This window comes from Halorarius halobius (genome assembly GCF_024298865.1).
Taxonomy (GTDB): Archaea; Halobacteriota; Halobacteria; order Halobacteriales; family Haloarculaceae; genus Halorarius; species Halorarius halobius.
In genome coordinates this window covers 57672-115342 of sequence record NZ_CP101163.1, presented here as the reverse complement: position 1 = coordinate 115342, position 57671 = coordinate 57672, and the positions used below count along the sequence as shown (strand labels likewise).

45 protein-coding genes and 1 pseudogene (2 of these 46 cut by a window edge) are annotated in these 57671 nt (G+C 57.1%); 9 read left to right on the top strand and 37 right to left on the bottom strand.

Annotated elements, in window-relative coordinates; genetic code table 11:
* The 4 genes and pseudogenes from NL112_RS21695 to NL112_RS21680 all read right to left on the bottom strand — a co-directional run.
* Positions 1-205, bottom strand: a pseudogene (locus NL112_RS21695) (replication factor A) (its annotated part extends 704 nt beyond the left edge of the window); the annotation flags it as partial.
* 248 nt (positions 206-453) lie between these two features.
* Positions 454-1080: a hypothetical protein gene (locus tag NL112_RS21690; protein WP_254841486.1), complete on the bottom strand. Its 627-nt coding sequence runs from the start codon at positions 1078-1080 to the stop codon at positions 454-456.
* Between the two features lie 409 nt (positions 1081-1489).
* Entirely contained in the window at positions 1490-2848 is a 1359-nt protein-coding gene (locus NL112_RS21685; RefSeq protein WP_049987564.1) for a hypothetical protein, read from the bottom strand.
* 3138 nt (positions 2849-5986) lie between these two features.
* Positions 5987-13831, bottom strand: a complete 7845-nt coding sequence (locus tag NL112_RS21680; RefSeq protein WP_255152956.1) for a hypothetical protein — start codon at positions 13829-13831, stop codon at positions 5987-5989.
* 526 nt (positions 13832-14357) lie between these two features.
* Here NL112_RS21680 and NL112_RS21675 point away from each other — a divergent pair.
* A complete protein-coding gene (locus NL112_RS21675; RefSeq protein ID WP_254841484.1) occupies positions 14358-15665 on the top strand; it encodes a M48 family metallopeptidase in 1308 nt (435 codons plus the stop codon).
* A 96-nt stretch (positions 15666-15761) separates the two neighbouring features.
* On the opposite strand, the gene NL112_RS21670 is transcribed toward NL112_RS21675, so the two are convergent.
* The 10 genes from NL112_RS21670 to NL112_RS21625 form a co-directional block, all read right to left on the bottom strand.
* Positions 15762-16220: a hypothetical protein gene (locus tag NL112_RS21670; protein ID WP_089768562.1), complete on the bottom strand. Its 459-nt coding sequence runs from the start codon at positions 16218-16220 to the stop codon at positions 15762-15764.
* A 159-nt stretch (positions 16221-16379) separates the two neighbouring features.
* Positions 16380-19019 (bottom strand): VirB4 family type IV secretion system protein, encoded by a 2640-nt coding sequence (locus NL112_RS21665; RefSeq protein ID WP_211087391.1) that lies wholly within the window; start codon positions 19017-19019, stop codon positions 16380-16382.
* Positions 19020-19239: 220 nt separating this feature from the next.
* Positions 19240-20517 carry a TraC-like domain-containing protein gene (locus NL112_RS21660; RefSeq protein WP_254841483.1) on the bottom strand — a complete coding sequence of 426 codons (1278 nt, stop codon included), beginning with the start codon at positions 20515-20517 and terminating at the stop codon, positions 19240-19242.
* 68 nt (positions 20518-20585) lie between these two features.
* Positions 20586-21647, bottom strand: coding sequence for a hypothetical protein (locus NL112_RS21655; protein WP_139175813.1), 1062 nt, complete (start codon positions 21645-21647; stop codon positions 20586-20588).
* 271 nt (positions 21648-21918) lie between these two features.
* The gene (locus NL112_RS21650) at positions 21919-23718 is read right to left on the bottom strand and encodes a TrbL/VirB6 family protein (protein WP_254841481.1); all 1800 of its coding nucleotides are present in this window, start codon (positions 23716-23718) and stop codon (positions 21919-21921) included.
* 384 nt (positions 23719-24102) lie between these two features.
* Positions 24103-26223, bottom strand: coding sequence for a DUF8186 domain-containing protein (locus NL112_RS21645; RefSeq protein WP_254841480.1), 2121 nt, complete (start codon positions 26221-26223; stop codon positions 24103-24105).
* A gap of 276 nt (positions 26224-26499) precedes the next feature.
* The gene (locus NL112_RS21640) at positions 26500-28290 is read right to left on the bottom strand and encodes an archaea-specific SMC-related protein (RefSeq protein WP_254841479.1); all 1791 of its coding nucleotides are present in this window, start codon (positions 28288-28290) and stop codon (positions 26500-26502) included.
* 2 nt (positions 28291-28292) lie between these two features.
* The gene (gene rdfA / locus NL112_RS21635; RefSeq protein ID WP_254841478.1) at positions 28293-29123 is read right to left on the bottom strand and encodes a rod-determining factor RdfA; all 831 of its coding nucleotides are present in this window, start codon (positions 29121-29123) and stop codon (positions 28293-28295) included.
* 184 nt (positions 29124-29307) lie between these two features.
* Complete coding sequence (locus NL112_RS21630; protein ID WP_254841477.1) at positions 29308-29709, bottom strand: hypothetical protein; 402 nt, start codon at positions 29707-29709, stop codon at positions 29308-29310.
* Between the two features lie 331 nt (positions 29710-30040).
* Positions 30041-31426, bottom strand: coding sequence for a cytochrome P450 (locus tag NL112_RS21625; RefSeq protein ID WP_254841476.1), 1386 nt, complete (start codon positions 31424-31426; stop codon positions 30041-30043).
* Between the two features lie 162 nt (positions 31427-31588).
* Between NL112_RS21625 and NL112_RS21620 the strand changes: the two genes are divergently transcribed.
* On the top strand, positions 31589-32671 hold the full coding sequence (locus tag NL112_RS21620) for a transcriptional regulator FilR1 domain-containing protein (RefSeq protein WP_254841475.1): 1083 nt from the start codon (positions 31589-31591) through the stop codon (positions 32669-32671).
* A 20-nt stretch (positions 32672-32691) separates the two neighbouring features.
* On the opposite strand, the gene NL112_RS21615 is transcribed toward NL112_RS21620, so the two are convergent.
* The 7 genes from NL112_RS21615 to NL112_RS21585 form a co-directional block, all read right to left on the bottom strand.
* A complete protein-coding gene (locus NL112_RS21615) occupies positions 32692-33672 on the bottom strand; it encodes a hypothetical protein (protein WP_254841474.1) in 981 nt (326 codons plus the stop codon).
* A 111-nt stretch (positions 33673-33783) separates the two neighbouring features.
* Positions 33784-34002 (bottom strand): DUF8129 domain-containing protein, encoded by a 219-nt coding sequence (locus NL112_RS21610; RefSeq protein ID WP_254841473.1) that lies wholly within the window; start codon positions 34000-34002, stop codon positions 33784-33786.
* A 28-nt stretch (positions 34003-34030) separates the two neighbouring features.
* Positions 34031-34306 carry a hypothetical protein gene (locus NL112_RS21605; protein WP_254841472.1) on the bottom strand — a complete coding sequence of 92 codons (276 nt, stop codon included), beginning with the start codon at positions 34304-34306 and terminating at the stop codon, positions 34031-34033.
* 138 nt (positions 34307-34444) lie between these two features.
* A complete protein-coding gene (locus NL112_RS21600; protein WP_255152955.1) occupies positions 34445-35503 on the bottom strand; it encodes a DUF6610 family protein in 1059 nt (352 codons plus the stop codon).
* 179 nt (positions 35504-35682) lie between these two features.
* Positions 35683-36609 (bottom strand): phosphoadenosine phosphosulfate reductase domain-containing protein, encoded by a 927-nt coding sequence (locus tag NL112_RS21595; protein WP_254841470.1) that lies wholly within the window; start codon positions 36607-36609, stop codon positions 35683-35685.
* Positions 36606-36956 (bottom strand): hypothetical protein, encoded by a 351-nt coding sequence (locus NL112_RS21590; RefSeq protein WP_254841469.1) that lies wholly within the window; start codon positions 36954-36956, stop codon positions 36606-36608. Before NL112_RS21590 ends, NL112_RS21595 begins: the two co-directional genes overlap by 4 nt.
* Positions 36957-37340: 384 nt before the next feature.
* Complete coding sequence (locus NL112_RS21585; protein WP_254841468.1) at positions 37341-38807, bottom strand: TRM11 family methyltransferase; 1467 nt, start codon at positions 38805-38807, stop codon at positions 37341-37343.
* A gap of 261 nt (positions 38808-39068) precedes the next feature.
* Here NL112_RS21585 and NL112_RS21580 point away from each other — a divergent pair, with 261 nt between their 5' ends.
* Positions 39069-39236 (top strand): DUF1931 domain-containing protein, encoded by a 168-nt coding sequence (locus NL112_RS21580; protein ID WP_254841467.1) that lies wholly within the window; start codon positions 39069-39071, stop codon positions 39234-39236.
* 72 nt (positions 39237-39308) lie between these two features.
* Here NL112_RS21580 and NL112_RS21575 read toward each other — a convergent pair whose 3' ends face one another.
* Both NL112_RS21575 and NL112_RS21570 read right to left on the bottom strand, forming a co-directional pair.
* Complete coding sequence (locus tag NL112_RS21575; protein WP_255152954.1) at positions 39309-39824, bottom strand: hypothetical protein; 516 nt, start codon at positions 39822-39824, stop codon at positions 39309-39311.
* 21 nt (positions 39825-39845) lie between these two features.
* The gene (locus tag NL112_RS21570) at positions 39846-40313 is read right to left on the bottom strand and encodes a hypothetical protein (protein WP_254841465.1); all 468 of its coding nucleotides are present in this window, start codon (positions 40311-40313) and stop codon (positions 39846-39848) included.
* Positions 40314-40568: 255 nt separating this feature from the next.
* Between NL112_RS21570 and NL112_RS21565 the strand changes: the two genes are divergently transcribed.
* Together NL112_RS21565 and NL112_RS21560 are read left to right on the top strand one after the other, a co-directional pair.
* On the top strand, positions 40569-40934 hold the full coding sequence (locus NL112_RS21565) for a hypothetical protein (RefSeq protein WP_254841555.1): 366 nt from the start codon (positions 40569-40571) through the stop codon (positions 40932-40934).
* Positions 40935-41004: 70 nt separating this feature from the next.
* The gene (locus NL112_RS21560; protein ID WP_123539442.1) at positions 41005-41829 is read left to right on the top strand and encodes a toll/interleukin-1 receptor domain-containing protein; all 825 of its coding nucleotides are present in this window, start codon (positions 41005-41007) and stop codon (positions 41827-41829) included.
* 155 nt (positions 41830-41984) lie between these two features.
* Here NL112_RS21560 and NL112_RS21555 read toward each other — a convergent pair whose 3' ends face one another.
* The 7 genes from NL112_RS21555 to NL112_RS21525 form a co-directional block, all read right to left on the bottom strand.
* A complete protein-coding gene (locus NL112_RS21555) occupies positions 41985-42554 on the bottom strand; it encodes a hypothetical protein (protein ID WP_164471888.1) in 570 nt (189 codons plus the stop codon).
* Between the two features lie 935 nt (positions 42555-43489).
* Positions 43490-43711: a hypothetical protein gene (locus NL112_RS21550; protein WP_123539439.1), complete on the bottom strand. Its 222-nt coding sequence runs from the start codon at positions 43709-43711 to the stop codon at positions 43490-43492.
* Positions 43712-43730: 19 nt separating this feature from the next.
* Positions 43731-44222, bottom strand: coding sequence for a hypothetical protein (locus NL112_RS21545; RefSeq protein WP_254841554.1), 492 nt, complete (start codon positions 44220-44222; stop codon positions 43731-43733).
* Between the two features lie 10 nt (positions 44223-44232).
* On the bottom strand, positions 44233-44442 hold the full coding sequence (locus tag NL112_RS21540; protein ID WP_254841553.1) for a hypothetical protein: 210 nt from the start codon (positions 44440-44442) through the stop codon (positions 44233-44235).
* 142 nt (positions 44443-44584) lie between these two features.
* Positions 44585-45121, bottom strand: a complete 537-nt coding sequence (locus NL112_RS21535; RefSeq protein ID WP_254841552.1) for a metal-dependent hydrolase — start codon at positions 45119-45121, stop codon at positions 44585-44587.
* A 70-nt stretch (positions 45122-45191) separates the two neighbouring features.
* Positions 45192-46199, bottom strand: a complete 1008-nt coding sequence (locus NL112_RS21530; RefSeq protein ID WP_254841551.1) for a hypothetical protein — start codon at positions 46197-46199, stop codon at positions 45192-45194.
* Positions 46200-46853: 654 nt separating this feature from the next.
* Positions 46854-47741 carry an N-6 DNA methylase gene (locus NL112_RS21525; RefSeq protein ID WP_254841550.1) on the bottom strand — a complete coding sequence of 296 codons (888 nt, stop codon included), beginning with the start codon at positions 47739-47741 and terminating at the stop codon, positions 46854-46856.
* Between the two features lie 901 nt (positions 47742-48642).
* Between NL112_RS21525 and NL112_RS21520 the strand changes: the two genes are divergently transcribed.
* Positions 48643-50040, top strand: a complete 1398-nt coding sequence (locus tag NL112_RS21520) for a Cdc6/Cdc18 family protein (protein WP_123539434.1) — start codon at positions 48643-48645, stop codon at positions 50038-50040.
* Positions 50041-50393: 353 nt separating this feature from the next.
* Complete coding sequence (locus NL112_RS21515) at positions 50394-50750, top strand: hypothetical protein (protein WP_255152962.1); 357 nt, start codon at positions 50394-50396, stop codon at positions 50748-50750.
* Positions 50751-51005: 255 nt separating this feature from the next.
* Here the strand turns inward: NL112_RS21515 and NL112_RS21510 are convergent, their stop codons facing one another.
* Complete coding sequence (locus tag NL112_RS21510) at positions 51006-51311, bottom strand: hypothetical protein (RefSeq protein WP_049984742.1); 306 nt, start codon at positions 51309-51311, stop codon at positions 51006-51008.
* A 6-nt stretch (positions 51312-51317) separates the two neighbouring features.
* Positions 51318-51917, bottom strand: coding sequence for a DUF7995 family protein (locus tag NL112_RS21505; protein WP_255152961.1), 600 nt, complete (start codon positions 51915-51917; stop codon positions 51318-51320).
* A gap of 386 nt (positions 51918-52303) precedes the next feature.
* On the opposite strand from NL112_RS21505, the gene NL112_RS21500 reads away from it, so the two are divergent.
* Positions 52304-52588: a hypothetical protein gene (locus NL112_RS21500; RefSeq protein WP_254841547.1), complete on the top strand. Its 285-nt coding sequence runs from the start codon at positions 52304-52306 to the stop codon at positions 52586-52588.
* Positions 52589-52632: 44 nt separating this feature from the next.
* On the opposite strand, the gene NL112_RS21495 is transcribed toward NL112_RS21500, so the two are convergent.
* The 4 genes from NL112_RS21495 to NL112_RS21480 all read right to left on the bottom strand — a co-directional run bounded on the left by NL112_RS21495 (position 52633) and on the right by NL112_RS21480 (position 56985).
* Positions 52633-54180 carry a rhomboid family intramembrane serine protease gene (locus NL112_RS21495; RefSeq protein ID WP_049984739.1) on the bottom strand — a complete coding sequence of 516 codons (1548 nt, stop codon included), beginning with the start codon at positions 54178-54180 and terminating at the stop codon, positions 52633-52635.
* 106 nt (positions 54181-54286) lie between these two features.
* Complete coding sequence (locus tag NL112_RS21490) at positions 54287-54769, bottom strand: hypothetical protein (protein ID WP_123622939.1); 483 nt, start codon at positions 54767-54769, stop codon at positions 54287-54289.
* A gap of 236 nt (positions 54770-55005) precedes the next feature.
* Entirely contained in the window at positions 55006-55677 is a 672-nt protein-coding gene (locus NL112_RS21485; protein WP_254841546.1) for a hypothetical protein, read from the bottom strand.
* A 426-nt stretch (positions 55678-56103) separates the two neighbouring features.
* Positions 56104-56985, bottom strand: a complete 882-nt coding sequence (locus NL112_RS21480) for a hypothetical protein (protein ID WP_254841545.1) — start codon at positions 56983-56985, stop codon at positions 56104-56106.
* A 105-nt stretch (positions 56986-57090) separates the two neighbouring features.
* Here NL112_RS21480 and NL112_RS21475 point away from each other — a divergent pair, with 105 nt between their 5' ends.
* Positions 57091-57465: a hypothetical protein gene (locus NL112_RS21475; protein ID WP_081926995.1), complete on the top strand. Its 375-nt coding sequence runs from the start codon at positions 57091-57093 to the stop codon at positions 57463-57465.
* A 9-nt stretch (positions 57466-57474) separates the two neighbouring features.
* On the opposite strand, the gene NL112_RS21470 is transcribed toward NL112_RS21475, so the two are convergent.
* Positions 57475-57671, bottom strand: the 3' portion of a protein-coding gene (locus NL112_RS21470) for a hypothetical protein (RefSeq protein WP_254841544.1). 316 nt of this gene lie beyond the right edge of the window; only the last 197 of its 513 coding nucleotides appear in the window; its start codon lies beyond the right edge, outside the window — the gene reads right to left on this strand; its stop codon occupies positions 57475-57477.

The window sequence follows — 57671 nt, the reverse complement described above, 5'->3', positions numbered from 1 at the left end:
GGCCGTCCAGATCGTCGTACTCGAGTCCGTACGCGTCGAGGAAGTAGTTCCGCGTGGTGCGGACGGCCTCGTCCTTCGGGACGCGGTACTCGTCGACGAGCATCGAGAATCGCTCGGCGATCTCTGCTTCATCTACGTCGACTTCGTCCGGGAATTGGTCAGCGAGCTCTGCCGCTTCGTCGGGAATGGAATTAGCTACTGCCATCGTTGGTCACTCCGATTCGCATTCTGGAATCGGCTTGTGGGACGTCTCGAGTCAGGTCGACGCCCTGCGCGCCTTCCTGCTCACGCCCCTGCACCCCAATCCGGGGGAAATAAACCGCCGTTGCGACGGGAACGCGGGTGGTGGGTGTCGCCACGCGCGCCGGGATTCGGCTCATTACCTGCATAGTCGTGAGTCCCCCTTCACCCCCCGCGGGGGGATAAACCGCGTGCGGTGCGTTCGGTCGTTGGTCAGAGGCGATGCTCGGCCAGCCTCCGGCGAGCGGTGCGGATCGTCGAGGCGAGACGGGCGACAATCCGTGTCCTCCAAATGCGTCTGTAGGTAGAGGCGGCGGTGCCGTCATCTGTCTCCCGCGAATCGGCGTCAAGGATATCTGAGTCGTCGGGGCCAGGGTGGGCGCGGTCGGATGTGGACGACCACTCGTGGTCGTCAAGACTGGGGATCGCGGCCGCGACCTCAGCATCGGTTGCACCCGTTGGAACGCCCGTTGCCGAGTCGAGGCCAGAGTCGGGATCGGCCGGGTCCGCGGGGTCGTACTTCCGGCGGACGACAGCAGAGGCGTCCTCAAGAGGGACACTCCAGTTGGCGAGGAATTCGAGATCCTCGACGACCGCGTCACGGGTCGGCGGCGGCTCAGTCGTCCGAGCGAAATGGGTGACGAGGTACTCCGCCACTCCCTCGCGGGACGCAGTGAGGTACTGCCGAGTGGCTGTCTGTGCACGATCTACAGAGAGGCCGTAGTCCGCGACGAGTCGCTGCATATGCTGGTCGACGATGTCCTCGGACGCGACGTCAGCTGGAAGGTCGTTCATCAGCTCGTTGACCGCCCGTTCGATGCGAAGCGTCCATTCGGTCATCGATCTTCACCTGCCTTCCCAGGCCACCAGTCGTCGTCCTCGATCGTCGGTGGCTCGTAGAGCCCCGGTTCGCGGGGTCGCCGACGGAAGTCGGACAGCTGTGCTTGACGCGGTCGCGATCGCTCACGGGGAGCTGCTGCGCTGGACATCTGTGAAGTCACCTCACCCCCTGTTGGGAGGGACAAACTCACGTCGGTCGCCACGGGTGATGGCGTCGCCGAGCGCCCCCACGGGCCACGCGGTGCTGTCGAGGTTGTGGCTGCGCGCGCAGCGACGCTCGCGTCGCGAGCACGGAGCGGTGGGCGGGGCGGTGGGTAGTGGGTGGCGGGAGCCACACACTAACCAGCCGGTTGCGATGCCTACCTGAGGACTACTCGCGGCACACGCAAAAAAGCGGCCGAGCGATGGCCTACTCGTCGTCCCGCCGTCCGAGCGTGACCTCGATCGCCCGCTCCATATCGATGTGGTTGATCCACGCGTGCTGGTCGCTATCGGCCGACCACGGAGCGATTGTCGGATCATCCGACTGCCGCTTCCGCCGCGTCATCGGGCCGTCACCCCGGTCGAGGATGGTGAGGTCCGTATCACCGACGACTGCCAGGGTCGCATCACCCTTGTAGGCGTTGACACGCACCCGCTCCGCCCGAATCCGGTCGCCCACCGCGAGCGTCGGCTTGTCACCCGCCGCGAACCAGACCGTGAACTTCGCCGTGTCGCCGGCCTCGTCTTGCACCAGTCCCACCTGGTACTGCGACCGATGCTTCGGCGTCCACAGCGTGGTCACCTCCGCCTCGACCGTCGTCTCCCACTGCTCGTAGGGATCGATCGACCCGATGGGCTGCTTGATCTCGAACATCCGCTCGAGTGTCTCCTTGACGGCGATCGTCGCGTTCATCACGTCCGACCCGTCCTGGATGTGCCGGGCGATGCACTTCCCGAACGTCGCTCTGGACATCGCTGCTTCGCCTTGGAAGTGCTCGGCCAGTCGCGCGGCACCCTTGTTCACCTGAGCGAGCGTCTCCTGGTCGAGTGACGCCCGTGGGTCAGGGGCGTCACTCACGGACGTCGTCGTGACCGGTTCGTCGTCTGCCGGGTCGACCCGCTTGACGCCGACCGTCTCTGCCGGCGGGCCCTCCCACGGGTCGTCACTCTCTGAGACGGAGTGGCGAATCGGCTGCCGCGTCCGCATATCGTCCCGCGACCGCGCTGCCCGGTTGATGCCCGCCACCTCTGCCGCGATCGCCTTCGCGCGGTTCCGCTCATCGGCCTCGAACTCCCCGCGCATTCGCTCTTCAGTCGCCAGCGTGTAGTGTTCTGGGGACACCTCCGCGAACGGCGCTTGCAGGTCGCGTCGAGGCTCGGGGACGTCCATTTCCGCGAGTGCCTGCTCCCAGTAGACCCCAGTGGAGACACCACGCACCAACTCGCCGACATCGCCCTCGACGACGTCGCCCAACTGCTGGCCGTGCATCACTGCCTGAACGTCAGCGTAGGTGCCACCTGCGCGGCCGGTCATCTCGCGCCTGTGGGGGAGCCCCGTCTCGTCAGCTTGGTCGTCCTTGTCCGACGTTTCGTGCTGTGAGGCAGCCGCCCGGTATTGCGCGTCCATCCGCGCCGAGCGTTCTCGCGCGTAGTTTCCGGGGACAAGTTCCTGCCCCTGGCTGTCCTCGACCGGTTCGTCGTTCGGGGTCGGGGGCCGTTTGTCGATGTCCACACCGACCACGTTATCGCCGTTCTCCAGATGGGGACTGCTGTAGAGCAGATCCATCTCGAGTTCGTCGTACTTGTCAGGCTGTCCAACCGCCGATGGGCTTTTTTGCCCTGAGTTGAAACTAGACATTGCTGTATCCGGGGAGTGATCCCCTGTCGGGCGCGCTCCATCGCGCCCGTCTTCTGACCGCCGACCGACGGGTGTATTCGTACACCCTTCACCCCGCGGAGGGGCGAACAAACCCACCGCGGGGCGCGCCGGAGCGGCCGACGTTCCGCACGCCGACCGCCCGGCGCCGCCTGCCGACGGCCCGACGCCCTGTCACGGGCTACCTGACTCTATGATTTCAATCCCCCTCAACAGTTGGAAGGGACTGTGCGTCTTGGCCGCTGGCGCGGCCGATTTCGGGAGAAGGGACCCGCGGCGCACCGACCGGATGCGCCGCGGGTAGTGTCTGCCGGAATCGAGGCCCGCGCCCAGCGCCACAAGCTGGAAGGCGTCCGGCGGGTGCACCCCTGACGCGGGCGCGTTCGGGAGAAGGGACCCGCCGAAGGCGGGTAGTGTCTGCCGAAGGCGGCCGCGATCAGGGGAATGCACGCGCCAGAGGCATCCGGCAAGTGGTCTCCCCAAGACGTGCAGTTCATATCCGACAAGTGGGGGGGATGGTTTCCTCTTAAGCGTTCCTTCCGACACGGCGAGAGGTACTGAGGCGGCCGATTCCGTGGAGAAGGGGCCCGCGCGAAGCGCGGGAAGTATCTCCGCGGAATCGCGGCCCGCGTCAGGGCCTCGAGTTTGTCGGAACGACGGCGCTCGCGCGTGTGTGATAGCGCGAGCGCCGTCGGGTACCGGCAGGGGAGCCGGCTGCCGTCGTGAGCTGGCCGATGTCAGTGGAAGGGACCCGCGCGAACGTGTGAGCGCGGGTAGGGTCCGCTGAGATCGTGCCAGGTCAGGAACGGCACGGCGGCTTCCCCCGCCCGTCCCGTGGACGCTTAAGAGGAAAGAAATTAATTTTTGCTCGGCGGCTTCTGGCGGGTGGCCCGTACCGCCAGAACGAAGCCCGGTGCGGGGCCCTGCCCGCCGAGGTACGGGAGTCGCGAACCCGGCAGATGCGGCCGATGAACAACGTGAACCAGCCGCGCACGGCCGATTCCGGGAGAAGGGACCCGCCGAAGGCGGGTAGTGTCTGCCGGAATCGAGGTCCGGGTGCGGGTCGGTGAACGCAGATGAATCGGCCGCATATGGCCGGGCTGAGTCGTGCGTCGCCGCGCGCTGAACCGGTCGATTTCGTGTGGAAGGGGCCCGCGCGAGCTTGCGAGCGCGGGAAGGTATCCGCGCGAAATCGTGACCCGGTCCGGTTCAGCGTGCTGGCGACGTATGACTCAGGCGAACGGAGTGAGCGACGCGATCTCCCGTGCCTTCGGCTCGGCAGGCCCCGTGCCCGGCTTCGCCCCGACTCGCCGGGAGGCCGACAGAGGCGCCCGATTTCCGTGGAAGGGACCCGCCCCGGTGGGGGCGGGTAGGGTCCGCGGAAATCGCTGGTGGCTCCGGCGGCCCCTCCCGGTGAGTGCGCGGCGCGCGCTACTGCACGCGCCAGCGCAAGGGGGGCGACCGAGTGAGGAAACCTGGTCGTAGCACGACCCGATGTCTCCCGAGGCCGCCGAATCCGCTCGATGAGCGGTGTTACGAGGCGCCGTCGCGGACTGGAAGGGACCCGCGAGCGGGTTGCGCTCGCGGGTAGGGTCCGGTTCGCGTCGGTGTCTCGTGACCGCGCAATCCGCGGACTTCGGCGGGTGAGTGGACGACATCGGCTCCCACGGACTGGCCGGTGAGGCGGCCGATTTCGGGGAAAGCTACGCGATTCCCCGAAATCGTGGCCCGCCGTCAGCGGCCAGAGCGTGTGGAGCAGGTCCCGGAAATCAGCCGCCGCTACGACGCGGTCCTAATTCACCCACGGAGACCGTCCGACGAGCTCTGCTCGTCGCGGCGGTCTCGATCCAAAGCGCGCGCGACCCCGACGCGCGCGGCACCCTTCTCGAGACACACCGATTGGGCATCCATACGCGCCAGAGCAGCGAGCCGACGGCCGTCACGCCGGAACGCGGTGGCGACAGCGACCACTCGGCCGCCGAGGCCACACCACTATGCTCTATCGACAGCCCACGGCGTCTCACGACGGCGCGACCCCCCCGCCTCGAGTACAGCCGACAGCCCCTCGCGAAGTCGACGTCACCGTGCCCAATCCTCACGCTGAGAACGAACCACGAGGCGAGAGCCGCGATACGCAGCACGTCCCTAGCCTGTTTGAGATACGCACCCTGACGCCCCCGTGCGATAGCCAGCAGACCCTAGTGTAGGCACCACCGCGACACGACCATCCACTCCCACTCGCTCGTACGCAAAGCCGTATGTTCCCCACGCGCGCTCGATGCTACACCTCGACGCCACCCACCAGCTCCTACGTTACGACAGGCCGCGCTCTCCACGCGACACACAACGGCTATTCACCTCGGCTTCGGCTACCGACTTCTCCACAATCTGATACGCATCAGACACTCGTCTTCGACGACCGCCCAGGGGGCCAGCCTGTACCCGCTGCCAGGGTACCCGCTCGCCGGAACACATCGGTACCCCCCTTTCACACGAATCTGCCCCCTCTATACTAGTGGGAAAGGGGGTGTTCCAGTTTCTCAATAGCCGGGGATAATCACTAGACTGCGTAGCGTTCCAGTTTCGAGAGTGCGGAGAGTCGCTCGAAGGGTGTTCTGAGCACGGAGTTGACTATAGGCCCGAAATCGCAAGACTGCGCGGAGTTCCAGTTTATCGAGATGCTGGTGTGTGGTGGTGCGTAGATGTGTCCAGGTTTCCGGTGAAAACCGCAAGACTGCACGGTGTTCCAGTTTGCAAAAGGATCCGGTCCTTTCGGGAGTGTATGCTAATGATTGACGTTCCAGTTTACCATCCCGACGCTATATGGTGATTTTGTGAGTCCTCAGAGATTCGCGTTCCGATTTACCGTTCCAGTATTGTATTACCGTTCCGTCCGGTGGTTTATCCAAAATATGCTATTCAGTAATAGTTCTAGAAAATCGAGGATTAAGGGACACCGTCAGAAGGGAAATTATCGGAAATATCAGTTTGAGTTCATAGTATTAGACGGGAGATCGAGGCGGTAGACTGAGAGAGAAAATCAAGAGGCTACTCGCGCCACTCGAGGTGCGTATAGCACCGCGTAGGCGACCCGTCGATCCGCCGGCGTTTCCGTTCGACCGAGACGCCGAACAGCACCGCACCCCAGATTTGGAGGAACCGTTTGAACGTCACACTCGAACCTCGGTCAGGGAGAGACTCGAATCCCCAGTCGGTGACGGTGTCGACGTATTCGTCATAGGTTTCCGAACTCGGAAGCGCTCCGTCAGGGTCGGACGTGAGCTGGTTCGCAATGAACGCCGCACCACCTGCCGACTGCTCGGGCGCTGCTTCCGTCAAGAACGACGTGTCTTCTTCTGTGGGATCAACCATCTTCACACCCAATATAACGGTTCGAGTGCTGTCTTCGTTTCCACCTGACGTTGAGACAATATTGAATCCCTCTTCGAGGGCACTGATGACGTCGCGATCGATGTCGAAGAGGTCTCCGTCGATTCCGGTGTCCGTGTCGAACGCATCGAAGAGGGAATCGATCGTTTCTGCGAACTCGTCCTCTGATTCTGGTGAGACGAGGTTGTGCGTGCTCGCGAATTCCTGACAACGGTCGAAGGCGATATCCACGTCCACGACGTTGTTCGGTGCAGGACGGAGGTAAGCCGCGATGAACGCGGCGGTAGCTGCTTTCCCCTCATCCTGGAGTGGTTCGGAAGTATCGTCTGTCTCTCCCTCCTCGGACTGCGTTGTGTCAGTATCATCGCCGTCAAGCTCTTCGTCCTTGTTGTCGGATGGCTCGGGAGTGGATTCGTCTGGTGCCTCGTCCGTCGATGATGACGCGCCAGTGTCTTCCTCATCCACTTCAGAGTCTTGTGCTTCGTCGGTCGAGACTTCGTCTTCGTGAGTCCTCTCGGGTGCCGTTCCAGGGCCAGCAGACGCCGGCTTGAGTTCGCCCGTCTGAATCGCTTCGATGAGGTCCTCGACGGGCCGAAGCGTCCCCATCTCCTCGTCGCCCGAGGTCCGATGATCGAACCAGGCAATACGTGCCTGTGCGTCGTCGCCGGCGCGGGGCAGCTCGTATCGGACGAGGATGGCATATGCGGTTTCCGGATAGTCCGGGTGCCGGAACTTGATGTCGGGTACGAATGGCTTGTTGACGCGGACCCAATCCTCACGGAACCGCTCTTCCGTCTCGTACTTGTACGTCTGCTCGCTTCCCGGAGTCTCAACGATGTAGCGAGCTGACTCGTTTGCACTTCCCGGGGGACAGGTAGCCCGGTACGGGATGCTCGAAGGAGTGAGGTTCTGGAAGTCACCGGGGGCGATACGGAGGTGAATATCCTCGTCGTCGGGGTGGCCGATGTCGTCGGCAGTCGGGTCGACGAGGAGGCAATCGTTCGAGTCGGGGTCCGGGTCGCGAATCCAGATTGACGTGCCTGCGCCCTCTTCGATCGATCGGGGGACGACAGCGGTGACACCGCCGTCGCGGGCGCCGCCGTCGAATTCGATTGGCGTGTTCGATTGCGAGTAGAACCGGCGACCCGACCACTGAGTGTTCATCGGATCACGGAGGATGTTCGATAATGCGGTTGCAGGTCCAAGGTCGGGGCACCCCGCGTCTTCGTCCCACGGCGTTTCGGCGACGAAGATGGGGAGGCGACATTCGCCACTCTTCGTAGTAGTGTTAAGCGCCTTCTTGAGGTTACGGAGTTTCTTCGTGGGGTGTCGACGTGGGTCGGTCTCCTCTTCGACTGTGCATGAGATGATGTCGTCAGCGAAGCACTCCGTAGGCTCGCTGGCGAAGACTGTGAGGACGGCGTCCGGGATGTCCCCGGTGTCTTGGTCGATGATCCGGCCACTGACTCGGGTGGGGACTGCGTCTTCGAGTGCCGTCATAGCGTCTCGAAGGCCGGTATCGTGAGTATCGGTCCCAGCGGTTGCGACCCAGCCAGTCGAAAACACGTTTTCGAGAAGGAGACGAGCACCCTCGGGAGTCAACCGAATGGCGTAGCCCTCGTCGCCGGGGACGTCGTCACGGTGCTTCGCGAGTTCAATCTCGAAGATACCGTCTGTTTCCGGGATGGGAGTGTCGCCAGCGACGCCCCGATGGGTCATAATGGTGCCTAACGCCTCGATCTCATCGGCGCACGCCTTGAGCGAGGGGAGGGCATCGCGGCGACGATTACGTTCTCCCTCGTTGAGGCCCTCTGTGGCGAGGACTTTCTCGACTTCGAGGCGAAGCCGGCGGTACATCTCGTCAAGGCGCACCCAGCGGTACGTTCCGGGTCGTGGTTCCTCCCCATCGAACGGGTCGATCCCAACAGAATTTCTCTCACTGGTCCGGCGGCGTTCGATCGCCGCGGACACACTCTCGTTATCCACAGTTGCGCTTTGCTGTTCGGGAGACGATTTGTCTGCTGGCGCAGTTTCGGACTCCGTGTCGAGACGATCACGAACCGCAGTCGGTGGCCAGTTCCCGGTATCCCGTGCGAGATCGATGAGTTCCTGAATCCGGGCCACTTCATCCTCGGTGAGGATACCTTGGTTGAGGAGAGTCGCGACACGGCTGTTGAGCGCACGGGCTTGGATGGATTCCTCGTCTTTCCGGTACGTCGGGAGGTCGGTGTGAATCGCCCATTCTTCTGGGGAAAGCGACTTCCCCTTCTCGAGGAGGTCGGTAAGCTCCTCCCACTCGTCAGTCGTCATACTGCCCTTCAGGACGTGATGAAGACTGGACGCAGGGCCTGAGCTCTCAGCGGCCGAGGGAGGAGTCTGGCGCTCGGTATTGGATTGGGTGAGCTCGGTCTTCGCCTCATCCCACTGGTCGCGAGCCCACCCACCTGAGTCGAACAGCGTATCTGGCTGCTCGCTCGTAGTGGATGGAGAATCGTTCTCGCGACTGGTAGATACCGATTCAGCTGTGTATTCATCGGGTCCTGCATCGTCCGATAGGACATCTATCGCGCTGACTTCCTCAGCCGGGGAGTCCTCTATCGTCGAATCATTATTTGGTTCAACTGGGTCTTCGAGGTCAGGGAGCTTGCTGTCGGTGTTGGAGACGCTGTGCAGAGTTTCTTCACCGGGCCCGTTGGGTGGGTCACGAGCGACTATCCAAGTCGCCCACGCGAGGACAACCGGGAGGAGTGGGTCGTCTATTGTGAGATGGTGGGCGAGTTCGGGGATGTTGAGAATCGCCCGGTTACGGACAGCCGATTCTGACTCGTCGTCGGGGATTCCGTACTCTTCGTTCGTCTGGTCGATGACATCGGCGCGAACCTCTCGGAAGGCCTCCTCGAAATCTTCGCGAGAATCGTATCCTTCGGGGGCTTCCTCGGCATCCTGATGCCAGTTCGGAAGGGGAATGCGGGCGATTTCGATGGTCTGAGACCGTGTTCCTTCGGAAGGTGTCGGATACTGGACGAGCCGGTGGTCGACGGGGAGATCGCGGACGTGATCCATGAAGTCCTCGACCTCGAGGTCGGCCGGACAAAGCGCCTTTGCCTGCTGACGCGTGATTTCACCGGCACGCACGACGGTCGTCTGAATATTACCGATGATCTCGGCGTACGTCGGGTCGTCACCAACACTGTTGTCGGTGTCGGCGTCGAAGAGCTGGTCGGGCGTCTGGACGGCAAGTGAGAGGGAGACAGAGTGGTTGCGGGCGACGGCGATCATCTTTGCAAGGTCATCCGGCTCGACGAGGCGGCCGGCCTCGTCGATGAAGACGCTGACGTAGTAATCGTCCGCAGTTGCCTCCTCTTTGAGGAAGGACTTGTAGAGTTCGAGTTCGTACTGCATTAGGAGTTCGTGTGTAAGGACGAAGTCACGCTGGGCATCCGGGTCAAGGTCCTCGACGTCGAAAACGAGGACGTCGTTCTGGCGGTCGCCAGAAAGGAAGTCGGCGAAGGAGAACCGCCGGGTCGTGTTATTGAAGAGGGGTGCGAGACGGGCGTCCGTCGTAAGCGCGTTCAGACGGTTAGTGACACCGCCGAGGATCTGCTGGGCGGTGTGCTGTTGGTTGTTAAACGGCGTCTCCATATTCCGCTTGATTGCGTGCGAGCCCGGATCAGGCAGTATTTCCTTGGGGTTGATCGGGATGTCCGGGTCCATCAACCTCGTCAGTTCGGTGACCTGCTGGGTCTGCTCTTGGAGCTGCCAGAGAGGGTAGACGTACGGGCTGGCGTCGTATCCCCAGCGGAACGGCATCACAGTCGGTTGGCGCGATCTTGAATCGTCCTCATTTCCATCATTGGAGTGACTTTCGCCGCTCACGAGGTCGTCAGCAGTTGGGAGTGTGTTACTGCTGGTGTCGCTACCGTTCCGCTGGTACGCAGGCGTGCCGTCGACGCCTGTCGGGTATGTGTGCGGTGAGAAACCGGCTGTTCCAAGGGCTCGAAGGACATCACGGGACACGCGGGCGTTCTGGAAGTCGCTCTCACCCATCAGAAGTTCGGCTATCTTCCGGACAGTCTGCATAACCTGTGAGCCGTGTGTCTCCCACCTGGTGTCGTTGGAAGCGATATCAGGGCGCTGGGGAGAGATGTTTTCGGTCGCGACGCTCTCTGCGGCCTCGGGGTTGCCGTGGGCGTCGTCAGCCTGTTGGGCGGGTCGTGTGTCGAAGACCGTTAGTCCGGGGAGGACCTCGGGCATATCGAACCAGTGGACGTGCTCGCGCACCCAGTCTTCGCCGAATTCATCCAAGAGACCGCGCACAGCGAGTTCACCGACGTTTGCGCCAGGGCCGGCGTAGATGATGATGGGGCCGTTCGTGGCCTTCCGACGCTCGACGATCTCGTGAGCTTGGTCGACAGACTTCCCGGAGCCGGGGAGCCCTTGGTGGAGGATCGACCGGTCCATATAGTCCGTGCGATGTTTGACGGGACGAGCGAGGTCGCGAGTGTGGAGACGATCGAACGCATAGCCGAGCGTGGCCCCGTCAATGTCCGTACCGATGATTTCGTTGTCCTCGGCAGGAGAGAGTTCAGAGAGTGGGGCTGTGTGGGAGAGTTGGCGTTCCATATGGGCTGCGAGGTCGTCCGAGACAGCGCTGGTACTCGGGAGTGCTGTGAACGAAGGGAGTTCGTCGGCGGCGGCGAGGACGATCGGCCAGCGGCGACGGAGAGAGTAGTGTAGGCCGAATGTGGGTGCCCTACCAGCATACTCCTGAGCGCGGTGGAAACGGTACGAGTCACGGAGCTGTCCGAGCGTATGTCTCCGCCATCCAAACTGCCGTGCCCACTTTGCGAGGCGGCTGTTCTCTGGTGGTTCAGTGAGCTTGTTGAACTCGCCGTCAGCAGCAGTCGCCCACGTTTTTGCGAGCCGCCAGGCGTCGTCGCGAGCCGTAGTCCGCTGGCTGGCTGCGGCTTCGGCAAGCGTCTCGGGAGTCACTCGAAGAGTGTCACCACGACTCGCTAAGGTCTCAATGTCGGCGTCGGAGCCAGATAGATCGGCAGTACTGTCTATCTCGTTGAGGTCGGGCTGTTCTTCGGTGAAGACGCCCCCGTCACTCGCCGTATTTGTCGAGGCAGAGGTGGAGTCCCCATCTGAATGGAAGAGGGGGGAGGGGACGGGGTGGGCCTCTGAGGAGGGTTCAACTGACCCTCCAGCAGTCTCTTCGAGAGCATCGTTCAAGAAGGGTGTGGGTTGGGTGAAGACATCCATCGTGACTTTGAAACTCCGAGTTACACCCTTATTCTGGAGTTCTTCGTTCCGTGTCCCTTCCGCGCTCGCGACTTCCCCACGGACCCGACTACTCTCTCGTTCTCGAGCAGCAGCCCGGTCTTCCTCGGTGGTATTCTCTCCTGAGCTTGGTGTCGCACGGCTACGCCCACGGCGATTCGTTCGTTTGTCGAACTGGGTACTTTCCTCACCCTCGATGACGTCGAGTTTCTGCCGAATGAGATCACTAAGGTCGCCTACGGATGTAATTCGGGCACGGAGAAGTGCGGGTTCGTCGGTCTCAAGGAGGGCATCGAGAGCGGCTTCCATCGGAGGGGCTTCTTCGGCAGCGGTTTCGTCGAAGACGTTGAGTCGCTGGAGGAAGTCCCAGCGGCGGGTTCCTCGGGAGCCGAGTGGATAGCTCACGGGCGCTTCCGGGCAGACCGCAGTGAACTGATCCTCAAGATGCTCTCGGAAGTACCGTTGAGGAATCGCCTCGGCTGCAGCTGCGCGTTCGCTCGGTGTGGGCGTGTCCTCGCCGATAGTCCGCCCACCGTCTGTCGCGGCGTCCGATGATTGCGCGTTACTCCAAGGGAACGTCGCTGATGGGGGCGCATCATTCCCGAGAAGATGCTTGCACCGCCGGTACGGCCGGGCGCGGAGGAGTCGCTGGAGCGTCGTCGAGACGGGCGTGACGTCGTAGTCGGGACCACCGAAGGCTTGTCGTACCCAGTTGTGCTTCGTCCGGTCGAGCGTGCTCGTCTGGCCGTCCTCGATGAAGTGGATTAGAACCTCGATTGCGAGTCGGGTGCCATCGCCTTCAGTAGTTTGAAGCTCGCTTTCTTCTCCTCCGATCTCGGGGTCATGAGGTGCCGATCGGATGATGACTTCCAGCCCGTCAGTGAGATTGGGTAGACCTTCGATCTGTTTAGTGATTGTCTCCGGTGAGGCCGGTTGATCGGAGGCCGTAATGCGGTACCAGAGGTCGTCTCCTGGTCGCGGTGGTTCATCCTCATCGAGTTCGTACACGGCTGGTGCATCGAGAGGATCAAGGAGGCGCTTGCTCTTCGCATACGTTGTCTCCGAGACGGCGGCATCAGCTGCGCTACTGGCGCGTGCGTGAGCGGGTGGTGCGATATACGACCACGTGCTGGAGTCTTCGTCGGTGACGTAGTCTGTGATCGTACGGTCGACACGGTGAAACCCTTCGCGGATTGCCCAGCCAGTCATCGCTGCGAACGCGTGAGCATAGACGTTGAGGGTGCGACGGAATCGGAAGAATTTGATTTGTGTTCGCCGGATCGTTCCGATGCCAATAGTGTCGGCCACCCAGACGATCGCGCGGACGAATCGAGACCAGACCGCAAGCATCGCCGTCCACGTCCGCCGCATCCGCCGTGCGACTCCGAGAAGGAGGAACACGACGAGAGACGTGAAGATGACAATCCCTGCGATAATGGGATTCTTGAAGCTCCAAATGAGGAGCCCACCGATGAACTCCTGCACTCCACTCATCCATCCACGAAATTGATTTACGGCGTCGACGATCCCACTAAGATACGGAGCATACCAAGCGGGGCTTGAACTCGGCTTGGCCGTAGCCTCCGAGTCTCCTCCGTTTGAGCCGCCTCCTGCAGTTGTGTTGGTTGTGGTGGTCGTGGATGATTCTGAGTCCGGGCGCCAGCCCTGATCCCACTGAACGGCGTAGTAGTTGAGGAGGGCCATCCGGAGTTCGTTCACCGTTGCGTTATGAGTTGCCGCGAATCGGACGGCGCGAGCTTCCTCCGGAAACACGGAGAGAGATTGAGTGGTCTCGTACTCGTGAACTGTTTCGTTCGTGAGTGGGTAGAGCTTGAGCTTCGGGGTTTGCTCAATCTGTTCCTCTGACGGCATCCACCAGTCGGGGTATTGCTCCGTACGATAGTATCGGAAGAGCCAATCCTCGATGGTTTCAGCCGACTCTCCGTTCTTCGCAGCTTCCCGGGCCTGTGTTGCGTCTTCTGGGAAGATCGAGAGATCCTGATCCTGCTGGTAGAGATGAACTTGGATACACGCGTAGTGTTCCGTCCATCCGTACGAGTTATTGTTCTGAGTTTGGCACGGCGAGGTTGTATTCGTGGATTGCAGCGAAGTAGAAGAGAGGTCCTGGCTCTCTGTGGTACTCGTGGAGTCAGCGGGGTGTGCTGCGAGAGCTGGGCCAGTGGCCGCCGTGAGTAGGATACCGATGACGCTCAGGGTCAACAGAACACCGTACAGGGGACGGCGATTCCTCGGGCGGCCTAAGCGAGTGGATCGAGACGTCTGGGTCGGCTCTACCGACCGCGACGAATGCGAAGTACGATCTGTCCTTGCATCGGGCGGCGACTGGGTATGGTCATCGGTGAGCGGGGCCGGCGAGAGCCAAGCTCGAGTGAAGGCTGGGAGCGTCGGCATAGCCAGTAGTGACCTCTACAGATATTTCATCTGCTCAGCGTAAAATACTATTCGGGAGTTTGGGGCCGGTCGATTGCTCGCTCAGTCGATGCGCTGATGTCTCCTAAGCAATCGTTTTCATAGCCAGTGGGTCGAGGGACTGGAGTTCCCCCGGACAATTTTTGGGTTCAGATAGCATGATCTACGGTAAAAGATGCCCTCGAATGGCGACTCAAGCCCCTGTCCACGGTGGCGACGAGTCCTATCCGAGGCTCGTTCGTCGCTTGCGTGGCTACCTTCGCCGGTCGATACGTTGGTCTGGTGGGGGTTGGGTGTATTTCTTACTGCCCCTATAGTGGCGGGCTTCAGTTATGTTCTGGTCAGATTCGTGTTTGGGGTTACATCGGCGACGGCGCTGCTCTTCGTCGGGGTGACGGTCCCGATGCTTATCGCAGTGGCACTTGGCTGGCAGATCGGTGCTGCGGTAAACCGTTACGATGAGTATAGGTTGAACCGCGAAGAGGCATCGGCGTCGACGGAATCATCGGAAAACACGGATCAAACCGCCTCGGAAGAATATGAAGTGTCCGAAGGCTTTCGGTGGGTCTCTTGGCTTCCACATCACTTGAACAACTTCTTCGTGCTGTTCTTAGGGGGGTCTATCGTCAGTGGTGGATTCACCACTCTGGTCTGGGTGTTCTTTGTTAGACTAACGCCAGAATATCCGATGCCCTCACCGAATGTCGTCGTCAAAGGACTCTTTCCGATGCTCATCCTTGCGAGCTATTTCGGGTGTTTGGCGGTGACAGGTGCGCCGTTCATCTCGATGTTTTGGAGGGAGACGACAAGTCATCTTGAGACGCCGGAGGCGCGCCACGATCACGCTCTCCGGGTTGCGTTGGTCGTTGGTGGACTCTTTATATTAGTTGTAGCACCGTGGACGGCGCTGCCGATTCCATCTGAGCTCAGAATGCCGGTGACCTGGGCGCTCACGTTCACCTACCTGTTCTTCGCAATCACGCTCTTGCCGTTTCTGAATATGGCGCGGCCGCTCACACCTGAAGAATACGCAGCGATCGTACCAGAGGAGATCGATGCTGACCCCCACACGTCGATTTGGGTTGCCACGGTGGGGCTTCGTTCGACGGCGATGGCGGCGGGTATCTGGCCCTTTCGCCGGGTCTTCGTTGGCGAGACCCTCCTCGAAGATGACAGTATTTCGCCAGAATCACTCCGCGCAATCCTCCACCACGAGCACGGGCATCACGTTCTTGGACATCTTCGCCTCGCTGCTGGGGCCGGATTGATTTTCTTCGGTGGTGTCGGTGGGATACTCGCGGTTGTTTCGCCATCGATGCAGACACTCGGTGTGGTGATGGGCATTCTCGCGTTCGGGTTCCGGTTCGGCCTCGTACGGTGGGTTCGCCGAGCTGAGTTGGCTGCCGACGAATACGAACGACAACGGGTGGGAAGTGAGACCGCGATAACCGCATTGCAGTCGGTTGCCGATCTCCGAGCGAGGGAGAGTTCGAAAAAGACGGAGACGTCGTCCCTTCCATGGGGGGCTCCGTTTGTTATCGAGTGGTTCCTTCGAGTGCACCCCTCAGTCGAGGACAGGATTGCGGTACTCCGAGAGCGACAGGGGTGTGACAGCTCGCCTTAACAAGAGCGTGGTCACAGGTTGTAGTTACTGATGATGCCGAGAAGATGGGGACGGCAAGGCGGCAGTCTGCCAGCGCCAATAATCGACTCAACGCCGTTACGTGGTGGGCGCACAAGTGCCGCCGGTCGCCCACTGGATGAGGTTAGCGATAGCGCCCCAAAGAAGGATGACGCCGGCGATCGCGACCGCGCCAACCATCAGCCGGAGGCCCCGCTTTTTCCAAGACTGGTTCCAGCCGTAGAAGTAGAGGATACCTCCGAGGACGAATCCTCCGGGCACGAGCGTCCATCCAAGGAGGAAGATGAAGTCGTTGATGTTGTGGATGGACTGGATGACTTCATTTGAGCTAACCTCAGTCCCATCTGGACAGTCTGCCTGCAAGATCACACTCATCTGCCGAGTCCAAATCGGCGCGGCCTGAGCCATCAGGTCGGCTTTTATGGTCGCGAACTGTGCGCGGGCAGCCGTGAGGAGTCCAAGCCCGCGTAGGCCACCAGGGAGGGCATCCGCGATGGCAAAAGCTGCGAGCTGGACACCGAGGAGTACGCTGGTCATATCTGTCTCCCGGTTAGTTTGAACCATGCTGGTCTAACACTTAACTCCACCGGGGGTACAGGCGAAAACCCGCTCTCTCCGATTGTACTGGTGGACTACAGGGAAGGTGTGAAATGACGAGAGGCAAGGTAGACGGAGCGAGAAGAGAAGGGAAGGGTATTATTCGGAATTAGTGTCGTCAGCAGTGTCCCCAGAGGAGGATGAGCCCCCACTTCCGTCTGTGATGGGGTCAGTTGGTGGCTCACTCGTTTCGCTGGGTGTCGTACTGGAGTCAGTAGTTTCCTTCTCAGCAGCTTCTTCGCCCAAACCACCGGCAGTCTCGGCGTTCTCCTCTGGTTGGGTGGTAGTCTGTTCACTGCGGGCGGTGGCAGCCTGTTGGCGACGCTGTTCAACCAACTGAGCGGTTGCGGCGGCCGTCTCAGGTTCAGTAAGGAGATCAACCGTGAGCTCGCTCGCGTGGATTTCGAGGTGTCGACGCGCGATTCCGGTGACGCTCAGGAGACATTCACTGAACTCGGACTCCTGTCCACGTGCAAAGCTCTGGATGGCCTCGACATCAGCTGGGGAGAGGTCGTAGTAGTCGATCACCTCGTCTGAAATTGATTCCTGGTAAAACAGCTGCTTGATGTCGCACTGGTCGTAGATCGCGCGTGGTGAGTGGACATCGTCGGTCTCCTGCATGAATTCTTCTGCAGTCTGGGAGATGAGCGTCAAGCCAGCGTTGAAGTGTCGGGAATGGCGGGTGAACAGGCCGATGAGCGAGCGGGCAGATTTCTGACTGAGCAGGTAGTGAACCTCCTCGAAGATGACCTCCATCCGGCGGGAGTTCTCGCGAGCCCGCTGGTAGCTCCAATCAAGCATAACGTGTTGAAGGAGAGGGGCTTGATTGGTATCCTGGAAGGCACTCATATCGAAGACGATGAGCCGCTCGTCCTCGAGGTCGACGGTCGTCTTCCCAGAGAGGTTCGCAGCGACGCCACCTGGCTGGAAGGCTTCGAGCGAGCGGAGGAGGCTGTTAGCTTCGGACTTGAGGTTGCTATCGTCCTTCGACTGAAGTCGGGAGGTGACTTCGTCGACGCGTTCATCGAGCTCGTCGCGTTCCTCACGGTGAAGTTCGGTAGCGTCTCCTTGGTAGCTGACGAATTCAAGTGGGTCCTCACCATCAGCAAGAGCCTTGAGGATGTCGAGGACGTCTTCCATAGTGGGGTTTTCGCGTTCGTGAGTGCGGGGTTCGGAAGTGATACCGTACATAAGGTATGCAAGGTGGAAGACCTGCTGAATGAGACCAGCACGTTCGGCGCTCAGGCTGTCGCCGCTCTGATCGTAGAACGTCCGCACCATCCCCGTCAAGGAACGGAGTTTGTCCTTGTAGGGGTCTTCAGCCTCACCCGTACCGCGGTGGATTTCGAGCGGGTTGATGGTGACGTCGCCACCGAAGGTGACGACATCGCCACCGAGGGTCTCGAAGAAGTCGACAAAGTCGTCACCGGTGGGGTCGAATGCAATAGCCGTGAATTCAGGGTCGATGAGGAGACGGCGCCAGAGAGAAAGTTTCGCGGCGAACGTTTTTCCGGACCCGATCTTCCCAGTGATGACTTTAGAGAAGCCGGAGAGGCTGTATCGGTCGACGATGACAGGGTTTCCAGTCTCATCGAAGCCATAGAGGACACCGTCCTCGTGAGCGATGGCGGGCTCGACGAAGCCGAAGAGGGTGGCCGCCGCGTCGTGTTCCATAAGGTCCGTGTTCTGGATGGGGTCGGAGACGACAGGTGCGATCGCGTCTTGGGATTCAAGTTGGCGAAATTCAAGGGGAACGAGTTCGACGTCTCGGTCAGCCACGAGTTGCTGGACCTTCCGAGCGGTCTCTTCGAGTTCATCGCGGGTACTGCCAGCGACTTCGATGTAGATACCGATGTCGTAGAGTCGAGTCGTCCCTTCGGTGAGGCGACGAAGGAGACGATCGAGTTCTTCCCGGCGGTTGAGGTCTTCGTGATAGTCTGTCGCGCCCTTTTCCTCCTTCCGAGAAAGGGCGATCTGGAGTTCAGTGAGACGGTCCTGGAGGGCACCACGAATCGTCGTGGGGTCGCGGGGAGTGTGATGATAGCTGACGCGGACATCAAGATTGGTCGTGGTGAGGTTGATAAGCCAGCCACCGAAGACACTCTCAGGAGCGCTTGCGGGAGTGAGGATACGGACGAATTCGCCGTTCCGGTAGAGAGTGGTTGGATCTTCGGGGACGATACTTGGTGGGGCGACGCTCGCTTGGTCGATCTGGGCTTGGCTGTCGGCGTCTTGGATGAGTCCAAGGCGGAATTCGTCGGGGTCTGCGGCCTCAAAGTCGATGAGGCGAGCAACCTGTTCACGGATGTTTGCCCGACTCGTCTCTCGGCCTTCCTGTTCGAGGATGCTGACGGCGCGGTCGAAGGTTTCGTCGTCGATTTTCTCGAGGTTGACGTTGGCTGGATCTGTTCGGGCGGAGGTACCGGCACCAGGGATAGATCCAGAACCACCGGGAAGCCAAGAGAGAAGACGATTCAGACGGCCGCTGTCGACCTCCGTCTCAGGTGCGCCGTTCGTTGCGTTTGTAGATGGATGTTGGCTCGAACCGACAAGTCGGCGTGACGCAAGAATACCAAGACCGAGGAGGAGGGCGACGCCGACGGCGACGCCGATAAGAATGAATGGTGACGGGGCGTTCGGGCCGCCTTGAATCGCTCGTTGGATCGTCTGAATGATCTGTTGCACTTGCCCGGTAGCGGATGCTATTCCGAGTACCCAGGCTACTGGGACGCTACTCATGCTATCGTGGGATACGTAGTGCCTCGGTAAATGGTTTCGCCCGTTGATAGCTTTCCACAAAGTAGACGTTTCGGCAAGTGGGTTGAGGGAGGACAGCGAGTTACCCCACAAAGTGCGGAGATAATTCACTCGTGGGGTAACGCTGGCAGTGGTGATACCTCAAGCGCCGCAGGAACAGTCGAGAAGATGGAGGAAGAAATGCTGAGATGGTCGGGAATCACTACGACCGGCGAGCTGGGAGAACTTCCGCGTAGGATTTGGGAGAATACTCGTCGAGTGGTGAGTCAGCGTGGTTGTAGTAGCGGTAGAGGACGTCCAGAACGTCTGCCCGGTCGTCCATCACTTCGGTCTGAACACCGGTCCTGGGGAGTGCTTCGGCAAACTCGTGTTGCCGACTTCTAACTTCAGAAATACACTGTCGTTCGATGACGTCGTCGTCGGTATTCGAGCCAATCCGAGAACGAACTGAGGAGGTGACAGAATTGACACAGCCGACGATTCGCTGGAAGAGAGATCCCGAAACAACGTCTGTAGAGTGTCCATAGGACTGTTCTCGGACGTGCGAACTCTCGACCCTAACGGCGATGTAGAAATCACGAACTTTGACTCGCCGGGTACCGACCGACTCATTGAGCCAGTCGATGTACGTCGACCGACCAAGCTGCATAATGTCTGGCGGATCCTCGGCCTCGTAGGCTGCACGTTCGATCTCCTCGAAGTGCGTCGTCAGATCAAATTCACGAGGAAGGGCGAGCACTTGGAAGGGGTAGGAGATTCCACGGAGAACGTCAGCGTACGCGTTGATCGTAGACTGGCGTCCTTCATCGTCGAGGGAAAGCCAACTCGTCGGGGTGATGTGAACAAGGCCGACGTACGCAGGTTCCTCGTTGTCGCTCTCCGTGACTAGAATGCCGTCTTCGCGAACATACTCGAAAGCTAGTTGCGCCTGCGTTGTTGTTTCCTCCTGCGTGAGCTGGTGGTAGTACTGGCTCGGGTCACGCTGTGGGCGTTCGCGAGAGTGCATCTGCCCGCCGTCAGTTACGATTTGCTGACCGCTGTTATCATCTGAGGCGGACTGCTGGGGGCCACTCGAGGACGAGGATTCTGGGTCCGGATCGCTGTTGTCGTCGGAGGTTTCGGAATCCTCAGAATGTAGAGTACGGATGTCGTCAAGGTGCTGTCCAGAAACGAGACCGCGTTCGACGGGTTGCCAGAGATAGCGATCCGGGCCCACGATGTGTTTTGCAGCCCCGAAGAGCCACTCGCGAGGGGTCTGACCGGCAGGTGTTCGCCAGAGAACGTACAAGCCGACGAGGAGGCCGAGAATCCCGCTTCCGATAGTAAGTAGCCCACTGAACGAGGGCTCGAAGACGTTGTTGATACCGGACGCAAGGATGATAGCGGCGAGTGGGATTACGCCGACTTCGAGATCGCTGACGCTGAGTCCGAAGAAGAGGCGATGCTCGAGTAACTGGCCGGCTACTGGGTACCGTTTCATGGGACGTCTCGTGTGAATACGTGTCGTGAATGCCTAAAAATTCTCTCCCCGATTGACATCGAGGTCGATTACTTGGAAGCAAAAAGGTCGGGAACCTTCGACTCCCAGTCGGTGAGCTGGATGAGCGGGTGGTGCGACGGCCCAACGAGAGCGCCGTACTGGCTCTGAAGCCAGCCGTCGATAGCATTGACAACTTCCGTGTCCTGTCGTTTGTCGGCGGGGCGGTCGAAAGAAATGATCTCCTCCCACGTGTCATCCTGGCGGTTGAGACCGACATAAACGGCGGTCTCCGTTCCCTCGAGGTAGCCGACGACGGTCAATTCGCCCGGATTCTCATCAGTATTTAGGCCCACGATAGGAGCACCGTACTCGATGGATGGGAACCAGTCAGATGCCGCAGTCCACATACCACCGGGTGCTGGCTCTGGTGACATCACATCGATGTAGACCTCGATCTGGATGTGATCGGTCGGAGGCTCCACGAGTAAGTCGATCTCATTCAAGTAATCCTGATTGGCGTCATCGATGAGAGTGGCGACTGGCCGATCACGAAGACCGACTTCCTCGGTCTCTTCGCCGGGGATGATGTCAGCCCATGCCTTGCGCCAGACGCCGTCGGTGTGGAGGCGGTACCCATACTCAACGACGTGACCGGACCGATCAGGGGCAGTAACCTTCATCAAAAAGGCGATGACCTTGTCGGTGTGTTCGATCTGGATGATGGGAACGGGAACCACCTCAACGAAGGACTCCTGGTAAATCCCCCCAGGAGTGAGTATCTCCCCGAGTTCACCGTGCTGGAGCGGGCGCGGTGGAAGCTGGGACACACAGGCGGCCGCGAAAGTATCATAGAACGACGGCCGGACGGTTTCCTCCTCGTAGAAGGTGGTTGCCCAAGTCGCGATACGATCATCGATAGCCTGCGAGAACTTCTCGTCGATGGAATCCTCGGTGAGGATGGTCCAGCCAGTCTCTGGTTCGAAGCCGACACCGAACCAAGTGTCTCCGGCGATGAAGCGGAAGCCAACGATGCCCTCACGGTCGACCCAGTCATCACCGATAGCGACGACGCCGCCCAGATTTTGAATGTTGGAGTTGTCGACTCGGGTGTGAATGTCGGTTCCGTCCAAGGTGGAGGTGGATTCGAAACTATCGGGTGCTTGGAGGCTGATGAAATCCGAGATCGAGAGTGGGTGCCTAGGGAGAGTCGCCAGCACGCGACGGGCGGTGGTCGTTTCGGAACCCATGTGTTTGTGTTTCTGTACTAATCTACCGCGTTCTGCTATTTAAAATATCAGCCGGGAATAAGCCCCTCGAGCAACAGCATAGAAGGGTCAATTACTGGTTCTAATGTGGTCCTGGAGGGGACTCGGTACCAGTGGAGGGATTCAGGTTGAATCGTTATGAGTCTGTGTTGCGGGTTCTATCGACGTAGTCGTCGACGGACTCCTGGATTTGTTCCTCCGATGGTGAGGAGGAAGGCGGGGAGACATCTCGATTGATGAGGTCAGGGCGCATCGCCTCCACTTTTTGCTGGTCCTTTGCCTTCACGCGGTCGTACCAAGCTTGGACTGATTCGTTGACCGAATGCGGATTCGCGTCTTCGATGTCGGACCCGCCAGCAACCGCTTGAGCTTCCTTGGGATCGAGTGCTCTGTCTTCATACTCTGGGGTCAGAGTCTCACCCTCTGGGAGAGGCGGATCCCCCTCAGGTAGTGCCAACACTTCATTATCCGCTGTGACTTCGCTTTCCGTACTTGCACCCAGATCGTCATTCGGTGGGTTCCAATTGCCGTTCTTCGCCCGCCGATAGGCGTGGCCGGGCCAATTCGCAATCGGCTCGTTGAGATTATTTTTCACGTGGCTCACACCCGCTTTTGCCTCGCGAGCACCGAGCGCCACGCCACCGCCAGCTAATCCGGCCCCAGCTCGAGCGCCCTGTCCCCACGTAGCCTGACTCATCCATTCTTTCCGTGATTTTACGCCACGGTAGGCGCGCTGCGCGTTACTCCGTGCAGTATCCCGTGCCGATGAGACACGTTGTTTCAGATTAGTTTTCGCCGAACTAGCTGCCTGTCGGGGGTGGAATTCGGGTTTTGCTGAGCCAGTCGCTCCATACGCCTTTGGGCCGGTTCCGCTACCGCCGCCGAAGTTTCGGAGGGTGTGCTGTCCGGCGCCACCGCCACCGGACGGAGTCGGTCCACCGCCACCTCCTCCACCACTACCTCCGGACGAAGACGGACTACCGCTGCCACCGCCGCGTAACGCACTCAGGCCACTAAACCCGAGAAGATGACCGGCGGAACTCCCACCCATCGACAGGGCCTGGATCCCGACGAAACCGGCGAGACCGAGGCCGGAAAGCCAGCCGAGGAACCGCTTCCAAAGGACGAGCTTATTCTGCGATGGGTCAATTCCGGCAGTGAGTGCTTCCGGGCCGTGAGCCCCGCTCGCGTTAGCCACACAGATGTCCGGGGCAGACATACTACAGCCGGTCTGAAGAGCGAGCGCGATGAGCGGCCCCGCGAGGAGGAGATACGCTGTGACCTTGAAGACAAACATAGCGACGTCGTTCGCGTACCGGAGTGGTCCCCAGTCGGTGTACCACATAACAAGCAGAATCGGGAAAGCGGTGTAGACGAGATGGATCATAAAGATGCGGAGGAAGAGGATCATCACAACGAGAGCGATAGCGATGAGAGAGATTGTACCGGCGGCGAGGTAAACGAGCACAGCGGCGATAGCCGAGCCCATCAAATCGCCGATGGCGTTGTTGAGGGCGGGGCCGGCGAGGGAGACCGCGTAAGTCTCGGGCATCACGAGCTTCGTAACGCTATTCGTGAAGACGACAGCGACGTGGAGGAATGGACGGATGAGAGCGAGTGCGAAGAGGGCTTTAACAATACGGATTCCCTGCCGTAAATAGGAGCCCTCTGGGGCTTCCGAAAAGAGTGCCGCGATCGTTCCGAGGACGATGACGGTCGGAAAGAGAATCAGCGAGTACTGGAGATTCTGTATAAAAGTTGCATTCGCTCCTTCCTGGTAGTACAACGGGTCGATAACGAGAAACTCCTGGACCATTCCCACGAAAACCTCGCCCAGGACGTTCGTCAAGCCGGTCGCGAGCGTGTTGACGATCCCCTCGAACCAATCCTCTGGGTCAAGGGGATTAAATAGCGGAATGATCGGGAGGGCAGCCATCGCCGCAGTGGAGGAAACGGTTTGTTGAGCTGTAGGTGCGATACCTAAGAGACGGTCTTGAATTTTGGCCGAGAGGATGCTGGATGACGTCGACGGTTCCATTGCGGAGGTTTCTGTTGAGTCCCTAGACTTTCGGTGGCGAAGACGGCGACCGACACGGTAGAGCCACCTACTAAGGGTGGTTGGAGAGCGCTCCATGTGAATCGCTGTGTCAGAATACGTTGTCCAATACCTATAACTTCTATCCCCGAACCAATCGGAGATAGCCATTGACCGAGGACAGTGAGTCGCGCTACGATCTCATCGTCAACTGAAGTTCGCAAGGCCGGCTGAATGACGAAGAAGTGGGTGTCGTCAATCTTGAGAGAATATTGCGAGGGATGGCTACTTGATGGTATACCAGCCGACCCCGACGAGCAAGCCTACGCTCACAGCCAGCGAGAGGAGAGCGGCCTGTACTGGCTGTAAAAAGAACGTCCAGAGATCAACAATCAGGCTCCCGTTTCCGGGAGAGATCGCGGTTGTGTGGCTGGACGAGTAGTAGATGTCGTGATTCTCTGTGTATGGGTCACCAGGGAAGCGCGCGGTGATCGTCACACTATCGAACGTAGCGTAGGCGACACCGTTGTCGTTTGTAGTGACTGAGGATTCGACCGCCCCGGTCAAGATCAGTTTCCGATCCGGGAGTGGAGTTCCGTCTGGGCCAGTAAGACGGAGTCTGAGTTCCGGCGGCTCGTTTTCTTCCCCTTCTGCCGGCGGAATCACTGTGTAGGTGAGCGACGAATCCTCCATCGAGGTGACCTCTGTTGTCGAGACGGGTATTTCATCCCCGAAGACCGACGTTACTGAGGTGATCTGACCGGGGGCATCCCTGATGACAATTCTCGAGGTCTGGTTGGCGGTCGCCGTAGTGAGATTCACATTTTCCGCCAGGGTCGCCCGCTTCGAGACGCCAGGAACAGTGCGCTGGCGGAGATCCGTCACCCGTCCGTGACGATACACATCCGTTTCTCCGACGGCCTCAACACTTGGGGACGGTTGTCGAGCAGTGAGTCGGAGGGCAAGTGTTGGTGGGAACTCCGTACGTTGTGGGTCTGTGTCCCAGTTCGACGTTGTTTCGCCCCAGCGGTACTGACGGACACCGTAGACCTGCCAGACGTTCGTTAGGCGTTGGGCACTAGCATTCGAGTCTCCTTCTACGTTGAGGGCGGCCCAACTCCAAAGTGCCCGTTCAGAGAGATGCTCCGGGCCCTCGATAGAGAGGACGATGGAGCGGCGGTCGTGTGGTTCCTCAATTACGCGCTGGGAAATCGAGACGCTGTCTGGTGGGACAACGTGGGCTGGCCGATCGTCGGTAACGGTGAGCTCATCATAGGTGGCATTGACTTCCGTGTGAGTGTACGTCCACGTATCGTTGTGCGGATGGTAGAAATAGTGATCAGTGGTGACTTCCGCGGTGACGTTGATCGTCGCCTGAAGCTCTAGACGTTGCCTCTCACCATCCGAAGGGGGAGCGTTTGCGTAGTCGATATACCGGGCCTCTCGTGCCGATGTTTCTGGTGTCGTGTGTTTCGACCACGTCTGATCGTCGATGCTGAGGTTACGCTCAACCCGTTGTGAGGCGAGATCGTATGTGGTGTTAGTGCGATAGCCGCCGACGACGGCCGTCACAGAGCGATTTACGGTTAGCGGGCCACGACCGGTGGCGCTGACGGTACGCGTGATAGTGTGACCGTCGAGCGTCTCGAACTCAACTGTCTTGGTGACGGTCTGTACGTCGTCCGACGAGTTATCCTCCGGCGCAGGGATGTTGAGGGTGACATCCTTTGTTTCGCGGACATAGCGGGTAGTCGTATTTGGTTCTGGGAGGGCGACGCGGTAGTCGACGTACTCAAGGACACGCCCGTCTGGCCCCATTAGATAAGTGCCGTTTGTTTCCGCTCCTGGGGCGTTCACTTCGGCAGCGCTGGTCGCACCCATATACGCGATGAAGCCGTCTTTGATGAATATGCTATCCTCCCGGTCCGGTGCGCTTGCCGGCCACCGACTCGTTGAGTTTGTTCGTTCAACTCTCGCCAACTGGTCAAGTCGATACTCCTGCAGTGTCCGGGGTGAGCCATCAATACGGACGCGCGTCTCTGGATTGGTCGTAAGCGTGTAGGTGTCGACAGCACGAGAGAGATTTTCAGTCGACGCGTTGGCCTCCACAACATACTGGAGGAGAATGCCACCACGACCGCCACCCGGAATGCCGAGAGCCTCCGTATCGCGGTCACTCGCGACAAATACACGAGCATTCCCGTCAACCGGCGGTTGCGCGGTAGAGTTGGATTCGTTGGTCGCGACTACCGCAATCGTGGAGAAGCAGACACTCGAAAGGAGAAGGAAGGCGACGAAGAGGCTGGAAAACTGCCGAGGTGTAGCCCTAGTGATAGTCACCGAAGGCTCGTCGGATGGGCGGGGGTTGTCTTGATCCCCCGCGGGGGTATCAAACCGGGAGGTCATACATCACCACTCCGGGACTGGATAGTAACCCGGATGATGGTAGCTTCGAGTGCTACTGGCCGCATAGGGGGCGAACTTACCTGCGAATATGTGGTCCGGCGACAAAGTGTTTTCCGCGATTGGGAAACAGTAGAGCAGCTACTCGTGGGCGTGATGAGTGAACGCCAGGGCGGTCGGACAGAGTCGTATATGGGAGCCAGAAGTCGCGTCTTCGCAAAAAGTCGTTGAGAGATTAACCCCCCGCGGGGGTATAAAATCAATAGTGAGCAGCGAGAGCTATCCTACGACTTCCTCAACATCGTCTCCGTAGGAGATGGTCTCCCAGTTGGTTGGAGTGACTTCGTGACCCTCGAAGGCGTCGTACTCGGGGAAGGCGGAGAGGACGAGGACATCGACGCGTTCGGAGAGGTAATCGACGAGATGGTGGATGTTGGTATCGTCGAGACCGGTATGCCCGTCGAGTAGCATAACGGGAACCCGGTCAGCGACATCGAATGCTTCGTGGCCGGCAAGGGCAGCGATGATGCCGAGGAGTTCCCGCTCGCCTTCACTGAGAGCGTCAAGTCTAGCTTCGCGGCCTCCACGTGCGACGATGAGGTCGAAGTTGTTGGTGAGGCGTGCTGTCTCGAACCCAACGTCGAATCTCGTGAGAATGTCGGAGAGCGCCGAATCGAATGCGTCCCGAGTATTTCGCTTCACACGCTCTTTGCGTGTTCGGAGGTCCTCGACCTCAGAGCGGAGAGATTCGAGTTCCTCTTCGAGGACATCACGCTGCGAGGCTTCCGACTTGACTGTCTCAAGTTCGCCACGAGCGTCTTCAAGCTCGGCTTCCATGTATTTGATCTCACTCTGGAGGTCAGTCGCGTGGTCTTGCGTCTCACTGACCAGACCTTCGAGTTCGTCAATCTGTGCTTCGAGGGAAGCTTTTCGTTCTCTGGCCGATTCAAGATTCGTCTGTGCGTCATCAAGCTGGGATTCAAGCTCTCCGATGCGGTCGCGAAGGTCGCGTTCTTTCCGCTCCGCGTCCCGTACGGTCCGTTGTTTTTCTTGAAGCTCGTTTACCTTCTTGCGGAGAGTCGACTCTTGGTCGCGAAGTGAGTTAAGACGGTCAGAGATACTGTCTAACTGTGCCTCGACCTCTTCACTAGAGGTGTCGTTCCCACAAATCCAGCACGCAAGCTGGTCAGAGAGCATATCGTGAGAGACGTCTGTGAGAAGCGAGAGACGGTCTTCTTCGAGAACGCGCTGATTTACCTCATAGATCGACTGGAGGAGTTCTTTATCGCGTTCGATTTCGTGGAGATCAGATTGGAGATCCTCGAGGTCGTCTTCGAGCTCCTCGTGTGTTGGGACATCCAACATCTCAAGTTCCTCTTTCTTTGCTTCAAGTTCATCCCCGACGCGATCTGCGGTTGATTCGTACCGGTTGATGTCTGTCTTGGTCTTCTCGAGCTGGGCGCGGAGGTTACTCAGCTCGTCTCGAGCGTCACTATCTGAAGAAGCTTCGTTGTCGAGCTCGTTCCACTCTTCTTGGAGGTCTTCGAGTTGGGATTCGAGCGTTGTGACCTTCTCTTGGAGGCGCGGGAGGCGGTTAGCAGCGTTTTGGGCTCGCTCGAGTTCGGCCTCGACCTGTTTCTGTTCGGCTTTGAGGTCGGCAATCTGCTCGTCGACGTTCTCGAAATCGAGGGGACGTGTGAGGAGGTCCTCAAGGTTTTCACCCATACGGACGGCTTGCCGGACCTCATTGGTCTCATCGAGGAACGCAAAGAGGGCAGCACAGACACGATCGACATCATCGGTGAGGTATGGATTGCCGGATTGTGTAATCGTGCCGTTGGTACGGGCAAGATCGACAGCGTAGGTGGTGTCGTCGATTTCGAGCTCAACGTGACCGTGATCTTGGCCTTCAGTGAGGCTTGTTTCAGTCCCGAAGGCTGTTTCAATTGCGGTGAGGAAGCTCGATTTTCCTTGCCAGTTGCTCGCTCGGACGGCGTTCACACCGGATTCGATCGTAGCCTCCCCTCGATGGATGCCTGCGATATTTTCGATTTCTAGATTCCAGGTCATGGTTACGCGGTGTTGAGCATACTATCTATTAGCATAGGCGATTGGGACGAGAACGAAGTGGCTCCGAGCGCCAGTAGAGAGAGCAGGAGAGAGGTTTGTGATGAGGGCACAGAATTCATCGTTGTATCTGATTGGTGGTGTGAATCGTTTTCGTCAGATTCGGTATTCTCCGACGGATCTGGAGTTGAGTTGTTGGGTGGGTCTGTATTAGTTGGATCCGTCATATGGTCGTTACAGACGTATCCTCGCTTGATTGCATCTTCGATGGGGACCCGTGTGTCGCATTTGGGGCATTGTAGTCTGATTTCGACGTCGACGGTGGCTTGGTCTGCAAAAGGAACAACGCCGTCTTTGGCAAGTTCTGGAAGGATGTTTTCTGTTTTTGAGGCAGCCATTCGTTTCGCCGACGCGATGGCTTTCTCTCGAGTCGTAGTAGTGGAATTGGCTGTGGACTGAGTGTCTTTTTCGACTTCGAGACAGTTTTTGAGGTGATTTCGGATTGTACCGTGAGAGACGAGAGTTTTCTTGAGTTCGTCGATGTCCATCCCGTCGCCTTCGAGGTCGGCCGCGAGCTCGGCGCGTTGGATGTTATCTTCGTTTACAATAACATCGTATTCTCGGTCCAGATGGATGCTAACAGTTGATCTCCCGTAGTTTTCATATATCGACTTGAGAACACGTTTGTTGAACCAGTCTGTGAGTTTTTTATATCCTTCTGAAGTGCGGCCGTCAGTTCCAGTCCACCGTTTCGCGAGGTAGTCATCTACAGAGTCATAGTCAGATCCGGGGGCTGTTAACCCATACTCTGCGATGAGATCGTCGACTTTGCACATCTCCGGGGAGGAATTCTATGTCCACATCAATAAAAGCGAAGTGTTCTTCAGACCGCCCGACATTCAGTTAGACTGGTGCTAAATATCCGTTTCTCGTCCAAGGAGTGCCTAATTGAGCGGTGAGTACTTTGGAGATGTGTTCTCAATATCTGTGCTTCGTAACGCTGAGCGAGTTGCTGCCGGCCTATTCAGTTAGTGTGTGATAGGGGATGTGGAGGAGGTGTGTCCGGCATTCTTTGCAGACGATCGAGAGCTGTGGTCCTGTGTTATCTGTAAAGTGATTGAAGTCGAACTCGCCGTCAGAGGAAGTGTAGGTGGCTTCTCTAAGTTCCATAATAGCGAGTTCGGTGTTTTCACAGATAGGGCAAGGGTCACCTCGGGACCAGTTTGGATATTTGGTACTCTGTCGGGCGCAGATCTCATCTTCGGGCATTTGTTCGATGAGGTCGACCACTGTGTCGAGGTCGAGGTGACGATTGATATTGTGAGAATCAGTGGTCGGAGCCGTCGACTGGCTGGATGAAACATCGATTCCTCCGTCGGTGGATATCTTTCCGTTTTTCAGTGTGATGACGATGGTCGTCATGGGGGCATTCTACTATTGCAGGGAGCGGTTGGCAGGGCGGTACTTCCGGAGTGGTGTGTTTTGAACTAGTGGTGTGCTGACATTATCTAATTCGGATGGAACGGGCAGGCGGATATCGATCCGTAATGACTGCTTTAGAGATGGGAAGAGTAGGAAATCGACGATTGAATTCCGGTTCATGAGATACGCTTTTGAATATTACCGGATTGTGTGTTATACTCACCCGTGTTTACACCGTCAAAATGTATGAACATACACAGGTACAGAAGACGGAGCTTTAATCGATGATTACGAAGGGAATGTGTATCGGATCAGGTGTAAGATTGTACCCTCAACGGTGTCGAATTCGCAATGGGATGCCTTCTTTTGATTGAGTTGTAACCCGTGGTTCGAGTTCAATTGCTTCGTCGTTCTCCCAATCAAATTGGAATTTCTGCCCGATCGTTGCTAGGACTACTTTTGCTTCTAAGAGAGCGAACTCCCGACCGATGCAAGTTCGACGTCCACCACCAAAGGGGGCGTACGCAAAGTCGTGGAGTTCTTCCTCAAACTCATCAGTCCATCGTTCCGGGCGTAACGCCATAGGTTCATCATAGAACCGTCCATCTCGATGGATATGGATTATCGATAGGTGGATTTCGTGGTCCTCGGGAATCCGATATCCACCGACTTCGACATCAGTGAGCGTCCGGCGCGGAATCGTATGAACTGGTGGGTAGAGCCGTAGCGCCTCAGTAATTATTCGGTCTGTGAACTCCAACTCTTGGAGGTCGTCGTAAGTGGGCGAGTCTCCATCGAGAACTGTGACCAGTTCCGTATGAAGTTGCTCTTGGAGGTCTGGGTTCGTCGCCAGCGCGTACCAAGTAAATGCGAGAGCTGCGGCGGTCGTCTCGTGCCCCGCAAAAACCATAGTGATCAATTGATCTTCGATCTCTTCGATTGTAAGATCTGATCCATCCGCCCTATTACGCGCCTTTTGGAGCTGTGTGAGCAGGTCTGGAGTATTTGAGTGAGCACCCTGCTTAGAGTTCGATTGGCCCTCGGACCCACCTGTCTCGTCTTCTGAGATTCTTGTTCGGTCGCTTCCTTCTTCGAGTAATCTTCGAACCTCCTGACGAAGGCGCTTCGTGGATTGATTGAATCGATGCCGTGCTGGTGTCGGGAGCCACGGTGGCAGAATCCATGATGATGGTGTGAACCATTCGTTGAGTCCGTCAGCGGCATCACGAAGTTCTTGATCCTCGCCAGGGACCAACGAACGACCGAACAGCGTGGAAAAGAGAACCTCCAGAGTGAGGTTCTTCATCTCAGGCTCCATATCTAGTGTTTCACCCTCAATCCACGTTTCGAGACGTCGTTCGGTACACGCAACCATCTGCTCTGTGTAGTCTCTTATGTGGTCTCGGTAGAAGAGCGGTTGCAACATATCACGCTGTTGTCGCCACTTCTGGCCCTCGACCGAAAGGAGACCGTTCCCGAACGCGCGTTGATAGTCCTCGGTTTTCCCGAAGACTTCGACATCGGACACAAGGACACGGTCAAGATGGTCTGGGTGAGTGAAAACAAAAACATCGTCGACTGCCGGGAGAGCCATCCGGTAGATGTCTCCGCACTCCGACGTCGCCCTCTCTACAAACGTGAATGGATCGCGAGCGAACTGGACAGCGTTTTTTAGGACCGGATAACCCGACGGTGCCGGTGGTAGTTGGGAGCTCACGATAGTCGCTCTTTGTATCAGTATATGTAAAAAGTACCGCTGAGAGATGGGTTTCGGGTGGGTTTTGAAAAGGAAGGGTATTCCAATAAGCTCGAATCAATATCAGATTTGTGCGATATATTCATAGCATTGGGTGTGCACTTTAGTAACGGGTGAAAACAAGTGACGCAGTCCGAGCGTGCGACCACAAATCCACTCACGGACGAACGGATTGTCGTCCGTGAATTCATTAGTGATCTTGCTGGGTCCACCTCTTTAGATATACTGCGTTCACTCGACGAGGGCGCAAAGACGGCCTCGACTATCGCACAATCGGGAGAGATCACCCGACAGACGGTATCGAAACATCTCGTGCAACTCACCGATTTGGGGTTGACGAAAACAGCTGATACTGGTGGATATGAGCTGACGGCAGGTGGGAAAATCACGCTGGAAGCGTTTGAATCGTGTCCAAATGGTCTCGATCGCGAGCCACTCACCCAGCTAACTCGGTCAGAACATACCATCCCGCTGTTACAAACGCTTGCAGAGCAACCCAGCCGCCCGAGCGAATTGGTGGACATAACCAACGGGTCTCCGTCTCGCGCAACTGTTCGGAGAGCGTTACGGATGTTTGAGACGGAAGGATGGAGTGTAGAGAGCGACGGTGTTCACAGGCTCACGCCCGCTGGGCAACAAACAGTAGAACGGTATGAGGAACTGGCCGAGACAATCGAGCAGGTGTTGGATAAAGCACCTTGGTTCCAACGGCTCAATCCAATTAGAACGGATATTCCAGTTCGAGCCCTCGCTGACGCAAAGCTGTATGTCTCCTCACCCCACTCTCCGGGAATCGTCCTGGCGACAGCTCTCAAACTCTGCGATCCACGGCTTGACCACTTCCGCGTGTTGACATCGATTTTCAACCCGACGCTCTTTAGCGCGTACAATAAACTGCTCAAACTTGGTCTGAAAGGGGAGGCAATCGTCGACGCCTCGCTCTACCAGCGACTCCATGAAGAAGAGATGGAGTACTTTCTGGACGACTCAAACTACGACAACTTTCAGATATTCTGTCTCGACGAACCACTGACGCTCGGCATTGGTATCTACGATAGGGAGCAGATCGCGGTTGGGGCGTACAATAAAATTGGGGAGGGAGAACATATCGCGATGATCCTCAGTTCAAATGAAGCGGTAGTCCAATGGGGTGAAGAGCTCTATAATCACTATCGGAAACGGGCTCGAGACCCTGCGGAAATGTAGACGTATTGAGTGAGTTAGGGCTATTCGTCTATAATAGATTTCTTGACGCCAATCAGCTCTTCGTATAATTGGATTCCGTCTTCGATGAGTCCTTCGTCTTCTGCGTCAGTGCTATAGGTGCTGTCGAAAGATTCGATGTCGTGGGCGTAGTCGTTTCTTGCGTCTCGGATTTTATTGATGGTGTTGTAGTCCTCATCTTCGATGAGTCCGAAGCTTCTGCACCCGTTGAGACATCGGTCGAATCCCCAGTCGTCGTCATAGAAATTTGAGGCAGCAGGGTTGTCTTGAGCCTCCTCAAAGTAATCCTCTAGCGAGTCTTTGACATAGTTCTCGAAGTAGACAGACAGCAGGATTACGAGTATATTGTTTCGGTCGTGATTGTAGGCCCAGAGGACGTCGTTGAAGTGGTAGAATATCTCGGGATCGGATCGTCGGACCTTTTCTTCTAAATTGAAAGTTTCAAGCAGTTCTTGATCGGAATATCTGGCTATATGAGCCTTGATCGGTTCGACTATGCTGTGCTGTATTGTGGAATAATTCGCTGAGTTTAATTTGGAATAGACGATGTTGTTGTCTTTTTCGAAGGTGGGAGAAGAGCTACCGAAACGTGCGTATCGTACTCTTATCGGTAAGAGAGCGTCAAATTTCGAAAGAGATTCGAGAGCGATCTGATTTACCGCTGCACTCGATGTGAGTGGTTGTTCTTCGGTGAATTCGACGACTGCGATCGGTATCTCAACGGAGTCGGTTCCTTCGAGGAACCATCTTTCGAGATCGTCAATCTGATCTAACCCAGTCGGTTCCCAGCTTACTTCGCGGTATACTATGGCGTCGAATGGATGCTTGGTGAATTTCTCACCGGAGTCAAAGAGGAACGGGTTGAAGTAGGATAATCGGAGTTCTGGAGAGACTTGGAGCTTGGTACCACCAATATCCGTCAATTCGTCTTCCAGAATTCTCACGGCCTGAGTAGAGAACTCGCTGAATGGTTCAGCCGACATTTGTAGTTGTATACCCTTGATGTCCGATTGTGTAGTAGTTCTTTGGGACGGAGTTGATGGAACTCTTTTTTGTGTTCTGAGTGACCACTTGAAGCAGTGGTGTGTTCGGGACTACTCCGACTGTTCGTCGGCGAGTTCGCGAGCTCGTCTCGCGAGGAGGCGTTGTATCCAAGTTCGGTTTTCGTGCTGGTTCTCGTAAGCGAGGTACTGCTGGACTGTTTCTCGGGAGTGCATACAGTGCAGGCCCGCCTTGATGAGGCATGCGTTGGACGTGTCAAGAAATCGGTCCGGTGGGAGTTCCTCGAGGATCTTGTCGTCTGAGTCAGTCACGATGTCTTCACCTCCGTTGGATGACGCCTTACTCATAGGCAGGGGGTGAGGTGTGGATCGCCGGCGGGTCAGACCACGACTCTACTTCCTCCTGGACGGCTGTGAGGACGGCTTGCGCTTGCCTCGAATGTGAATCTTCGTTCGTCGGCAGGTCAATGAGCACCCGGAGTTCGAGGACATCCTCGAGTTCGATTCCCGGGACGGTGTAATAAAGCGTGTAGAGAACCTTGTCGTGGATGGTTTCAGGCGAGTCACCGGCTTGTGCGATCGTGTCCGGGTCGACGGTAGAGGCAGCTGTTGACATATGAAACACTTCACCTGCTTGGCGGTGGGGAGAAACCCGCGTGTCTGGGTGAATTCCCGTTCAGAGGTGATAGCGGTCTCCGTAGTTACCCCACGAAGAACGTTGCGGATGCCTCGCCGTGGGGTAACTTGAGAGAGACTAATCACCGTTGACGGGCGTGAGTCCCTCCTGGTACTCGATACGCTGCCGTTCCGACTCGTTGCGGTACGCAAGCGTCCATCCGTTTTCGTACGCGATAACGATCGCATCCTCGAGCGGATCGTAGTCGGGATCCTCCGGGTCGTAGACCGGTGCATCGTCAGGAACGAACGGACTCGGCTCTTCGTAGATGTTTCGCCCGCTCGCTGCCCAGACGGGGTCCTGTGGCTCCTGAATCGCTTCTCCGTAGACGTCACAGGGGGTCGTCTCCGGCCAGAGGTCGCGTTCTTGCCAGAAGGCACGCATCTCACGGAGACTCCGACGGACAGTTTCACGAATCCCGAGACTGTCAGCGGATTGCCAGCCATCGCGACTCCAGTACTCTCCGAGGTAGGCGACCTTCGCCGGCCCGTTCCAGTCCATCCCGACGATGTTCGCCGGCGGCGCACCTGTGAGCGTTGGCTGCGTGAGATCCTGGAGCGCCTCGTACTGGACGGGAGGACTCCCACCGAGGAGGTGAATATGGCGGCCACGCCAGTCCACAGGGTCGCTGTAGTCGTCTGCGTGGAGGGACGAGTAGCCGAGCGGATACCCGAGGACCTGGTCGTCGTCGATAATCTCGATTGCCTCATGGCACTTCGGGACGATAATGTACGTTGTCGACGGGTACTCTTCGCGGAGGTTGCGAGCGAGTTGGGTGTACTCGCGAGCGTCCTGCGGCGTGTCAGCGTCACCGATGACGGCTACATCGGGCTCGTACTCGCGGAACCGGTCGACGTATCGGTCGGGATCGGGGTCGTGGAACTCGTTGTCGAGCATAACCACCGGGAGGTCGACGTTCCGGTAGGAGTCGATCTGGAGGCGATAGTCCTCACGGATGCCCGTGGTGAAGCCAAGTTTGTAGGCGTCTGTCGCGAACGGCGCTCTGAAGAGGAAGCCGATATATGCGGGGCGACGGGCCGACTCGAGGGTGTCCGGCTCGGGTGCCGCGTGCGGTGGTGGGAACGGACGTTGTATCTCGGTCGAAGCCGAAGCTACCTGAAGAGAACTGGAAGCCATACGCGGGAAGTGTGAATAGCTGGTTGCGACGGTTCTTGACGAACGATACGGATGCCGTGCTGTGCAGCGGCTCAGGCCAGCTGCCGTGAAGAAAGACTCGCGAGACAGGTACTGTCCCGATAGATGGAGGAATTTATATCTCGAGCGTTCAGGTGACGAGTTGTGGTCTAGTGCGACGGTTAGGAGGTATTGCACTGATGGCGCTGCTCGCAACTCTGGCAGAGGAGCATCTGGTCGGGATCGTCCATCGCCTCGCGTTCGTGGTCTTTCAGTCGGTTATGGCCCCAGCGGTTGTACGCCTCGTCGGGTCCGTCGTCCAGGGCGGCGAACGCGCCGACGGTTGCTTCGAGACAGAGAATGCGCCGATAGACATCGGGATAGAAGAGCCGGATCATCCGGAGTTCTTTCCGTTTGGAGAACGCCCCACAGAGGCATTCTCCCGAGATTTCGAGCGTCTCCTTTACGGGTGACATCGGGAGGTCGAGGCTGCGTCGGTAGCGGCGAACATCGAGTGGAGTGAATTCGACGAGCGGAGAGATCGTCGGATAGCCAAGGAACTCCTGCTGACCGCTCGCGTCGACGTTTTCCATCCGGTTCTGCGATTCGTGCCGGGAGACACCGGAGATGAGAAGGAGGTCGTCCTCAAGCATCTTCAGGAAGCGCGAGAGCGGCTTCTCCTTGAGATTCCAGTACATATACTTGTGCGCTCCGGGGCCAGGGAAGCCAAACCGCTGGATGAGCGCCGTGTATTCCTCGTGCGGCCGACGGTACTCGTGCTCTCGGCCCGGATCGTCGCAGGGTGCCCCGACCTCGTAGTACGGGATGTCGAGCGCTTCTGCTCGCTCCTCGACAAATGCGGTCGTCTCCGGGATGCCGATCCCGGTGTTGATGTGGATGACACCATCCAGATCGAGGTAGTGAGATTGATAGACGACGTGCATCGCGGTCAATGAATCGTGGCCGCCAGAGACGAGCGCGTAGACACGGTCTGTTTCAGGGGCGGCCTCGATCACGCGACGAGCGGTGTTCGCAGCCTCGGCGTTGACGTCGTCGGGGAAACCCAGCCGGAAGTCCGACGTCGACGAGACGGCGGCAGTAGAGCTCATATTGAGGCGTCGTGGTCGAGGTTGTTTGTGAGGGCGAGCCAGAGAGCGTATGCGGCGTGGCGGTAGAGGACGGTCTCACACTCGGGACACCAGTACTCGACGGTGCCGAGTCGATTGAGGGCGGCGCTGAACGCGCTCGACCCATCGTGATGAATCGCGCATTCCTCGTTCAGATGCATCTCGTGGAGGTGGGACGTCCCACACTCGGGACAAGGCTGACCCGGCTCCCAGTCGTCGCGTGCGATGGCTGTGACGGAGTACGGTTCGTCGCTTGGACGGGGCCCAGTGAGCTGGTAGGAGGTCTCGCTGCGGGTGTCGGGGGACGTGGTGGAGCCTGTCTCGGTCATATGGATCACGCAGCCCGTTCGACGGGCTTTCAGGCTCGAAGAGCGAGAAAAACACACCGAGCGAGGAGGGGGCGGTTAGAACGGTGGTTCGACGTCGATCGCTGCGACGTACTCGTTGATATTTTCCTGTGGTAACGGGGCATGAGGAGTGGGTTCGTCGTCAGTTGTTGGGATCGCACGAAGCGCCGAAGCGAAGGTGCAGTGTGGACAGTCGAACCAGTAGGTCGCGTCCTCGTTCGGGGCGGGGTCAGTGAAGATGATGATGAGCGGATCAGCTCCGCATTCGGGACAGGCGTGGGCTGAGGCGCGCTGATGGTGTTGGCGGCGAGTTGTCGTAGAGTGAGCGCGAGAGGACATAGTGTTGGGAAGGGTGGGGGACAGAGATTAGTTCTTCTGTGAAGCGAACTGTTCGAGGGATTCCTGTTCGGTTGGGGCTGTCGAGGCGGTTGTGGAGTCGTCTTCCTGGTCGGTGGAAAGAGTGGATGGCGCTCTGGAAGTGACGCCGGGATCGCATTCGTGTCGGTTGTGGTGCTCTTCGAGGTAGTCAAGGCGCTCGGAGTGTGGGCGGTAAAGGATGGTGTCGTCGTCGGTGACGCAGTAGTTCTCGGGTCGCGCTCCGCAGGTAGGACAGTCGACGTACCAGGAGGGGTGGAGATACCAGCCCTCGCCACACCGAATACACGAGTGCTGTGCCTCGGCGTCTGAGTCGGGCACGTGGATGTCCAGGGGTGAGCGGTCGGTCGCGTGGACATCGAGTCCCGTGTTCTGTTTCATGTCTATACTGATGATCCAGTCCTGCTCGACGCAGGGATGCTCGATGACGGCGACGTGGGAGCGACGATAGTCGAGGCGCTGCGGCATACAGGTCGCGGTGTGGCCGACTTGGATTATCTGGCCGCCCGCGGCGATGAGTGGATGGAGTTCCTGTTTGAGTGCTGTATCCCGGCCAGTAGTGCGGCCAGCGTAATCGGTGGTCTGCTGGAACGCCTCACTCGGGAGGTCCACGAGGACGGTGTTGAAGATGCCGGCAGCGAATTCGGCTGCGAGTTCGCGCTCGTCGAAGTGGTACGCGGCGTCGACGGATTCGTCAACGCTCATCCGCACAAGGTGGCCGTCGTGGGGGAGTGACCGTTCACGCGTCGAGACGTTGAGGACACGCCCGGAGAGGTGGGTGGCAAGGTAGTCGGCGACGCCGGCTTGAGGCATAATCTCAGGGCTGAGGCGGATGTACTCGAGGGTGAGGGGCGTGTTCCCATTTCCGCTGGTCGCGGCGCCACCTGACGCGGTGGCTTCTGCGTTCGGGAGTGCTACGTCGGTTTCGTGTATTGGGCGGCGTGCCGACGTGATCTCGTTTTTGGGTTTCTGAGCGACGACACTGAGCCAGTCGTGCTGGCGGCCAAGGGTATTCCAGACGGCGACTTCTTCGAGCGTGTACTCCTCTTCAGGCGGCATAAGCGACGTCGTATAACCGAGCCGGATAACGCGACCACCGGGTTTCAGGAGGGCGTCGACAACGCGAGCGAGTTCGGTGACTGTGGGTAGTGTGTCCTCCTCGCAGTCGTAGGTGGTCGTGCTCTGTCGTTTCGAGAATGGCGGGTCGAGGACGATCGTGTCGAACGATTCAGCCTCGAGGATGTCAGGAAGGTCGCGGACGTCAACGTGATAGTCGGCGTCGATATCGGGATTGATGTCGTTCCGGACGATCCGCCCATCGTGGGTGAGCCGGGTCCGTCCAGCACACGCATTGAGGACGCGACCGTCGAGTTGCGATTCGACCCAGTCGCGGAGCTTCTGTGCGCCGAACGTCCAGCGGTCAGGCTGGACCGTCCAGTAGGAGAGCGAGGGAGGCATCTGGTGAGTGGAGAATGGTTTGCGGAGCGGGCGCTGTGAGGAGGGGTGAGTGTTACTGAGGGGTTACGTTGGAGGCTTGGCCGGTTCTACCGAGATTGTATCATATGTATCTGAGGTATCTGATGGTGGTGAGATATGTGAGTTACCAGACGGGGGAGACTCGATGTCGAGCATGATGAGTCCTCGGAGCATATAGGACGAGAGAAAACAGGCGATAGAGGCGTTAATTATTAAGTTAGGGTCTGAGAATTAGGAACGCGTATGGCAGACCTGATTGTCCAATCGAAGATTCGAGAGCACCTCGACGGAATGAATGTCTCGGCAGACTTCTTCGACGTGCTCGACGAGGAAGTCGCTGAACTCCTTGACGATGCTGCGCGTCGTGCAGAAGCGAACGACAGGAAGACCGTTCAAACTCGAGACCTCTAATCCGATCTCGTCACCCCATTTCGTTTGATTCGCTGTTGTTATCTGCACTTTCTGTAGCCGCCGTTTGATACGCTACACAGTGACGATGGTTTCGCAGTTCACGCATCGAAAGAGGATGGTCTCGCAGTCGGGATCGTCGTAGTCGACATCGTGGTCGGGGAGGACGGTCGGATCGGAGACGAGCTCGTTCCCTGTGAGTTTCTCGCCGCAGTCACAGGTGAGCGGCCAGTCGAGGGATGAGAGGAGGTCGCTGGCTGGAAGTACCCCATACGATGCTTCGTCGATGTACTCGTTCTGGGTTGGGGTGAGGAGGTCCTGCGAAACGGCGCTGTGCTGGCCGTCGAATCCGCCGTGCCAGAAGACATCGATAGCGCGATACTCGATGGTGAGCTGGGTCTTGCATCTCGCACATCTGACGTGGACGTAGTGGGTGTCGAAATTGTTCGGCACCCCTTCTTCGGTAGATTCGAACTTGGAGTTCTGACAGACTGGACACGCTGGCTGTACACTGATGTATGTCGGCTCAGCGGCCTGGTCTGCTTGCTCGTCAGTGTCGTTGTTCTCGGACGCCGTATCAGTAGATTCCATAATGATGAGCTGGGTGTGGGATTACGCGGACGATTCAGACCGAGCGTCGGGAGTTTCCGTAGCCGACTCTACGGACGGGTTCTCGGGAGCGTGATCGAACGAATTATAGGTGATAGTCCCATCGGGCCAAGCGACCCACTGGCCGGCAAGTAGCGGGAAGCGACACTTCTCGAAGCCGACGGTCTCCACGACGAGTTGTTCCTCAAGGTGGGGCGCGAGACGTTCGAGGAACTCCTCAGTGCAGTGGTCTTCCCGATCAACGACAGTCCCATCTTCGTCGAGGATGGGCTTGGTGACCTCGAAGGCAACGTACCCGTAGAGTTCGAGGTACGGGTTAGTGTCCTCCTGGCTGGGTTCGACAACGCCGATGGTCAGGGAATCGAAACTCCCGTAGAAGTCGTAGTCGTCGATTATTGCTTCAATTGTCTCGACAGCGTCGGGGTCGACAGTTGGATGGTTCGATGCGGTAGTTGCTTGCAGGGTTGCCATAAGCGGTTCAGGTCCGTGGCCGCAAACAAAGACGCGTTAATCGAGAGACTGCTGGGATGATGGGGTTAGACGGTGAGGGCCTCAGAGGGCTCTTCACAAAGTAGTTATTTCAGCGTGGACTGGCTGAATACGTTGCTCAGTAAGGTGTGCAAGTTAATTGTGAGTAATGGGATTTTGATCTCTTCTTGGAGAAAGAGTTTGAGCCATCTAGCAGAACAAAATTGAATATCTGACCCTGAGAACTCCCTTCAGTAAATGGTTGAGGTCGTCTCCGCGGCGAGCATCTTACTCATCAGCGCATTTGCAGTGAGCGCGAGCATCGTGCCGGCTTACGCAATCATGAACCGCTTCATACGCGACGAGGCATTCAACTGGAGTACGACCCGCGGGATCGGCGTAATGCTCTTTGCCGCCGTACTCTTTGCCGGGATGCTCACAGTGAACGGCATTGCCACCACCTCGTACACGCTCCCATCACTCGAAGCACTAGTCGCCTTCCTGATGGTCTTCATCGCGGCGCTCGCCGGAATGGTGGTGTTCGGCGCGCTCCTCGCGTACCCACTCCACCGGTTCCTGCAATGGCAAGAACCACCCGACATCATCAAAGAATACCGGCCATAACAACAGGACGTCACCAAACTGGTGTGCTGGTTGGTGAATTTTTAATGCATCACACGCAACGTGGGAGATAATGACCGAAGAACCTGAAACCGGCGAATCCGCGGAGGAACGGGAGGAAGAATACGACGCGATGATCTCCTACTCGCACGAAGATTCCAAACCCGTAGCAAACGCGCTCTACGACGAACTCACCGCGTACGGCCTCGATGTATGGTACGACGGCGTCGAACTCGGGATTGGAGACAACATCCGCTCCTCAATTGACCGCGCCCTCACGGAATCCGAACACGCTGTCATCCTCATCTCCCCGTCGTATTTCGAGGGGATGTCCGAATGGGAGCTCGATGGTCTCGTGCAGAAGCACAATAAAGCGGACGAGAACGTCATTCTCCCACTACTGCACGGGATGGAGTTTGAAGAACTCCAAGAGGAAAGTCCGAGTCTCGCTAATATAATCGGCGACAAAGTCACCGAGGACAATATCAACGAGATCACTGCGAAGCTGTACAACGCTATTGAGTCGCCCGACGAGACGCCGAACCTGGACGACGTGGAGGGCGTGGATCGCGTTGAGCTCGACGTTACTATGGAAGACTTTGTGGATATCTCAAAAGGGTCGAAAGTAACGGTCGAGGAATGGCGGACGAGCGGCACGCCGCACACCGCGGGGGTGACAGCGGTCGAGCTCACGGTCGAAGAGAGCGGGCTCACCTACACCGGGTCGAATTTCGTCGGGACAACGAAAGTCATCAAGGACAAGCCGCTCGAAGGCCACGTCTCAGACATAGACGAGAAATCAGCTGGGAATACGGAATTCACGCTGCGCCTCCCGCAAGCCCGGTTAGATAAACTGTCCGACGACCGCGACGACTACAAATCCGGGCTCGTTGGGTGACCGGGATGACGCGCCCCGACGCGAATCATGGTTATTGATCTGGTTCTGCGCGTCTTCGCGCTCGCCGTCGCCATCAAGTGATTACTTAATTGTCTGTATTGACCGCAACCGGGTCAGAATATATCATATGCTGAGGATTTCAACAGAGCCAGATCTCACGAGGATGGGAGCTTTTTGCGAATTGCTTTGCGGAACCACTCACCTCTATCTATATCTCTGTTATCCCACTCCCTACGCTGGATTCTGAATAGGTAGTTCAGCTCGTGGACTATCCAAGTGACCCACGAAAGGAGAACGAACACACCGAATAGTAACTGTATTTGCGGATTCAATTGGTATGATTGGAGGAGGAAAAACAGTCCAGAAAACAGAAGCAGTCCGGAGTATCTGAGAGCTGTGATTTGTAGATGAAATAGGACTACTCGAATGTCACTAAAGAGTTCTAGAATGAACGTGAGCATCAAGAAACCAGCACAGACAGTCAGAACTCCAATCGTAAGTTCCTGATAGTAGCCCATCTGGTTATCTTCCAGTATAAACTGAATCACCACTAATACGATAGCAAACAGGGCGACCGATTCTGATGCTGTTCTATCAACCACCGACATTGAATCCTCAGAGGAGGGAGCTTCGGTAGTCGATGCTGGATTGATCAAAATCTGACCAGCGGGAACGGATATAAAAGCGCCAAGTAAAATGAGATATACCAATCCTATGGAAATCATCTAACTATTCACGGTGTTCAAAGCAGTAGTCGTGTTCTCGCCCTACTGCGGTTTTACATCCCGATTCAGCACAGGTCTTCTGTAATGCCTCGGTTTCAAATTCGTCGTCAGACATACTCAATCTCGGTGTTTTGGACAAAATTCGTGTTCTCGGCCTATGGGAGTGTCACATCCCGACTTAGCACACAAGCTAAGCTTTCGATCTATCTCAAAGGGGTCATCGTCCGACATAATCACCTTCGGTGCTTCGGACAGAATTTGTGTTCTCGCCCAATGCTGGCTTCACAGTCGTCTTCGAGGCACACTTTAACATTAGCCGATATACTCAGTTTATCTTCATCATCAGACATAGCGGAGTAGATTAAGCCTCCCGGTGTTTGAAGCAGTAATCGTGTTCCCGACCAATGCGATTGTCACAGCCATTTTCCCTACAAACTCCTTGGAGCATCCGCCTCTCATCATCTGACATTATTCTCGATGTAGGGGGCAGAAATCGTGTTCCCGGCCAATTTGATTGTCGCAACCGGGCTTTGAACAAGTTACATATCGCTTAATTGGCTCTCTATCGTCTCCACTCATACATCAAAGCTGTAAATCTCGATATATCAGTTTTGCGGGTGTCAAAGAGATAGAGAAAAACTGCGAAGATTACCAGATTTGTTCGACCGCACTCCCTCGGGTGTCCGAGTCTGAGTGGAGGTACTTCATCGTCGTCGTGACGCTTTTGTACCGGAGTTGTTCTTTCACGTGGTGTGGGGTCAACGTGGTTCGCCCAATACATTGCGACCCCGTGACGGATGCTGTACCACGAAAGGTCTTCCTTCTGGTTCTCGGGAATCGGGACGTTCCCGACTCGATGATTCAATCAAGGAGGCCGTTGTATTGAGTGAACGAGAGGTGAAGAAATAGTGTGACAACTGTTCTATGACACCTTATTAGGCGGTCTTAGTTGGCGAGGGGATGGTATTTTGAGGAGTGTCCCATTCACTGGGGTACTCAATCCCAGCGTCCTGATTGATTGTGGTCTGGACAGCGCCGGATGACTCAACTTCGACGAGGACGTCTTCGCGACCGAATCGAGTCGCGAGGAAATCGTGGATCTCTTCGGCCGGGGCGATGACAGTCTCGGGAGCGTCGTGTGCGGTTTCGATCGTCATTACTGAATTACGGCTTATACTACTCGTGTGAGCGATGCTGTTCGAGTCGGTCCTTGACCGCGATGATGTTGTCCCGAAGGTACTGGGCTTCTTGGGGGTTGATCTGTCCGTTGTTGACCAGGCTGTTGACGGTATTGTGGAGGGCTTGGATGTGCGCGTTGATCTGCATCTGTTCTTCAAAGGTATCGGCTTCTGGATCGTAGAGAGCAGCGAAGTCGTAGCACATCCGGTAGGCCTTCCCGCAGACTTTGCAGACGACGGGAAGTGAGACAGTTTCAGACTGCGGATCGATGTCTGCCTCAATGTCGGGGGAGGGGTCGCGAATCAGCCAGCCACCCTCGAGGCATTCGTGGGTTTCCCAGCAATCCCAGTGTGTCTCGCCCTCGAGGTGGGTGTCGTCATCTTCATAGAGGTTCTTCGTTTCGCGTTCGTCAGCGAGCCCACCACAGATGGCGCAGGTTACACTGTGAGCGTCGATCCATCGGTCGTCGGTCAGGTCGGATTCAGACATATGTGTGCTGTCAGTCGGGGAAGTCGATCGCGTCGGGAACCGTCACGAGGTGGCAAGCTGCCTTGTTGAGTTCGTTGGTGTCGACGGCGATCCCGAGGAGTTCCTCGGTGGCTTCTTCGTAGGCGGAACGCGTCCCGGTCGGATTCGACGTATCTGGAAGTCGCTGGTCGAGAGCCTTGCGGAAGCGTTGCTCTGCGCGGTGTCGGGAAAGACTACCCATACGTGAATTCCTCCATCAACAGAGGGGAGATAGAAATTCGCTCGATGATCTATCCGAGTTACCCCACGTTGGGGGCGGTCCTCCCCTTCTCGTGGGGTAACTATTAGAGACAGACTGCTCGATAAGCGCGTTAGAGCCACGGTTACGCGCCAATCGTCGCGAGGACCTGCGGGATATAGATGGCCGCTCCTGTGGCACCGAGTCCAGCGACGAAGAGGGCGTTGTTTGCCGTGCTGTTCGCTGACGTCGTAAGCTTCCACGTGTACTCCGTGTCGTCCACGGGCGCGAACGGTTTGATCCCCATCGGCGTGATCACGTCACCGAGGAGGTGCGTCGTGAGCCCCAGCGCGACGAGAAAACCGACGCCGAGTGCAGGAAGAACGAGAGATGGAGCGCTTGCTGTTGACAGCGTCCCGTTTACTGTATGTGTTCCCTGAAGCGCCGCGGCCCACGTCACGGCCGTAGCGATCGTGGACGCGACGATAATGAACCAGACGGTGTGCGTGATGCCCCGGTGCGAAACGAAGGGGATACGCTGGTCGATATCAGGGATCGGTGCCACGCCGGCGACGATGAGAATTCCTACGAGGGCTTCTCCAGATGCGTGACTAACGGTAAGGAAAAACGCTAGCGATGAGAAGACGAGAAGAGCGAGTCCGTAATGACCACGTCGATGCATCTCTGGAGCCGTAGCTCCATCTTCTTCGTCCGACAAAAAGACTATTCCGGGGGGTGATAATGTCTCATCCTCACTGTGGAAGCGCGATGGCTTCAAGAACCTCCTCGACTGGCTGTTTGAGGATAGGCTCGATGAGCAGCGGGGAAAGCGAGGAGGCAACAACGGTGGTCGCTCGCTCGGTCTGAGTCGCACAGGCGGGCGGGATCGAATCAGGTATGGGGACAGGCACGCGGTCGTGGTGAGCTGATGGCTCATTCTCCTTGGCCCCCTTAAGGTAGACGCGATCCTGCGTCGCGGTGAGACGCAAGTAGTCGTAATCTGTCTCGTTTGGTGCCAGCCGCTCGTAAGTAGCCGTTCTGAGGCCGTATTTGGTGAGCGTCCATTCCTGTTCGTCGGTGTCGGGGAGGTGCGTTCGGATTGTGGAGGGCTCTGTATGGAGTTGGGCAACGACCGTCGCGACTGCGGTCTTGATGTCTTCAAAGCGTGCGTTCGTCCCTCCGGAGACGCCGTAGTCGCCGTCGTTGTTCTGGACGCTGTGGCCGCGTATCCCGGAGAGTCGCGCCTTATCGCTGGTGTCTGCCTTCCGAACCTGTGAGGGGTTCCCGTAGCCGGTCACGAGTTCGGTCATATAGTGCCACATCCCGTCGCGGTTCGCTCCGGAGTCGTTCAAGTAGACGCGGTGACGGACGATCGACCCGCCTTCTCCCCATCGTTCGTCGAAGACGCGTCCCGAGGCTCGGTAGGTGACGGTTGTGTCGTCGTGATAGTCGAGTTCCCACTGGCCGACACGAGTCGGGGTGACCTCGAGGCCGTCGGGAAGATCGGACGTACTGAAGACGTCACGGTCGGGGGTGAGTGCCATGACCTGGTCGACATCCAAGAGCGCCGAGGGGGATGTCTCCTCGAAGGACGCGCGGACCACCTCGTAGAAGTCGTCCAGCGGCGTTTCCACCGTGGATTGGGTCGTATCAGACTTGTCAGTCGTCGACGCGGCTGCGGGAGTACTTGCTGAGCGATCGGGTGTCGATTCCTCGGTCGTCGTGAACGCATCAAGCTGGGATTGGGAATTCGATGGCATCGTGTGAACTCCGTGATGTTACGAGCGAGCAGCGGGATCGGGCTGGTCGTCGACGCGAGTGAGCGTGTAGTCGTCGTTCCTATCGAGGTAGCAGTGTTGTTCACATATTCGTCGATGGGTCGCAAGCTGGTTGATATCGAGTGCGCTGATAGAGTGTGTGGACGTCTCGAGCGGAGCCAACAATCGTCTTCTCAAGGACACGTCGCCCGTCACGGATGATAGGAGAGAATTGCTCGCTGGCGATCCGGAGGATGGCGTCCAATCTCGTGCAATTTTCGAAGTGGGTAGCAGGAAGGTCGAGGACGAACACTTGACAGGTGACCAGCTGATCGTCTACGAAGTTCCCTTGGACGTGATCGCGGGGATCCGTAGTTGGTTTTCGGATGTGAGTCGGGCCGAAACAGTACGCTCGGTAGACCTGCGCTTCGGTGGTTTCTTCGCTGGCCTTGAGATGAGGGTTTCGCTCGAGGAACCACGCACGGGTGGTCATCGGTGCGGGCCCGATTGCAGCTACGACGCCAGACTCGGTTTGTGCGAGACCTCGTGGAGGCGGCGTATGGTCCTCAAGGGCCTGGAAAAGTTCTCGAAGGGCTTGACGCCGGTTCGCCTCGGATTGGAGAACAACGGACATTGTGGAGTGTGGAATACAGATAGTTATTCGCTGAAGGCGTCAAGCGTGACGTTCTCGATGGTATCGGGATCATCAATCGTGACGGCGTCCTCAACGTTTCCTTCGGAGAGGTCGCTATCGTTGTTGGTGTCGTCCTGAGCGGAGCCATCGGCCTTCTCAAAGCTCGTTATGATGGGTGCGTTGTCAGGGTCGAGTTCAGTGATAGCCCCGTTGACGGTTGAGTCGGTAAGGATTCGCGTGGGATGGTTTACTCGCCATACGTGCCACGTCTCGTAGGTGAGGGAGTTTCCGTGGACGACGTACGCGGGGATGGCGTGGAGTGCAAAGTTGATGACGGCCATATGAGCGCACGTCTTGTCGATGTCGCGTGCAACGACAACGGTGGGCGTGTTAGGTGAGATGTGACGGAGCTGCTGGACAGCGTGGAACGGGAGTCGACCACTCCCGCACGCCGGATCGCTGATCGTGATAGGGTCCTCCTGAGAGGCATCACGAATGCCTTCGGGGGTGCTGAAGAGCATCTGAGCCTTCGCGATGGCGATATTCTGGGATGTGAAGTGCTGGCCGAAGGCATCACTGTTAGCTCCGTAGTATTCGTAAATCCCACCGAGGAGTTCCGCCGAGTGCGGGTATCCCGGAACGGTCGTTTCCTCCATTGTATTGACGAGGGCTCCGAGTGCAGTCCCATAGGTCTCGAGAACATCTCTGGTGAGATCGTCGTCATCGTGGAGACGATCTGTGAGGTCGTGAACGAGTTCAAGGTAGTCGTCGTCGTTTCGACTAAGAGCGGTGACGATGAAGTTTAGCCAGTTCGTGAAGATGTCGTATGTGCGAAGGCCCGTTTTCTTGTGGACTTCATCGAGATGCTCGGTGATTGGTTCGTATGTACTCGGGTCAGGGATGGAAGCCATCGACGAATCGCCTCAGTTCAACATGGGGAGGGAAAAATCCAGAGAGGGGACACCCCACCAGTTCCGGCGTAAGGAGAGGCGAAAATCACCCCACCGGTTCCGGCGTTATCGCAATGGGGTCACCCCTAGACTTCCGTCGTAAACGAGGGACAAATCGTATGAAGTCTCCAGATCTCGGGAGGGGACACCCCACCAGTTCCGGCGTTAGCGTGCGAATTTACTCTCTTTAGATGAAAGTAAGAGCGGGATGAGTGGAACCAAAAGACGGAAGAATAGCTCCAGAACCCTCGTCAAGAATGAATACTTTAGGATACCACGGACAGATGAGAGACGAGAATTGGTCTCGGGAAAATCCTATCACTACTCGATGACGGACCCACACCCCTTCGGTTCCGTCGTTAGATAGACAAGGGCAACGCAGCTCAAGATCACGATGACCAGACACACCCCACCGGTTCCGACGTTAGCGGCCGTGAAAAGCGGTAACTAGACTGAGAATAGCAGAAGCCGTCTGTATTCTGTCCCACGATAAGAATATGTAAAAGTTGAGTTAGTTAACCCTAGCTTTATTACAATACAGCTTGAATAACTCCGCGGGACGAAATACTAGAGAGGAGGAAGCGGAGCGACTGGTAGGTTCGAGATGAAAATCAGTAACGGGGTGGAACGTCCAGAAACGCCGTAGAGACGCGTTCTATCCACTAAACCGCGATTGTACGTATCCTTCCCGTGGGGGGTACACGTTCATCGGTAACGACGGAACCGAAGGGGTGTGTGTGTTGGGTTCCGTGATTGTTCGAAAATCGAGATAGTCCTTCCAGTAGACCTTCTTTCGTGGTAGATTTACGTCGGAAGTCGAGGTGGGAATACTTTTAAGTAATCGGGTTTCGTCGGTGCCTCTATGTCAAACGGCACCTCGACTTCCGATGAAAGTCGAGATTTGGATTCTACGTCTTCAGACGGTCAAGACGACCAATCTCGCGTCCAAACATCGGAACCGAAGGGGAGTCCAGACGAGAATGGAAAACCGCCATCAAGCGACGGGGACGGTCAACAATTCAAGGTTGACGACCCGCTCTTTTCTAAACGGAAGGGAGTTTTCCAAAATAAGGAGATGGTCCGTGTCGGTTGGGTACCTGATGGCGATCGAATTGTCGGACGTGACGATTATATTTCCACTATCAGCAGCTGTCTGAACGACGCTGTCTATGGTGGTGCCCCAAATCACATCTCAATTACTGGGAAAACAGGAACGGGAAAATCTCTTGTCTCCCGATACGTCACTCGTCGAGCTGTCAATGCGGCAGTTGATGATATCCGAATAGGCCATACGTATCTAGACTGCTCGAAATCCTCAACTGAAGTCCAAGTCATCTCGACAATCGGCCAACAGCTGAACGACGAGGATATCTATGACGAGGATGAGGACGTCGTGAAAATGCCCGATACCGGGCTACCGAAAGACAAGTTCTACAAACGCCTCTGGCAGATTCTCGATCACTACGATTCGGCTATCATCATTCTCGACGAAGTCGACCTTCTCAAGAGCGACCACGTTCTGATGAGTCTCGCGAAGGCAGTCGAATCAAATGATACGTCGTGTCAAATCGGAATTATAGCAATAAGCAATCAAATCAACTTCTTCGACGAGTTGAACCCACGCACCAAGAGTGCCTTCCAGACTCAAGAACTCAATTTCGACCCATATAATGCAAATCAGATTCAAGAGATTCTTCGCGGGCGTGATGACGCATTTCGTGATGGTGTTCTTACTGATGAGGTCATTCCTCTTGTCGCGGCTTTCTCAGCCCAGGAACACGGAGATGCACGGAAAGCAATGCGGTTATTCAGGACCGCAGGAGAGCTAGCCGATCGTGAGGGAGCTGACATGGTCGAAGAAGACCACGTGCGAAGAGCCCAAGACGCACTTGAAAAGGATCGATTCCGCGACTTCCTCCAGGGAACCCCCACTCAAATGAAAGCGGCTTGTCTCTCGATCGCTGCTAAGTCACTTTACTCGCGTGATGATTACATCATCACAGGTGAACTCTACGATGCGTACCAGCAGATCACTAACGCGATAGATATGGACACGATTGGGATACGGCGGTTCCGGGATATTCTTGATGAGATGCAGCTCAGCCAGGTAATCGAAACTAAGGAGGTAAATATGGGAAAAGGCGGTGGCCGCCACAACTCTCATCGGTTACTCCACAATCCTGAGGCTATCCTTGATATCGTAATGGAGGATTCTCGATTCGGAGATATCTCTAAATCCTCGCTGAAACGGTTCGCCTGACTAATTAGATGTTATACTGATGAGATGTACCTTCGTTTAGTCCACTCGTCGCGACGGGGCACAGTACGTCCTTCACGGTTCTCCCAATCAGTACTCGAGACGGGTTTGATCCGATCGAGTTCGAACCCAGCGGCTCGGTAGCAGACTCCAGTGTTGTCGTCGACGCCGGCGATCGCGACGAGCCGCTTTCGGTCGGTATTCTCACGTACCCAGTCTCGAAGACGCGCAAGCATCCAACTCGACGTATTCGGTGGGCGATTCGGGTGATTCGCAAGCCGTGTAACATACAGCTCTTCACGAGCCCCGTCGTAACTGTATGTGTACGGCTGTGCGAGTACCGCCACTGAGTACGGATGCCCCTCGTGGGTAGCGATGAATCCGGCCTTCCATTTCGCGACACCGCCGAGGCGGTGGTCGATGCGGCCGTCCGGACCACCGATAAGAAGGTGATTGACGAGTTGCCGACTCCCTCGTCCACAAACGCGGTGGACTGTGAGGTCGGTGACGTCCTCGAGAGGCGGTGGCGTGACACGCTCGGGTTCCCAATGGGAGACCCTCCAATCCGGTTTTTCACCAGGTTCGACGTCCATCCGTGGGAAATCCGGCATTCCCGCTGGTGGGTATGTACGCCACTCAGGATCACTCGAATGGAGCGCTGCGACCATCGACTCATCGGCAGGGAGCCGTTCCTGGAAGTGAACGACCAATGAACGGCCTCCTCGAGTGAGCTGAATGTTAGTGATGACGCGACGTCGGTAAACAGCCTTCACCTCGGGAATTGGGAATCGACTTCGAGAGTCGATGACGGTTCGCTCAAAGATGTGATCGCCGGCGCGAATCGTCGATGCGAGCTCGGTTGGTTTGTTGCTGGCCAGCGAGGAATGGTCAAGAGGTGCTGGTTTTGACCCGTCACGAACGGGGAAAGCAAGTTCTGACATACTGAAGAGTCGACAGAGTGATGGCGGTTACTCGGTCTCCGGAGCGATGTGGTGGAGGGAGTGACCGTCTGGGGTAAACCACTCGCAGTCGAAGGAGACTGATCGGGGGATATCCCCACAGCCGAATTCGAGGACTGCTTCGACCGTCTTGTCGTCGACGATCGTGACGCGGTATAGTTCGCCGTCGTAGGAATTCCAGTACCGCTCGCCGATTGCAACGTCGGTCCGTCCAGTCGTCGCGAACGCTGTTAATTTCCCGTCCGGAAGCTCTACCCGGAAGGCTATCCGATTCGGGTCGTTAAGCGTCTCGAAGAGCTGTGGCTCACTCGGCATAAAGCGCTAGAAATGGACGTCGGCGGGGACGAGCCATCCCCGGGACATCTGATCATCTTCTTTTGTGGCCGCTGCGGCGTCACCGTCGCCGCCGGAAGTACCGGACGAGGCGTTGTGTAGGCGATCGACGTATTTGTCGACGGCCGTCGGTGATACGAGACCGCCTCCGTATTCGTTATAGATGTACACTGACGGTCCTCGACATTCGGCGAGCTGTCCCAGGTGGAATCGTACTCCGTCGACGTTGTTCATCACGTCCTCAACGGAGAGATCGTCGACTTTCGATTGGAATTTTGACAATGTATCTCCGAACTCCTCCGTTTGTTCCTTGAGCGCATCATCGAGGAGTGCTTGTCCCTCTTCGCTGTCGAGTGGGAACGCTGGAGCGACCGTTGTCTCGTCGACAGTCTCAGAGCTGCCATCACTGATGACGTTCGCGACGTGCGGCTTGTAACGTGAGTCCGATTGATCGAACGTCCCGTAGTAGTCGTAGACACTGGCAGTATCGACGCCGACACCGACGAGTTTGTCGAGGGCGCTGTGAGCGCGGGCGAGGGCGTCGTCTTGAGTGGTACCGGGAACAAGTACGCGGATAAGCTGGTGCATCTATCGATGGAACCTCCACTCTTCGTGGAGGGTGAGAAATTCTCGGTGAAGGGTGTGATGTACAGCGTATAGATGGTAAACTACTGTGTCCACGCTGTGAGGTTTGCTTGCCGGACGGCAGGCGGATCGGTGTCATTGCCGATTACGGCGGCAGCATAGTTGCGAGCGATCGTTAATGCGATGTTGGGTCCGTATCCGTCGGGTGGATTTCGGATGTCGACCATCTCAGTTTCGTGTGCATAGTCCCACGGGGCGAGCGCGACGGTAGCGTTACCGCTGTCTCGCCCCACTTTGACGACAAAGTATGGATCTGTTTTAGTGGTCACTTCGAGACCGACTGCGGTCGTGCTCCCCGTAGGTCGCTGACCTTCGTGAGTACCTTCTCTATGGTAGTAGACGATTTCCTCTCTGCTCTCGATGTAGTAGTGCGTGAGTTCATAACCGGGTGGAGGGTCGAACACAGCCTCGTTATCAGCAGGGTGCTTCCAAGCGCCGGGAGAGACTGCTTCCATCCAATCGACGGCTTTGTCGATCGCTCGGACAACACTACCCGAACGGTGGTCCTCCACGGCGTCGACGGTCGCGACCGGAGCACGGTTGTGGAAGTCTTGTACGCGGTCGTCGATGGCTTTGACAGCTACCTTGTCGAAGTGGTCGAAGCCGGCGACTGATTGAGGGGCATCGGGAGCTGTCCAGACGTGAAAGAATCCAGTACCTATTCGATGTCCAGTATCAGACCGCACTCACCCTCGAACCTGGGAGCTTCATTATACTCAATCAGTTTCTTTTCTAACTCCCCGAGTTCCATCTCGATGTCGTCAAGCAGTTCAGCAGCGTCGACTGCATCAGAGTATCCTGATACCGACTCAATATCGTCAATATGCATCTGCGGAGCTCTGGCGTACATACGGAACATGTACGGTTCCTTTCGGCTGTTCGCAAGGGACCGCTTGTAGTGATAGAGCATGATCGGTCTCCTCCGAAATTGGTCAGTATCTCCAAGCAATCGGAAGTGTTCGTCTTCCTCCTCTGCGCTGGTTTCGAAGGCGTCACCGACTGCTGATTTGAGATCCTCTTTGTCCTTGCCCGTCCGCTCCAACAGTAGCACTCGCTCGAACAGCCATTTGGCGTAGTTCTCCTCAAGAACATCGACCTGCCTCATATCAGGATACACGTCGATACTTAGGGTATTCACGAAATCATCGCGAATATCCAAAAATTCAGAGTATAGGTTGTCTATATGATCTACAGAGTCTCGGAGGTCTGAGGCGTGATTCGTTGTGAGATCTTCGAAGTACGGATCCCCTCGGAGACTCACCGGAACTGCGTGCATCGAATCTCTATCTACGAATAGCGGGACATCAGTCTCACGAACGGATGGGAAATATTCTAACCACTTGTCAGTACGAATCTGGAGGGTATCGGCATGGTTCCGTTGGGTCTCCAATTCCAGTTCACGTCGGAAGAGGTCGGCGCTCCGTCTCGTGTGGTCTGCGTACCAGATCGTGATGAGAACCAGGATGATCGTGGCTCCGGCTTGGACTGCCGTTGAGGTTGCTGGGTTCTCTGGAATCACTATCAGGAGGTAGACTATCACTGCTGTCTCGGCCAAGATCAGTACCAAGAGCGCCGTTCGGAACGGAGACTCTCTGGCTGCCTCGATTGTTCTGGAGATAGAACTCTCCACCTGAGACCTCGCGTAGACGAGTCCCAGAAGAATTCCTATGATTCCACCGGAGACATGGGCATATCCACCATTGTTGACGTAGATGTCAACAGCGTACTGTGAACCAATTACGAATGGCCCGAGGATGGCAAGGACATAGCGGACATTCTCCAATGGATCGTTCCACCCATTCGGCCGGTACAACGCCAGATACACGATGGCATAGAAGCCGACGACTCCCATAATTGCACCACTCGCCCCAGCTCCGATGTTGTCAGTCAGGTTTGTGTGGATGAGTCCTGCGAGGAGACCAGTTAAGACGTAGACACCAAGATACGTCTTCCGCGCTACGTATCGCTCCAGCACCAGTCCGTATACCAGAATCCCAACGATATTGATGCCCAGGTGTCGGACTGTTCCGTGAGCAAACAAGGAGAGTATCCATGCCGGTGTGGGATCGAATCCTGGAGTAAAGAGAAACCAGAACTCGAACGTCTCTATTCCCAACTGGGCGATGGTGAGAAGTTCTAGTAGATAGGTAATGAGGAGAATCACTATGAACGAGAGAGTCAGCCTCTTATTTGAGAGGAAAGTCATCACACGACTCATAGTGCTCGAATTCAAACAGCAACAAAATAAAATGTCTCATACCCGTTGAGTCGGAATTTGACCCTCAGCTTCGACTGAGATCCGTCCCAACGTATCAGGTTAGGAAGATTCCGGTCAAACAGAACGCAACTATCGAGAGCGTCGTGAGTGCGAATGAAAGCATAATGTGCCTAGCGGTGGATCGGTTCTCTTCAGCGCTATATTGGAGCATATCTGAATAACTCCTCAATAATACTTCTTCTATATCTTCAATTTCTACATCGGGAAAGTGCTCAATAGCCGAGTGACTAACGCCGATGTGCGTCCGGATTCCAAAATAGGTGAGTTCAGCCATCAGAATTGAACCCAACCACGCTAAGACCGCGACACCCCCAGATATGTACGCCTTCGTCGGGATTGGAGTTATACCGACACTGTTTGCTAAGAACGAACCTGCTGTAAGAACCAGGCTCCCTACTAAGAGGTTAATTTTAATTACCTCAATCGAATGATCACTGAATTGATTCTGATTTTCGATTAAGTGGTCTAAGGATGAACGTGCCTCCTCACTCATTCGACCGTATTTTTCGTCAGCCATATGAGATTCAGCCACTGGGATGACAATAAATTGGCTGGGTGAAGGTACTTGGTTCTCGATCTCACCTAGCCCAAGTTGTCAATATCTCTGTTCTCCTGAATGAACGTTACGTAGATCTCGAGCACCTCTAAAATCTCTCGAGAGGCGTTTTTACTCAAACACAGTGTATATCGCACACCTATCCTATCAGTCCTTAGAGTTGTACTAAATGAATCTCTGGATTTTTTACAATCCCATTAGAACATATCGAGACCGGCCTGCACGGGGTCGGTTGGACCTGCTGTCCCAGTGGACGTACTCTCGGACGTCTCGACTTCGACGCCGAGTGTCTGTCCGGGGAGACTGGGGAGGCTTTGGAGAAGCCGTTCGGAGTCCTCACCGGCCGCGAACCACTCGGCGAGAAATTCTGCTGCCGTTGTCGTGGAATCGTGGAGCCAGAATGCCGTCGGGACACCGTCGGTTTCGATGTCGAGTTCATTGACGTGCTCGGTGAACCAGCGGTCGCGGTCGCGCTTGAGCGCTTCGCGGAGGTCACGGGCTCTATCGCGAATTTCGTCGTCTGCGGGGAGGATCGGGGAGTTCGAGGGAAGCATCGCGTCCATTTCCTGGTCATTGCCGGCGATCCCGTCGAGGTACTGGCGGAAGGCGTACTGGTAGAGGCTGACGAACTCCGCGTTCGTGAATGCGGCGTGCGTGAGGGAGGCCGTCGAACAGAGTGCCGCGAGCTCGCCCCACGTTGCGACGGGTACACGCTCACCTGTCGGAGTGTCCTCAACGAGTGCGCAGCGTTCCTCGTGGATACCGTCTTCGAAATTAGCGGCGCCGGCGGCGTGGTCACTCGCGACGACCGGGTCAGCGGTAACGCGATAAGTCTGGATCTTGGTGAAGGTGGCTGTGTCGATCTGCATAGTCAGGAGGAGTGGGGTGCTTGGGAAGGCTCTCGTCGACCGTGTGAAGTCTGCAGGACATCGGGACTCATGAACAGGCTGGTGACGGGTCGTGTGGCTGGTGGTCGGTGCTATCGAGTGAATCGCAATCGGTCGTATTGCCTTGAGTGGGACACGACGGACAAGAAGCAGGGTCGTTGTCGTGTGGGCAACGGAGAGGAGCACCGTCCCGTTCGAGGACGGTTTGGACCGTATCGAATTGGACGACGATGATGGTGTCAGTCGCGACGTGATAATAGACGTCAGCGTCGACAACGGTGTTGTCGAGGACCTCAACAGGGATGGCGTCGTAGAGCGCTTCAGTGAGCGTAATCGCGGGCGACCCGCGAATAAGCCACTGCAGTTGGGGGTGGCTCCCCGAGTCTGCGATAGAGTGCGTCATCGTGATCACCGTTGCTTCCGGGGCGTGTGAGTGGCGGCGACGGTCGGGCTGACGAACCGACGGGCGCGCTGCGGGATGTCAACACCGACGTCGATCGGGAGAAGGTACTTGGCATCAACGTCTCCTTCGTAAGCGTTGGCGAGACAAGACGCAGCCGCCAGTTCGTGTTTGCACATCACCGCCCACTTGTTCGTCTGCTTGTAGGGACAGCCACAGACGACAGCGTCTGACCAGGGAAGGAATGCGTAAGTGGACCCGCTGGCGAATTCCCCGACGAGAAGCGGTGCCGGGAGAGTGATCCCGTATTCGGCGGGCAGGATGTGGTTATCGAGCTGGGCTTCCCGAATGATGTCGTCTACATCGAGGTCGTGTTCGTCGGCATACTCGATGGGATCGGTGTTCGCGTCGACGATGACGACTCCGTGGAAAGTGTTTGCGTGGAGGGGGAGGAGGGAGTCGGCTGTTCCTTGAATAGTGTCGAGATTTTTCGGGATGAGTTCCGTGTACCACTTTCGGCGATTGGCGCGAATCTGCTCGAGCTCGTGGTAATGGGGTTCGAGCTCACCTGTGAGGAAGGCAGGAGCCTCGTCGAGGAAGTCATCGAGGCAGTCGTAGGAGGGGAAGAACCGGCGTTCGCTTTCGTAAGTATCGACGAGCGTTTTTTGGATGTACTGCCGGGCGAGCGGGGTGGGGGCGTGGGTGTCGTGAGACAAGAGCCCGCCAGCCTCGATGATGTCGAGACGGATGCGGTGCTCGATCGGTTCGGTCTCCGGTGGGTCACTACCCGTGGTGTTCTCATAGTCTGGGTGTGATGCGTCGAGCGCGCCTGGGGGAAGTTCGAGCGGTGGGAGGTGCTCGTCCGCCGGGGTGATCTGGTGGGTAGACATCCGTAGTTACCTCCACCTCCTGTGGGGGGCGAGAAAGCAACCGGAGAGTGCTCATCGCGAGTTACCCCACAATAGTTATGGATGTGCCCCTCTGTGGGGTAACTAATGACGGACGACACTGAGCGCCCCTCTGGACCTAATCTTCCGGCACACGTTCGAGACACGGTGGACGAATTATCGGTCGAGGAGCTGGAGGACTTGGCTGACTACGCACAGGCTCTCGCCAATTGGAAGCGGGAGCAACTACCTGCGTCTCCAGATACCGCTCCAGAGGATGCCGTCGACGATGATGTCGTCGAGGACCTCGAGGGGCAGGGTGTCTCGGTGGATCCCGACGACTACGATGATGTCCCCGCTACAGGGGCCTACATCACGGTGAAGGAACCGAAACAGGGATACAGGTATTATTATTGGCAATGGCGAGACGGTGACAGTTGGAAGAACGAGTATATCGCGCCTGTCAATCCGAAGGGGGACTGATCCTGGTGATTAGATGACGGTGACGTTTCCGAAGACGCCCTCGAATTCTTTGCGACCGAGGGTCGGCGATCCGCGGAGCCAAGTGTGGTGGGCGCCGCGCTGGACTTTGAGATAGGGGTGGCCGCCGTCGTTTCGGAGCATCTTGAGCTGCTTACACCATTTTCCTTTTTCGTTTGTACCGATCTCCGCGAGAAGCCCTTCTCCAC

Excerpts from the sequence above, each read along its gene's own strand:
- NL112_RS21535 (WP_254841552.1), bottom strand. The coding sequence starts at position 45,121 with ATGCATCGACGTGGTCATTACGGACTCGCTCTTCTCGTCTTCTCATCG.
- NL112_RS21485 (WP_254841546.1), bottom strand. The coding sequence starts at position 55,677 with ATGCAGATCGACACAGCCACCTTCACCAAGATCCAGACTTATCGCGTT.
- NL112_RS21665 (WP_211087391.1), bottom strand. The coding sequence starts at position 19,019 with ATGAGTAGCGTCCCAGTAGCCTGGGTACTCGGAATAGCATCCGCTACC.
- NL112_RS21660 (WP_254841483.1), bottom strand. The coding sequence starts at position 20,517 with ATGAAACGGTACCCAGTAGCCGGCCAGTTACTCGAGCATCGCCTCTTC.
- NL112_RS21515 (WP_255152962.1), top strand. The coding sequence starts at position 50,394 with ATGCCCCTCGTGGGTAGCGATGAATCCGGCCTTCCATTTCGCGACACC.
- NL112_RS21480 (WP_254841545.1), bottom strand. The coding sequence starts at position 56,985 with ATGTCTACCCACCAGATCACCCCGGCGGACGAGCACCTCCCACCGCTC.
- NL112_RS21555 (WP_164471888.1), bottom strand. The coding sequence starts at position 42,554 with ATGATTTCCATAGGATTGGTATATCTCATTTTACTTGGCGCTTTTATA.
- NL112_RS21520 (WP_123539434.1), top strand. The coding sequence starts at position 48,643 with ATGTCAAACGGCACCTCGACTTCCGATGAAAGTCGAGATTTGGATTCT.
- NL112_RS21500 (WP_254841547.1), top strand. The coding sequence starts at position 52,304 with ATGGTAGTAGACGATTTCCTCTCTGCTCTCGATGTAGTAGTGCGTGAG.
- NL112_RS21505 (WP_255152961.1), bottom strand. The coding sequence starts at position 51,917 with ATGCACCAGCTTATCCGCGTACTTGTTCCCGGTACCACTCAAGACGAC.
- NL112_RS21590 (WP_254841469.1), bottom strand. The coding sequence starts at position 36,956 with ATGACCGAGACAGGCTCCACCACGTCCCCCGACACCCGCAGCGAGACC.
- NL112_RS21600 (WP_255152955.1), bottom strand. The coding sequence starts at position 35,503 with ATGGCTTCCAGTTCTCTTCAGGTAGCTTCGGCTTCGACCGAGATACAA.
- NL112_RS21630 (WP_254841477.1), bottom strand. The coding sequence starts at position 29,709 with ATGACGACCATCGTCATCACACTGAAAAACGGAAAGATATCCACCGAC.
- NL112_RS21585 (WP_254841468.1), bottom strand. The coding sequence starts at position 38,807 with ATGCCTCCCTCGCTCTCCTACTGGACGGTCCAGCCTGACCGCTGGACG.
- NL112_RS21510 (WP_049984742.1), bottom strand. The coding sequence starts at position 51,311 with ATGCCGAGTGAGCCACAGCTCTTCGAGACGCTTAACGACCCGAATCGG.
- NL112_RS21690 (WP_254841486.1), bottom strand. The coding sequence starts at position 1,080 with ATGACCGAATGGACGCTTCGCATCGAACGGGCGGTCAACGAGCTGATG.
- NL112_RS21615 (WP_254841474.1), bottom strand. The coding sequence starts at position 33,672 with ATGTCGGCTGAACCATTCAGCGAGTTCTCTACTCAGGCCGTGAGAATT.
- NL112_RS21475 (WP_081926995.1), top strand. The coding sequence starts at position 57,091 with ATGACGGACGACACTGAGCGCCCCTCTGGACCTAATCTTCCGGCACAC.
- NL112_RS21550 (WP_123539439.1), bottom strand. The coding sequence starts at position 43,711 with ATGACGATCGAAACCGCACACGACGCTCCCGAGACTGTCATCGCCCCG.
- NL112_RS21570 (WP_254841465.1), bottom strand. The coding sequence starts at position 40,313 with ATGGCAACCCTGCAAGCAACTACCGCATCGAACCATCCAACTGTCGAC.
- NL112_RS21595 (WP_254841470.1), bottom strand. The coding sequence starts at position 36,609 with ATGAGCTCTACTGCCGCCGTCTCGTCGACGTCGGACTTCCGGCTGGGT.
- NL112_RS21560 (WP_123539442.1), top strand. The coding sequence starts at position 41,005 with ATGACCGAAGAACCTGAAACCGGCGAATCCGCGGAGGAACGGGAGGAA.
- NL112_RS21530 (WP_254841551.1), bottom strand. The coding sequence starts at position 46,199 with ATGCCATCGAATTCCCAATCCCAGCTTGATGCGTTCACGACGACCGAG.
- NL112_RS21575 (WP_255152954.1), bottom strand. The coding sequence starts at position 39,824 with ATGGAATCTACTGATACGGCGTCCGAGAACAACGACACTGACGAGCAA.
- NL112_RS21580 (WP_254841467.1), top strand. The coding sequence starts at position 39,069 with ATGGCAGACCTGATTGTCCAATCGAAGATTCGAGAGCACCTCGACGGA.
- NL112_RS21605 (WP_254841472.1), bottom strand. The coding sequence starts at position 34,306 with ATGTCAACAGCTGCCTCTACCGTCGACCCGGACACGATCGCACAAGCC.
- rdfA (WP_254841478.1), bottom strand. The coding sequence starts at position 29,123 with ATGTGCAAAGTCGACGATCTCATCGCAGAGTATGGGTTAACAGCCCCC.
- NL112_RS21645 (WP_254841480.1), bottom strand. The coding sequence starts at position 26,223 with ATGACCTCCCGGTTTGATACCCCCGCGGGGGATCAAGACAACCCCCGC.
- NL112_RS21525 (WP_254841550.1), bottom strand. The coding sequence starts at position 47,741 with ATGGCTTCCATCCCTGACCCGAGTACATACGAACCAATCACCGAGCAT.
- NL112_RS21545 (WP_254841554.1), bottom strand. The coding sequence starts at position 44,222 with ATGTCTGAATCCGACCTGACCGACGACCGATGGATCGACGCTCACAGT.
- NL112_RS21670 (WP_089768562.1), bottom strand. The coding sequence starts at position 16,220 with ATGACCAGCGTACTCCTCGGTGTCCAGCTCGCAGCTTTTGCCATCGCG.
- NL112_RS21565 (WP_254841555.1), top strand. The coding sequence starts at position 40,569 with ATGGTTGAGGTCGTCTCCGCGGCGAGCATCTTACTCATCAGCGCATTT.
- NL112_RS21490 (WP_123622939.1), bottom strand. The coding sequence starts at position 54,769 with ATGGCTGACGAAAAATACGGTCGAATGAGTGAGGAGGCACGTTCATCC.
- NL112_RS21495 (WP_049984739.1), bottom strand. The coding sequence starts at position 54,180 with ATGACTTTCCTCTCAAATAAGAGGCTGACTCTCTCGTTCATAGTGATT.
- NL112_RS21540 (WP_254841553.1), bottom strand. The coding sequence starts at position 44,442 with ATGGGTAGTCTTTCCCGACACCGCGCAGAGCAACGCTTCCGCAAGGCT.
- NL112_RS21685 (WP_049987564.1), bottom strand. The coding sequence starts at position 2,848 with ATGGATCTGCTCTACAGCAGTCCCCATCTGGAGAACGGCGATAACGTG.
- NL112_RS21640 (WP_254841479.1), bottom strand. The coding sequence starts at position 28,290 with ATGACCTGGAATCTAGAAATCGAAAATATCGCAGGCATCCATCGAGGG.
- NL112_RS21650 (WP_254841481.1), bottom strand. The coding sequence starts at position 23,718 with ATGGCTGCCCTCCCGATCATTCCGCTATTTAATCCCCTTGACCCAGAG.